At 67.9% G+C, this 42041-nt stretch carries 40 protein-coding genes and 1 tRNA gene; 23 read left to right on the top strand and 18 right to left on the bottom strand.

The genetic code is table 11. The features are described 5' to 3' along the window. Nucleotides 1-118: 118 nt before the first annotated feature. A complete protein-coding gene (locus AC3WQR_RS25915) occupies nt 119-2077 on the top strand; it encodes a polysaccharide biosynthesis protein (protein ID WP_492744604.1) in 1959 nt (652 codons plus the stop codon). Between the two features lie 100 nt (nt 2078-2177). On the opposite strand, the gene AC3WQR_RS25910 is transcribed toward AC3WQR_RS25915, so the two are convergent. From AC3WQR_RS25910 to AC3WQR_RS25900, 3 genes are all read right to left on the bottom strand, one after another. Continuing rightward, nucleotides 2178-5228, bottom strand: a complete 3051-nt coding sequence (locus AC3WQR_RS25910; protein ID WP_492744606.1) for a YjbH domain-containing protein — start codon at nt 5226-5228, stop codon at nt 2178-2180. Then, nucleotides 5225-5842 (bottom strand): YjbF family lipoprotein, encoded by a 618-nt coding sequence (locus tag AC3WQR_RS25905; RefSeq protein ID WP_492744602.1) that lies wholly within the window; start codon nt 5840-5842, stop codon nt 5225-5227. Before AC3WQR_RS25905 ends, AC3WQR_RS25910 begins: the two co-directional genes overlap by 4 nt. A gap of 134 nt (nt 5843-5976) precedes the next feature. Continuing rightward, the gene (locus AC3WQR_RS25900; RefSeq protein ID WP_082818080.1) at nt 5977-6282 is read right to left on the bottom strand and encodes a hypothetical protein; all 306 of its coding nucleotides are present in this window, start codon (nt 6280-6282) and stop codon (nt 5977-5979) included. 480 nt (nt 6283-6762) lie between these two features. Here AC3WQR_RS25900 and AC3WQR_RS25895 point away from each other — a divergent pair, with 480 nt between their 5' ends. From AC3WQR_RS25895 to AC3WQR_RS25865, 7 genes are all read left to right on the top strand, one after another. Beyond that, complete coding sequence (locus tag AC3WQR_RS25895) at nt 6763-7524, top strand: LuxR C-terminal-related transcriptional regulator (protein WP_492744600.1); 762 nt, start codon at nt 6763-6765, stop codon at nt 7522-7524. Nucleotides 7525-7684: 160 nt separating this feature from the next. Further along, a complete protein-coding gene (gene petA / locus AC3WQR_RS25890; RefSeq protein WP_062473677.1) occupies nt 7685-8302 on the top strand; it encodes a ubiquinol-cytochrome c reductase iron-sulfur subunit in 618 nt (205 codons plus the stop codon). A 14-nt stretch (nt 8303-8316) separates the two neighbouring features. Continuing rightward, nucleotides 8317-9753, top strand: a complete 1437-nt coding sequence (locus AC3WQR_RS25885) for a cytochrome b (protein WP_070059900.1) — start codon at nt 8317-8319, stop codon at nt 9751-9753. A 37-nt stretch (nt 9754-9790) separates the two neighbouring features. Then, the gene (locus AC3WQR_RS25880) at nt 9791-10567 is read left to right on the top strand and encodes a cytochrome c1 (protein WP_062473681.1); all 777 of its coding nucleotides are present in this window, start codon (nt 9791-9793) and stop codon (nt 10565-10567) included. Nucleotides 10568-10662: 95 nt separating this feature from the next. Then, complete coding sequence (locus AC3WQR_RS25875; RefSeq protein ID WP_062473683.1) at nt 10663-11274, top strand: glutathione S-transferase N-terminal domain-containing protein; 612 nt, start codon at nt 10663-10665, stop codon at nt 11272-11274. 41 nt (nt 11275-11315) lie between these two features. Further along, nucleotides 11316-11894 carry a ClpXP protease specificity-enhancing factor gene (locus AC3WQR_RS25870; protein ID WP_492744598.1) on the top strand — a complete coding sequence of 193 codons (579 nt, stop codon included), beginning with the start codon at nt 11316-11318 and terminating at the stop codon, nt 11892-11894. 59 nt (nt 11895-11953) lie between these two features. Then, nucleotides 11954-12029: transfer RNA gene (locus AC3WQR_RS25865), tRNA-Thr, on the top strand. Between the two features lie 105 nt (nt 12030-12134). Here the strand turns inward: AC3WQR_RS25865 and AC3WQR_RS25860 are convergent. Together AC3WQR_RS25860 and AC3WQR_RS25855 are read right to left on the bottom strand one after the other, a co-directional pair. Continuing rightward, entirely contained in the window at nt 12135-12950 is an 816-nt protein-coding gene (locus AC3WQR_RS25860; protein WP_492686140.1) for a class I SAM-dependent methyltransferase, read from the bottom strand. Beyond that, the gene (locus tag AC3WQR_RS25855) at nt 12947-13336 is read right to left on the bottom strand and encodes a cupin domain-containing protein (RefSeq protein WP_492744596.1); all 390 of its coding nucleotides are present in this window, start codon (nt 13334-13336) and stop codon (nt 12947-12949) included. Before AC3WQR_RS25855 ends, AC3WQR_RS25860 begins: the two co-directional genes overlap by 4 nt. Nucleotides 13337-13477: 141 nt before the next feature. On the opposite strand from AC3WQR_RS25855, the gene AC3WQR_RS25850 reads away from it, so the two are divergent. Then, nucleotides 13478-16630, top strand: coding sequence for an ATP-binding protein (locus AC3WQR_RS25850; protein WP_492744595.1), 3153 nt, complete (start codon nt 13478-13480; stop codon nt 16628-16630). A gap of 67 nt (nt 16631-16697) precedes the next feature. Here the strand turns inward: AC3WQR_RS25850 and AC3WQR_RS25845 are convergent, their stop codons facing one another. The 4 genes from AC3WQR_RS25845 to AC3WQR_RS25830 form a co-directional block, all read right to left on the bottom strand. Then, a complete protein-coding gene (locus tag AC3WQR_RS25845; RefSeq protein WP_095743821.1) occupies nt 16698-17045 on the bottom strand; it encodes a zinc ribbon domain-containing protein YjdM in 348 nt (115 codons plus the stop codon). 89 nt (nt 17046-17134) lie between these two features. Beyond that, nucleotides 17135-17728 carry a hypothetical protein gene (locus AC3WQR_RS25840; protein WP_062473695.1) on the bottom strand — a complete coding sequence of 198 codons (594 nt, stop codon included), beginning with the start codon at nt 17726-17728 and terminating at the stop codon, nt 17135-17137. 49 nt (nt 17729-17777) lie between these two features. Continuing rightward, nucleotides 17778-19499, bottom strand: a complete 1722-nt coding sequence (gene recJ, locus AC3WQR_RS25835) for a single-stranded-DNA-specific exonuclease RecJ (protein ID WP_070059895.1) — start codon at nt 19497-19499, stop codon at nt 17778-17780. Then, on the bottom strand, nt 19496-20473 hold the full coding sequence (locus tag AC3WQR_RS25830) for a hypothetical protein (RefSeq protein WP_492744593.1): 978 nt from the start codon (nt 20471-20473) through the stop codon (nt 19496-19498). The genes recJ and AC3WQR_RS25830 overlap by 4 nt, the downstream gene beginning before the upstream one ends. 123 nt (nt 20474-20596) lie before the next feature. Between AC3WQR_RS25830 and AC3WQR_RS25825 the strand changes: the two genes are divergently transcribed. After that, nucleotides 20597-21853: a lipoprotein-releasing ABC transporter permease subunit gene (locus tag AC3WQR_RS25825; RefSeq protein ID WP_095743837.1), complete on the top strand. Its 1257-nt coding sequence runs from the start codon at nt 20597-20599 to the stop codon at nt 21851-21853. Beyond that, nucleotides 21846-22523, top strand: a complete 678-nt coding sequence (gene lolD, locus AC3WQR_RS25820) for a lipoprotein-releasing ABC transporter ATP-binding protein LolD (protein ID WP_492744591.1) — start codon at nt 21846-21848, stop codon at nt 22521-22523. Before AC3WQR_RS25825 ends, lolD begins: the two co-directional genes overlap by 8 nt. Nucleotides 22524-22526: 3 nt before the next feature. Here lolD and AC3WQR_RS25815 read toward each other — a convergent pair whose 3' ends face one another. Further along, on the bottom strand, nt 22527-23081 hold the full coding sequence (locus AC3WQR_RS25815; protein ID WP_492744589.1) for an AAA family ATPase: 555 nt from the start codon (nt 23079-23081) through the stop codon (nt 22527-22529). Continuing rightward, nucleotides 23078-23878: a sigma-70 family RNA polymerase sigma factor gene (locus AC3WQR_RS25810; RefSeq protein WP_492744587.1), complete on the bottom strand. Its 801-nt coding sequence runs from the start codon at nt 23876-23878 to the stop codon at nt 23078-23080. Before AC3WQR_RS25810 ends, AC3WQR_RS25815 begins: the two co-directional genes overlap by 4 nt. 50 nt (nt 23879-23928) lie before the next feature. Here AC3WQR_RS25810 and AC3WQR_RS25805 point away from each other — a divergent pair, with 50 nt between their 5' ends. Beyond that, entirely contained in the window at nt 23929-24549 is a 621-nt protein-coding gene (locus AC3WQR_RS25805; protein WP_492744585.1) for an ATP-dependent Clp protease proteolytic subunit, read from the top strand. On the opposite strand, the gene AC3WQR_RS25800 is transcribed toward AC3WQR_RS25805, so the two are convergent. Continuing rightward, a complete protein-coding gene (locus tag AC3WQR_RS25800) occupies nt 24550-24939 on the bottom strand; it encodes a RidA family protein (RefSeq protein WP_062473709.1) in 390 nt (129 codons plus the stop codon). Between the two features lie 190 nt (nt 24940-25129). Here AC3WQR_RS25800 and AC3WQR_RS25795 point away from each other — a divergent pair, with 190 nt between their 5' ends. From AC3WQR_RS25795 to AC3WQR_RS25755, 9 genes are all read left to right on the top strand, one after another. After that, nucleotides 25130-26704, top strand: a complete 1575-nt coding sequence (locus AC3WQR_RS25795) for an ABC transporter substrate-binding protein (protein ID WP_492744583.1) — start codon at nt 25130-25132, stop codon at nt 26702-26704. A gap of 91 nt (nt 26705-26795) precedes the next feature. Next, the gene (locus AC3WQR_RS25790; protein ID WP_492744581.1) at nt 26796-27992 is read left to right on the top strand and encodes a lactonase family protein; all 1197 of its coding nucleotides are present in this window, start codon (nt 26796-26798) and stop codon (nt 27990-27992) included. Then, complete coding sequence (locus AC3WQR_RS25785) at nt 27989-28945, top strand: ABC transporter permease (RefSeq protein ID WP_492728521.1); 957 nt, start codon at nt 27989-27991, stop codon at nt 28943-28945. Before AC3WQR_RS25790 ends, AC3WQR_RS25785 begins: the two co-directional genes overlap by 4 nt. A gap of 3 nt (nt 28946-28948) precedes the next feature. Then, a complete protein-coding gene (locus AC3WQR_RS25780; protein ID WP_095951032.1) occupies nt 28949-29788 on the top strand; it encodes an ABC transporter permease in 840 nt (279 codons plus the stop codon). Next, entirely contained in the window at nt 29788-30819 is a 1032-nt protein-coding gene (locus tag AC3WQR_RS25775; protein ID WP_492744579.1) for an ABC transporter ATP-binding protein, read from the top strand. Before AC3WQR_RS25780 ends, AC3WQR_RS25775 begins: the two co-directional genes overlap by 1 nt. Beyond that, complete coding sequence (locus tag AC3WQR_RS25770) at nt 30819-31820, top strand: ABC transporter ATP-binding protein (protein WP_492744577.1); 1002 nt, start codon at nt 30819-30821, stop codon at nt 31818-31820. The genes AC3WQR_RS25775 and AC3WQR_RS25770 overlap by 1 nt, the downstream gene beginning before the upstream one ends. After that, entirely contained in the window at nt 31817-33124 is a 1308-nt protein-coding gene (locus tag AC3WQR_RS25765; protein ID WP_492744575.1) for an amino acid deaminase, read from the top strand. The genes AC3WQR_RS25770 and AC3WQR_RS25765 overlap by 4 nt, the downstream gene beginning before the upstream one ends. Before the next feature lie 10 nt (nt 33125-33134). Next, on the top strand, nt 33135-34052 hold the full coding sequence (locus AC3WQR_RS25760) for a MurR/RpiR family transcriptional regulator (RefSeq protein ID WP_492744573.1): 918 nt from the start codon (nt 33135-33137) through the stop codon (nt 34050-34052). Beyond that, nucleotides 34049-35518, top strand: coding sequence for an N-acyl-D-amino-acid deacylase family protein (locus AC3WQR_RS25755; RefSeq protein WP_492744571.1), 1470 nt, complete (start codon nt 34049-34051; stop codon nt 35516-35518). The genes AC3WQR_RS25760 and AC3WQR_RS25755 overlap by 4 nt, the downstream gene beginning before the upstream one ends. A 178-nt stretch (nt 35519-35696) precedes the next feature. Here the strand turns inward: AC3WQR_RS25755 and AC3WQR_RS25750 are convergent, their stop codons facing one another. Continuing rightward, nucleotides 35697-36623: a LysR family transcriptional regulator gene (locus AC3WQR_RS25750; RefSeq protein ID WP_062481847.1), complete on the bottom strand. Its 927-nt coding sequence runs from the start codon at nt 36621-36623 to the stop codon at nt 35697-35699. Nucleotides 36624-36756: 133 nt separating this feature from the next. Between AC3WQR_RS25750 and AC3WQR_RS25745 the strand changes: the two genes are divergently transcribed. Further along, nucleotides 36757-37650 carry an amino acid ABC transporter substrate-binding protein gene (locus AC3WQR_RS25745; protein ID WP_492744569.1) on the top strand — a complete coding sequence of 298 codons (894 nt, stop codon included), beginning with the start codon at nt 36757-36759 and terminating at the stop codon, nt 37648-37650. Nucleotides 37651-37654: 4 nt separating this feature from the next. Beyond that, the gene (locus AC3WQR_RS25740) at nt 37655-38977 is read left to right on the top strand and encodes an aminotransferase class V-fold PLP-dependent enzyme (RefSeq protein WP_492744567.1); all 1323 of its coding nucleotides are present in this window, start codon (nt 37655-37657) and stop codon (nt 38975-38977) included. Here AC3WQR_RS25740 and AC3WQR_RS25735 read toward each other — a convergent pair. The 5 genes from AC3WQR_RS25735 to AC3WQR_RS25715 all read right to left on the bottom strand — a co-directional run. After that, nucleotides 38964-39374, bottom strand: a complete 411-nt coding sequence (locus AC3WQR_RS25735; RefSeq protein WP_492744565.1) for a c-type cytochrome — start codon at nt 39372-39374, stop codon at nt 38964-38966. The genes AC3WQR_RS25740 and AC3WQR_RS25735 overlap by 14 nt on opposite strands. Then, on the bottom strand, nt 39371-39940 hold the full coding sequence (locus AC3WQR_RS25730) for a ferritin-like domain-containing protein (protein ID WP_492744562.1): 570 nt from the start codon (nt 39938-39940) through the stop codon (nt 39371-39373). The genes AC3WQR_RS25735 and AC3WQR_RS25730 overlap by 4 nt, the downstream gene beginning before the upstream one ends. A 37-nt stretch (nt 39941-39977) precedes the next feature. Then, on the bottom strand, nt 39978-40673 hold the full coding sequence (locus AC3WQR_RS25725) for an RNA polymerase sigma factor (protein ID WP_492744560.1): 696 nt from the start codon (nt 40671-40673) through the stop codon (nt 39978-39980). A gap of 68 nt (nt 40674-40741) precedes the next feature. Then, nucleotides 40742-41461, bottom strand: a complete 720-nt coding sequence (locus AC3WQR_RS25720) for a CBS domain-containing protein (protein WP_492744556.1) — start codon at nt 41459-41461, stop codon at nt 40742-40744. Then, nucleotides 41458-42041: DUF6306 domain-containing protein (locus AC3WQR_RS25715; RefSeq protein WP_492744553.1), on the bottom strand; the 584-nt coding region annotated here is incomplete at its 5' end. The genes AC3WQR_RS25715 and AC3WQR_RS25720, both read right to left, overlap by 4 nt.

Genomic DNA, 42041 nt, shown 5'->3' with positions numbered 1-42041 from the left:
GGGGAGGGGTGGGTACCCTTCACGGACAATTGTTGCAGCGCGGCGCACTCCAACCGCCGCAGGAGTTTTCAGTGTGATCAATCGTCTGGCTGCGCCCTTGCTCGCTTTGCCGCGCCCCATGAAGCGCATGCTGGCTCTGGGGGTCGACGCAGCGCTCTGCGTCCTGTGCGTCTGGTTGGCGTTCAGTTTCCGTTTCGAGCAATGGATGACACTGCGTGGCGTTCAGTGGTCGGCCGTTGCGGTGGCTGTCGCATTGGCGCTTCCGCTTTTCGTGGTGTTCGGGCTCTACCGGGCCATCTTCCGATATGCCGGAGCGGCCGCGCTGATGGCGATCGTGCGCGCGAGCGTGCTCTTTGGCCTCTGCTATGCATTGATCTTTTCGGTGGTTGCCGTGCAGGGCGTCCCGCGCACCGTGGGTTTGCTGGTGCCGTTGCTGTTGTTCTTGGCCATTGCTGGCTCGCGCATGTTTGCGCGCTATTGGTTGGGCGGCCTCTATATGAGTGCACTGCAGCGCAAGCAACTGCCTCAGGTCGTGATCTACGGTGCAGGTAGCGCCGGTTTGCAGTTGGCCGCAGCGTTGATGCAAAGCCGAGACATGGTAATCCGCGCCTTCATCGACGATTCTCCGCATCTTCAGGGCAATACGATCAACGGCCTTCGCATCCAGTCCTCAAATTGGCTCAAGGACAACGCGGCCAGTTGGGGCATCACGGATGTCCTGCTTGCAATGCCTTCGGCAAGTCACGGCCGTCGTGTCGAAATTTTGAACCAACTGTTGCCTTTGCATCTGCATGTACGCATGCTTCCGGGTCTGTTGGATCTGGCCAACGGCAAGGTCCAAGTCAATGACTTAGTTGAAGTCGACATCGAAGACCTGTTGGGGCGGGATCCGGTCGAGCCGGTGGCGGATCTGCTGCACAAGCACATCCGCGGCCAAGTGGTGCTTGTCACCGGTGCTGGTGGCTCCATCGGCGGCGAACTGTGCCGGCAGATCGTTCAGTTGTCGCCCTCCACGCTGCTGCTCGTAGAGCTGAGCGAATACGCGCTCTATGGCATCCACCAGGAGCTGGAGCAGTTGGCGCCGAACGTACGTGTCGTCCCACTGCTCGCTTCGGTGTGCGATGCGGCGCGGCTGCGTGAAGTGATGCGCGCCTGGCGCCCCGATACGGTCTATCACGCGGCGGCGTACAAGCATGTGCCGCTCGTCGAGCACAACCCGGCAGAGGGTGTGCGAAACAACGCGATGGGCACGCTCACGACGGCGCGGATTGCCATGGAGTGCAAGGTTCCTAACTTTGTCCTGATCAGCACCGACAAGGCCGTGCGGCCGACGAACATCATGGGGGCCAGCAAGCGCGTCGCTGAAATGGCGTTGCAGGGGCTGGCACAGCAGAGTTCGTACACCTGCTTCTCGATGGTCCGCTTCGGCAATGTACTCGGCTCCAGTGGCTCGGTGGTGCCGCTGTTTCGAAAGCAGATCGAGGCGGGCGGCCCGATCACGTTGACGCATGCAGACATCACGCGCTATTTCATGACCATTCCCGAGGCCGCCCAGTTGGTGATTCAGGCGGGTGCGATGGCGCAGGGCGGCGATGTCTTCGTGCTTGATATGGGCGAACCGGTGAGGATCATCGACCTCGCCCGCCGGCTGGTGGAGCTTTCGGGGCGCACGGTCCGTGACGAGCATTCGCCGGATGGCGATATCGAGCTACAGGTGACTGGGCTGCGACCCGGCGAGAAGCTCTATGAAGAGCTCCTGATTGGTGACAGCGCGATGCCTACGGCGCATCCGCGTGTCATGAAGGCGCACGATCCCTGCCTGCCATGGAATGAACTCTGGCGTCAGTTCGAGACGCTGAATGCGGCACTCGAAAGCAGCGATGTGCCGATGCTGAAGCAGACGCTGACGCAGATGCTGCCCGGCTATCGGCCTCACGCGGAGGTGGTGGATTGGGTGCATATGGAGCGTCACCGTGTGCGTGACTGCGCTCAGCCGCTCGTAGCGGCAGTCGGCGCTGCGCAGATGGGCGAGGCCAACCAGCCATCCGCGCCGAACCAGATTCCCGTGGCGATCTGATTCGATAGAGCTGCTTCATTTTTTCCGCCCCGACTCGCCGGGGGTGATATTGAGACCAAGAGCCCCGGATCGGGGCTTTTTTGTTTTCAGCCGGCGGCGCCTATTGCGCCCGCTTGAAGTCGAGGATGTTGTCCCCCGCCTTGGGTGCTTTGTCGTCGGGCGGCGAGAAGCTGAAAGCCTTCGGATCCCGTATCGACGTCATCTCGAACAGCGGGTTGATCCGTCCCAGCTTGGCGCCGCCATCCCGTATCAGCGGAGCCCAGGCAAAGTTCGCAGTGAACTTGCTCGAGCGCGGCAGCAACGCGTCGAAGGGGATGGAAACGTAGATGCCCTTGTCGAAGCTGCCTTCGCCGAACTGTGCGGCGGACACGTTGGTCTTGGTGGCCCAGGCGCCGATCGTCACGCCGTTGTCGAAGCGGCGGCTGATGTCGAGGGTGACGCCGCGATCGCCTGCAAGGTACTGGCCCGCGCTGATCCTAGCCTGCACCCCGTTCCAGCCCGTGTCCCAGTAGAGCGTGGCGTGGCCGGTGTTGACCTTGTAGTCGCGCAGGCCGAGGTCCTGCGCGAAGTCGCGCTGGCGCACATGGTTGATGTCGATGCCGAAGGCGAACTTGCTGCGCCACGGGCGGTAGAGCCATTCGGCGCCCACGCCGGCGAACATCGACTCGAGGGCGCCGCCGTAGACGCTGTAGTACTGGTCTTCGTTCAGGCGGCCCACGTGGGTCAGCTGAAACACCGGCATCGTCAACCGCTTGGTCGTCGCGTATTCGCGTTGGTAGGTCCGCACGCGGGGAAGGTTGCTAGGCGCCGTGTAGGTGAACTTGTCGAAGTTGTCGAGCAGGCGCCAGTTCAGCGCGGCGTTCACCCAGGTGCTCGGCGTGAAGCGGTACTCCGCAGTGGCAGAGACGCCGAGCTGATAGAGCAGGAAGGCATCAGGGCCACCGAGGATCTGCGAGAAGCTCGGAGTCAGGCCGAAGGTGAGTCTTTCCGTGCGCCGCTCCCATGGCGCCATGGCCGGCGTCTCGCCGGACGATGCGGTGGCGGTTGTATCAGTGGGTGTGCGCTGCGGCGATGCCGGTACGTAGAGCCCGTCTTCGGTCCGGCCGCGCGGCGGGGCGTAGTCGCGCTGGTCCGTGGCGCGCAGTTCTGCGGGCGTCTGTGCCTGGTAGTGCGCCGTCACCCACTCGCTGCGATCGACTACTTGAGTGTGCAGTGCCAGTCCGCGCTCGTTGTAGTGAAGGATGAAGTGCTTGATCGACGCCGGCGCATCGCGATGCATGACGGCAATGACCTGCTGCACGCGGGCCTCGCGGTACACCGTGTGGCTCTCGGTGATCCAGACGTGCGCGCTGTCGCCTTGCGGCGCGATGCGCTGCACGGTCCATTCGGTGCGTGCCTGGATCTCCGCAGCGGTGGAGGCCCATCCGGGTGGATTGGCTGGAGCCTCCGGCGTGAAGCGGGGCGGCGGCGGATCTGCGGGCTTGCTGGCTCGCATGCTCGCCATGTTGGTGGACAGGGTCAGGCCCACCATCACTTTGTTGCCGCGCTCCAGGCCGGCGGTGAAGGCGACGCCGGGTGAGTAGCGATATTCCAGTCCGATGTTGAAAGGTGAGCGCTGAACCTGGTTGTTCTGCTGAGGCTCGTTCTTGTAGTTGTTGCCTTCGTACTCGAGCTTGACGGTCAGGGGATCCCAGGGCGTGCGCCATTCGACGCCGCCGAACAAGGAAGCTGGCCCTCGAAAGAAGGCCTTGAAATTTGCTTCGCCGCCCGTTGCTGAGCTCACCGTGCGCGTTCTGAAACGATTGCTCAGGGCCAGCAAGGGGTTTCGGATGTTTCCGCTGTTGCCCAGGTACCCCCAGCCGATGCCGAGGCTGAAGTCGAGATCGCCGTAGCGCTTGTTGGCGACCAGGTATTCGGCCGAAAAGAGGCCGGTACCGCCAAGGTCGCGAAAGCCCAGCGCAACCTGAGGCACATACGCGGATTCGCGCAGCAGCCGCAGCTTCACGTCGATGCTCTTGTCCTTGTTGCTCTGGCCAGTGGTGCTGGCGGCATACGCGCGGTTGCTGATGGAGGTGTAGCGAAAGCCCGCCTCCATCCAGTCCAGTGGCTGGAACATCACGTTCAGTCGCGTATAGGGCGACACGTGGCTGATCGACGTACGGAAATCACCGGCCTCGCCCATGCGTGCCGTCGGCGTCTGGAGCAGGCCGGTTTCGCCCCAGTCGTTGCTGCTTGTGCGAGGCGCCTTGTATTGCGGGGCCGATGCGTCGGGGCGCACTGAGATGACGCTTTCCGGCGGAGCTGACGGCGGGATGGACGTAGTGATTGCTGCGGCCGGCTTGGCTGTTGCAAGTGCGGCGGTGGTGGTGCCCAGCGCCGCTGTCTGAGGCGAAGGGTCCTGGGTCGCCAGGAACTTGATAATGCCTTCCGACGCGTCGACCAGTTCGGTCATGCCGCGCGGCGCTGCCCAGATCCATGCACCTGGTGCCGGCTCATCGGAGGGGTGGCCGTTCCAGGGGGCGATGCCCACGCGCGATGTTCGGCCGTCGGGTTGTGCAACCCATGCCCAATCGTGGGTGCTGTCAGGTGCGCAGGCGATGACGTAGTCCCAGGCGGTCCGGCCGGCCTCGTGCGCCACGTGGCACAACTCGCCATTGGGGCGGACAACCGCGATGGTTTTCAATTGCGGGGAGGGCGCAACGAGCTGCTGGCCGGCCGACAGCACGGGGTCTTGATCCGGGTGCGCCTGCAGCCAGCGGGGGTCCACGATGCCCAGTGCCACGCGGCCGGTGACCGGCAGGTTTTGCAGCCACGTGATGAGCTTCAGTCGATCGAGTTGCTCGGAGCGCGGTGCACGCCTGCTGGCCGCCTCGAGGCGCACGAGCAGGGTGTTCTTCAGGAACTGCTGGGCCAGTCGCTCCTGCGGCACGCGCCATGCCAGCCCGGGTGCGGCCGAGCCCTCGGGTTGGCGCAGCAGCCAGGTGCTCAGTCGTTCGCCGGGTCGCACTTCGGCATCGCTTGCGGGTTCAACGGTCGCTGCGTTCTGCGACGGCTCCGCCGCGGCGCCAAGACTTGCCATCAACGCGCAGGCAAGGGCCGTTCGACGGGGCCAATGCGGGGGGCTGATGGCTCGCAGGAAGAGGGGGCTCATGTACCAGCGCGCGCCGCGGTGCCGGCTGCTGGTGCGGGGGGTGTCCACTGTTCGAAGCTCATGCAGAGGTCGCGGGAAATACATTGCTCCGAATACACGACCTGAGGGGCGCCAGAAGCAAATGAAACGCCGAAGCGGGCGGGAGGAACGGAGGCTGCCGCAGGGCGGGAGACGCTGCGCTCTTCATACCAACGCAAGGAGCTTGCGGGCGCGCCGGCGAGCGCGCTGTCGGTGGGCGGCGCGATCGATGTGCGCGCGATATCGTCGCGAATGCCGAAGCGATAGCCGGGCATCAGGTCGCGTTCGCGCGCGTAGGTCTGCGTGGTGTTGGCAGTGTGAGCTCGCCAGGCGGGTGGGTTGGCAAGTCGAACGTCGCGCCAGTCGATGGACAGCCCGGTCGTGCCGACCAGTTGACCATTCAGAAGTCGGACGACTTCACCCGTGCCGCTGTACCAAACCTCGACGGGCCCTTCGGCGCGCTGATCGATATAGCCGAGCACCATGTACAGGACGCGCCCATCGACGGTGGCCCGCAGGTACCGATAGCTGGGATTGAAATTGGGCTGGGTTGCTGCAGACTCGCCGCGATACAGCAGTCGAGCTGAATCCAGCATGGCTGAAGTTCCGGAGGAGCAACCGCCAACGCCCAAGAAAAACGTTGCCAAAAGGCAACGTTCTAAGAGTCGCGTGGCGGAAGCAACGCGCGGACTTTTCAGCGAATGCCCTCCTTTCAGGAGGGCAACCAGCATTAACGCGTGCCGGTGGTGCCCGTGCCGGTGGTGCCGGTGCCGGGGACGAAGAAGCCGCCGCCGCCGTTGCCGTTGTTGCTGCTGCCGAGGGTCAGCATCAGTGCGCCGGTGCCTGCAACAGCGCCCCATTGAACGGGGGTCAGGCCGCCAAGGCCAGCAGCGGTTGCGCTCGGAGCGCCAGCAGGGCCCGGCGTAAATGCGCGATTGTTGCTTGCGGGCGCAGGGGTAACCTGCGTTTGGGCAAAAGCCGACGAGATTGCCAGGGTGGCAAGGGCGACGGTAGCAACCAGTTTGTTCGTCTTCACAGTGATCCTCTCAAAGGGTTTTTATGCTCTTGACTTGAGGTTAGCAGCATCAGAAGTGTGCCGCAACTAATTTGGTCTGGAGGATGAGGCGTTTGCCACGGCATCCTTGTAACTGCGTATTGCCCCGATTCTTGCGGGTGAGTGTGACGGGCACATGTGTATCTCAATGCTACGTAACGTTCCGCCCAGGATGACCGTAACGACGGCGACTGGCGCGCAGCTCCATCGGCGGGGTCCCGGGCGTTACCGTCGCATTTCTTCAATGAAATCAACGCACTCATCGAGCCATCGTTGCAATGGGCCGCATGGCCGACTCCCAGGCATTGTTCCTGCAGTACCCCGAAACGAAAGTTGACATTCAAGGTAGGCCGCGGGGCACAACAAGGGGATATGCGTGGTTCGATTATCTGAAGGTGGGGTGGCGAAGGGTGTGCGAGTGTGCGGGCGCGCGGCCGATGGCGTGATCGGAGGCGTCTGCTCATGATGAATCACCTGTCCGCCAGCAGCGCACAGTCGGCGCCGGCACTCGCTGGCCGGTACGCCGCCTTGGGTTGCGCCTTCTTCGGTGCGCTGATCGTCGAGGGCGACTTGGCCCTGGCCGACCGCATGCGACGCCTTCTTTGTGATCTGGCCCCGGGTCGCCGCGTCGTGATCGCCTCCACGCACGCGGAAGCGATCCGTCTGCTGGCCGCGCTGCCCTATGACCTGGTGCTGGTCGACATGCACTTGGCTGATGACGGCGGCGTCGCGCTCCTGTCGCACCTGCGGCGTGCCTACCCGCAGATCGACGCCATCGCCATGTCGAAGGACGACGACCGCCTGCTGGTCGAGGCTGCGATCTCGTCAGGAGCCTCCGGCTACCTGCTGACGAGCACCGACGATGCCGAACTCTCTTTCTTGCTGCGCTCGATCGAGCGCGGCGGTTCGCCGATGGACGCACGCGTCGCGCGTCGCGTCCTCGGCCTGATTGCGGCGTCCGCGAAACCGGAGGGTGTCGAGTCCGCGCTGCGCGACGGCGACACGGTCTCGCCCCCGATGCCTGCTCCCGGGCTGCTGTCACCTCGGGAGCTCAATGTGCTGCGCCTGATCGCGCAAGGCTGGAGCAATCGGCAGATTGCTGAAGCGGTCTGCCTCTCGATCAACACGGTCGAGTTCCACGCCAAGCGGATCTACCGCAAGCTGGCCGTCAAGTCGCGCACCCAAGCCGTTCGGCAGGCGACCCAGTACGGGCTGCTGAGCTGAGCGCCGAGGGCCGTCGCGTGCTGTCGCGCACGTGCTGCGGCGCCGTGCGCACGCGCGGCAATCATTGAAAAACCCTTTTGCGCCCCGCTACAATCTCGGGTTGACCTTGCTGTGGCAAAGGTCAGCCCCTGCTCCAGCGAAGAAGACTTAGAGGATCCCCATGAGTGACATGACCTCCGGCTCGCCCCGGATCGACACAAGCAAGCGGACGTGGTTGATCGCATCCAGCTGTGCCGGCGTAGCGGGCGGCGTGGCCACCGCAATCCCTTTTGTGAGCACATTCCAGCCGTCCGAAAAGGCCAAGGCCGCGGGCGCCGCGGTCGAAGTGGACATCTCGGCCCTCAAGGTCGGCGAAAAGATCACCGTCGAATGGCGCGGCAAGCCGGTCTGGATCCTCAAGCGCAGCCCTGACCAGGTCGCCGAACTCGCCAAGCTCGATGGCCAGCTCGCCGATCCGCTTTCCAAGCGTCACCCCGACGAATTCACGCCCAAGTACGCACAGAACGGCCATCGTTCGATCAAGCCCGATGTGCTGGTTGTGGTCGGCATCTGCACCCACCTCGGCTGCTCGCCGGTCGACCGCCTGCAGGCCGGCCCGCAACCCTCGCTGCCGAACGACTGGGAAGGCGGCTTCCTCTGCCCTTGCCACGGTTCCACGTTCGACCTCGCCGGCCGCGTCTTCAAGAACAAGCCCGCTCCTGACAACCTCCCTGTGCCTCCGCACATGTACCTGTCCGACACGCGCCTGCTCATCGGCGACGACAGCAAGAAGGCCTGAGGGAGACCACGAACATGGCTGAATTTCACGAAGTTTCCCCCAACGCTCCCGCCGGCGAGAAGCTGCTCAACTGGGTCGACAACCGCTTCCCGCTGACCAAGCTCTGGAACGACCAGTGGGGCAAGTACTACGCACCGAAGAATTTCAACTTCTGGTACATCTTCGGCTCGCTCGCGATGCTGGTCCTCGTGATCCAGATCGTGACCGGCATCTTCCTCGTCATGCACTACAAGCCCGACGCGAACCAGGCGTTCGCATCGGTCGAGTACATCATGCGCGACGTGCCCTGGGGCTGGCTGATCCGCTACATCCACTCGACGGGCGCCTCGGCGTTCTTCATCGTGGTGTACCTGCACATGTTCCGCGGCCTCATGTACGGCAGCTACCGCAAGCCGCGCGAGCTGATCTGGGTCTTCGGCTGCGCGATCTTCCTGTGCCTGATGGCCGAAGCCTTCATGGGCTACCTGCTGCCGTGGGGCCAGATGTCCTACTGGGGCGCCCAGGTCATCGTGAACCTGTTCGCTGCCATCCCGTTCATCGGTCCTGACCTGGCCCTGCTGATCCGCGGCGACTACGTCGTGAGCGACGCCACGCTGAACCGCTTCTTCAGCTTCCACGTCATCGCCGTGCCGCTGGTGCTGCTCGGCCTCGTGGTGGCCCACCTGATCGCGCTGCACGAAGTGGGTTCGAACAACCCCGACGGCATCGAGATCAAGGCCAAGCGCGGTCCCGACGGCCATCCGCTCGACGGCATCCCGTCGCACCCGTACTACACGGTGCACGACATCTTCGGCGTGGTGGTGTTCCTCACGATCTTCTCGGCAGTGATCTTCTTCGCGCCTGAAGCCGGTGGGTACTTCCTGGAGTACAACAACTTCATCCCGGCCGACTCGCTGAAGACGCCGAACCACATCGCTCCGGTCTGGTACTTCACGCCGTTCTATTCGATGCTGCGCGCCACCACCGACGACATGGTCAACGTGTTCGCGCTGATCATCGCGGCCGCCGCCGTCTGGAACTTCATCAAGGGCAAGTCGGGCATGGGCCTCAAGGTTGCCGCGGTGGTCGTGGCCGCCGTCGTGATCTTCCTGCTCAAGACCTTCGACGCCAAGTTCTGGGGCGTGGTCATCATGGGCGGCTCGGTCATCATCCTGTTCTTCCTGCCGTGGCTCGACCACAGCGAAGTCAAGTCGATCCGCTACCGTCCGAGCTGGCACAAATATGTCTACGGCGTGTTCGTGTTCCTGTTCCTGATCCTGGGTTACCTCGGCATCCAGGCGCCCGGCGTCTGGGGCAACCTGGTCATCGGCTCGTTCGCCCTGGACATCGCCCAGACCATCTCGCAGATCGGCACGCTCTTCTACTTCGGCTTCTTCCTGCTGATGCCGTGGTGGAGCCGCAAGGGCGAATTCAAGACCGTGCCCGAGCGCGTGGTCTTCGCCGCCCATTGATGCGCGCGCAAGTGCAAGAGAGCTTGAGAGAAACACGATGAAGAAAAGAATTTCCGGCTGGCTCGCTGTCATGGGTTTGGCACTGGGCCTGACCTTCTCCGCGGCCGCATCCGCCGAGTCGGGCGGTCTGGCGTGGGACAAGTCGCCCAACAAGACCACCGACGTGGCGGCCCTGCAGAACGGCGCCAAGCTGTTCGTCAACTACTGCCTCAACTGCCACTCGGCCGCCTTCATGCGCTACAACCGCCTGCAGGACATCGGCATCAGCGAGCAGCAGATCAAGGACAACCTTCTGTTCACGACCGACAAGGTCGGCGAAACCATGAAGGCCAACATCGACGCGCGCCAGGCCAAGGAATGGTTCGGCACCACGCCGCCCGACCTGACGCTGGTCGCACGTTCGCGCGCCGGCCACGGCGGCACGGGCCCCGACTACCTGTACACCTTCCTGCGCAGCTTCTACCGCGACGACACCAAGGCCACCGGCTGGAACAACCTGCTGTTCCCGAGCGTCGCCATGCCGAACCCGCTGTGGGAACTGCAGGGCGAGCGCCTGCCGGTGCACGCCAAGGTCGAGCAGCACGGTCATGCCACCGATGTGTTCACGGGCAAGTGGGAGCAAGTGACCCCCGGCACGCTGACCCCGGTGCAGTTCGACAGCGCAGTGGGCGACCTCGTCGGCTACCTGCAGTGGATGGCCGAGCCGGCACAGAACACCCGTGTGCGCATCGGCGTCTGGGTGCTGCTGTTCCTGGCCATGTCGGTGGTTTTCGTATGGCGACTGAACGCCTCGTACTGGAAAGACGTCAAGTAATTCCGTTCACGCCGACCGGGCGCCTCGTGCGTCCGGTCCCACAGAGTGGGTTGCCCAGGCGACCCACTCTTTTTGATTTTTAGGAGTCTCTTGCCATGATGGTCTTGTATTCAGGAACGACCTGCCCCTTCTCCCACCGCTGCCGCTTCGTGTTGTTCGAAAAGGGCATGGACTTCGAGATCCGCGACGTCGATCTCTACAACAAGCCCGAAGACATCAGCGTGATGAATCCGTACGGCCAGGTGCCGATCCTGGTCGAGCGCGACCTGATCCTGTACGAGTCGAACATCATCAACGAGTACATCGACGAGCGCTTCCCGCATCCCCAACTGATGCCCGGCGACCCGGTCGACCGCGCCCGCGTGCGCCTGTTCCTGCTCAACTTCGAGAAGGAACTGTTCGTGCACGTCGCCACGCTCGAGAACCGCACCGCCAAGGGCAACGAGAAGGCGCTCGAGAAGGCCCGCTCGCACATCCGCGACCGCCTCACGCAGCTCGCGCCCGTGTTCCTCAAGAACAAGTACATGCTGGGCGACAACTTCTCGATGCTCGACGTGGCCATCGCGCCGCTGCTCTGGCGTCTCGACTACTACGGCATCGACCTCAGCAAGAACGCGGCACCGCTGCTGAAGTACGCCGAGCGCATCTTCTCGCGCCCGGCCTACATCGAAGCACTGACGCCTTCCGAAAAGGTCATGCGAAAGTAAGTAAGCTGCGTGCTTGCTTCCTTCGTTTTTCGCCGCCTTTCATGATCAACGCGCTCGAGTCCTCTTCCACCCGCCCGTACCTCATCCGGGCGCTGTACGAGTGGTGCACCGACAACGGGTTCACGCCCTATGTCGCCGTGCTGGTCGACGACACCGTCCAGGTGCCGCGCGAGTACGTGAAGAACGGCGAGATCGTGCTGAACATCAGCTTCGACGCGACCAGCTCGCTGAAGCTGGGCAACGACTTCATCGAGTTCAAGGCCCGCTTCGCAGGCACGGCGCGCGAGATCAGCGTGCCGGTCGGTCGCGTGATCGCGATCTACGCCCGTGAGAACGGCCAAGGCATGGCGTTCCCGGCACCCGTGCCGGCCGCCACCACGTCCGACGATGGCGATGACGCCGCCTCGGCTGCGGCTTCGCCGTCCGGCGCGCCGCGCATGCCGCTGCGCGATGCCTCGCGCGGCACCGAAGGCGACGCCAGCAAGGTGTTCCACCTGGTGACGGGCGAAGAGGGCGACGAGACGGTCGACGCCGGCTCGGCGCCTTCCGACCCGACCGACGAGCCGCCGCGCCCACCGGCCGGTGGCGGCACCCGGCCGTCGCTCAAGCGCGTCAAGTGACGGCGCGGTCGGCCCCAAAGCCGGCCGCTTAGAATCGTCGCCAGCACTGCTTTCTTTCAGCCGCTTTAGCTCAATTGGTAGAGCACCCGCCTTGTAAGCGGAAGGTCGTCAGTTCGATTCCGACAAGCGGCACCAATCAAAAAAGCCCGACAACGTCCTGCGTTGCCGGGCTTTTTCTTTGTCTCCCTCGACCTGTCCGGCGGTCCGGATCGGCCGCAGAAGCCGACGGAACGCCGCGGATCAGCCCACCTCCACTGTCACCCGCAGGAACGTCGCGGCGATCAGGCAGGTGTTGGGGTACTGGCTCTGGTTCTGGCTCTGGAACAGCGTCACCAGCTCCGTGCGCAGTTCGTCGGTGCGCCCCGCCTGGGCTGCCGCGTCGAATGCGTTCATGGTCGGGCCATAGAACTGTCGGAAGGTGTCGACGAATTCCGCCGCCGAGCCTTTGAAGTCGAAGATGTAGCTGTCGCGTTCCCAGCTGATGGCCTCCGAGGCAACGCCCGCCGCGCCGAAGCGCTCGATGATGTTCGGGGTCGAGCCCCAGCCCATCGGGCTCACGAAACCCTCGGGCGGTGGAGGCGCATACGACGAGCTGATCTTCAGGATCTGCGCCACCAGCGTCGGGTCGTTCGGGATCCAGTTGCCCATGAGGATGCGGCCGCCCGGGCGCGTGACTCGCACCATCTCCCGTGCCACGTCGAAGGGCTTGGGCGCGAACATGGCGCCGAACATGCTGATGACGAGGTCGAAGGACTTGTTCTCCAGCCGCAGCTCGCAGGCGTCCCCTTCCTCGAACCTGCAGCTGGCCGACAGCCCGGCCTGGGCCGCCCGTCGGTTGCCCGCGGCGACCAGGTTGGCGGCGATGTCCACGCCCAGCACCTGCGCGCCGAGCTTGGCGGCCGGGATGGCGGTGTTGCCGTCGCCACAGCCGAGGTCCAGCACCTTCATGCCGGGCGTGATGCGGGCGTGCCGCACGACGTCCTCACCGCTCTCTCGCATGCTCTCGGCGATGCGGGTGAAGTCGCCTTTTTCCCAGAGGGCCTTGTTCGGGTTCATGACTTCACCTTCTCGATCATGTGGTCGATCACGTGCGTGTGCTCGTGTTGCGGGCTGAACATCACGATCTCCGCGTCGGCGTCGACCTTGACGTTGTGGCCGGGCGGCCAATAGAACAGGTCGTTGGTCTTCACGGTCTCCTGTTCCCCGGCGTCGTCGGTGGTGGTGATCTGGCCCTTGAGCACGAACCCCCAGTGCGGGCATTGGCAGGAGTTGTGGTTGTTCAGGCCCTGGAAGAGCGGCGTCGTGTCGACGCCCGCCGACAGCGTGAAGTACTCGCCGCTGATCTTGCTGTAGCCGGTCGCGTCGCCGAAATCCAGACGCTGCCGGATCAGGGCACCGGGAATTTCCATCTTCACGTCGACTTCGTCTTTTGCGATATGCATGAGGTACTCCTTGAGGGTCCGCGGGCGCGAGGGTGATGCGTCTATTCGTTGCACCCGCCAGATTCGATAGACGGCATACTGATGCTCCACGCTTGGCGTTCCTGAAACGTTCCCGGCCCGTGCCGGGGGAAAGGAATCGCGATGTCGCCCCCACCGACTCCGCCGTCCGAAGCCGTGTCGATCCGGCTGCTGGGCCCGTTCCACCTGAGCGTGGCCGGCGATGACCCGCAGATTCCACCAGTGCCGCTGACCCGGCGCGCCGCCGAGCTGCTGCAGCTGCTGGCCCTGCAGCCCGGACGCAGCCTGGCGAACGAGCAGGTGGTGGACGCCCTGTGGCCGCACCTGGACCCCGACGCCGGCAGCGCCAACCTGCGCAAGGCCGCACACCACGCGCGCCAGTTCATCGGCCAGCCCGACGCCCTGGTGCTGCGAGGCGGCCGGGTTTTCCTGCTGCCCGACCACGATGCGGTGGCGTGCGACGCCGAGCAGTTCGAGCGCGCAGCGGACGAGGCCCTGCACAGCGGCGATCCGCAGGCCTGCAAGGCGGCCGCGCAGCTCTACGGTGGCGACCTTCTGCCGGACGCCCGCTACGAAGCCTGGACCGAGGCGCCGCGCCAGCGGTTGCGCGACAAGTTCCTGCGGCTGCTGCGCCAGACCGGCGACCTGGAACGGCTGGTGCGCGAAGACCCCACCGACGAAGCGGCCCATGTGCAGCTGATGCGCGAGGAACTGGCGGCCGGGCGACGCTCTTCGGCGCTGCGCTGGTATGGCCACCTGCGCGACCATCTGCAGCAGACCCTGGACATGCGCCCCGGCCCGTCGGCCGAAGCGCTGTACCGCGAATGCGTGGCGGGCCTGGAAGGCGCCGCGCCGCGTTTCGTCGGCCGTGCCATGGAGCTGGTGCGTGTCCTGGGGTGGCTGCGCGCCAGCCTCGCGGGCCGGCCGGGGGGCGCGGTGGTGCGCGCGCCGGCGGGGATGGGCAAGACCGCGTTCTGCCGCCGTGTCGCCGAAGAAGCGCGGGGCCTGGGCTGGCAGGTGCGCTCGTTGCAGGCCGGCGACTGGACGCGGCCCTACGGCATCGCGGCCGACCTGGTGGAGCCCTTGCTCGGCGAACTGCCCGATGCGGCACAGGCCATCGGTGCGCACGCCCAGGCTGTGCTGGCGCAGATGACCGCCTCGGGCGACGTGAAACCGCTGGCCCTGCCGCTCGGGCGCCACCAGATGGTGGGCGCCGTGCGCCGGCTGCTGCTGGCCACTGCCGCGCAAAAGCCGGTGCTGCTCATCGTCGACGATGCGCACGCGGCGGACGACGCGAGCGCCCAGGCGCTGACGCAACTGGCGGCAAGCGGCCCCCCGGTGTTCGTGCTGCTCGCGTGCCGGCACGCGCTGCCGCCGCTGCTGGATCGGAACACTTCGCGCTTGCAGCGCGCCGGCCAGCTGGAGGCCCTTGAACTGGGGCCACTGTCCGAGGAGGAAGCGGCATTGCTCGCGGCCCGTTCGGCCGACGCACCGATGACGGCCGAGGCCGCCACCGCCATCGCGCGCCGTGCCGAAGGCCTGCCGTTTGCCGTGGTCGAACTCGCGCGCGGTGCGGCCACGTCGGACGGCGCCACGGCGGTGATGTCCCGCAGCCTGTCGTCGGCCCTGGCCGAACGCCTGTGCGACCTGAACCCCGGCACGACGGAGGCCGTGCGCCGGTTGGCGCTGTCGGCCGAAGATTTCGACGTGGCCACGGCCGTGGCCCTGGCTGCCGATGAAGGCCACGATGCCTTGGCGCGGCTCGACCAGGCGTTGGCCGCAGGCGTGCTGGTGGTGGCCGACGGCCGCTACCGCTTCCGCCACGCACTCGTGCGGGATGCGCTGGCCGAAGGCATCCCGCCGCACCGGCGTGTGCTGCTGCATCGCGACGTGGCGGCGCGGCTCGCGCAAGGCGGTGCGGCACCGGGCCTGGTGGGCCATCACTGGCTCGCCGCGGGCGATGCCGAGCAGGCCATGCCGTGTGCGCTGGCGGCTGCGCGCCAGGCCTTTCGCCTCGGCGCCTACGAGGACGTGTTGCGCCACGTCGAGCCGCTGCTCGTGCACCGGGCGGCGCAGCCGGAAGCATTGGCGCTGCGTGCCGAGTCCCTGGACGCGCTGGGCCGGCCCGGCACGTTGGCCGCCTACGATGCGGCCGCCGCCGTCGCGCCGGACGCGCTGTCCCACGAACTGCGCGCCAAGCGGGCCCTGGCCCAAGTGAAGATGAGCGACCCGCCCGGTGCCCTGCAGTACCTGAAGGACGTGCATCCCACGACGGTGGCGGGGCGTCTCGCCGAAGCGCTGGCGTACAGCGGCGCGGCGGCCCTGGGCTTCGGGGACCCCGCCGAAGGCACGCGCCGGTCGGCCGAAGTGCGCCGGATCGCCTTGGAGACGGGCGACGAAGGCACGCTCGTGATCGCCTCCTGGTCGCAGGCCGCGGCGGCGCACGCGCGCGGCGACCTGCACGGCAGCGTGTGGGCCGACCTCAAGGAGACGAGCCACCTGCCGCAGCTGGCGGTGCGCGTGTTCGACGGCCATCTGTGCATCACGCAGCGCTTCCTGTACGGCTCGCGGCCGTACGCCGAGGTCATCGCATTCGCCGATGCGCTGGCCACGGAAGCGCAGCGGCTGGGCGCGGCGCGCGGGCATGCGTTCGCGGTCACGCTGCGCGGCGAGGCCTGGCTGCTCAGCGGCCAGCTCGACGCCGCCGAGCAGGACCTGGTGGCGGGTGGGCGCATGCACCGCGCGATCGGCGGCGCGACGGGCGAGGCGCTGTCGCTGCAGCGCCGCTCCGAACTGGCGATCTACCGCGGGCAGATGGACCGGGCGCGCGGCCTGCTCGACGAAGCGCTCGACGTCGCGCGCCAGTCCGACGTCGGCTTCCACCTGCTGGACCGCATCTACGGCACCCGCATCGCGATGGCCACACAGCCCGATGCCGCGCTGGGCGTGCTGGAGGAGGCCGAGGCCAACGTGCGCGGCCCGTTGGAAAGCTGCCCCGGCTGCCGCATCACCTTCGCCATCCCGGCCACCATCGCGGCCGCGAGAGCGCACGAACTGGACCTGGCGGCCAGCCACCAACAGCAATCCGAATACCTGGCCAACGTGGTGATGAAGCTGCCGGCCTGGTACGCGTCGCTGCACGAGGCGCAGGCCCACATCGAACGGGCCACCGGCCGTGTCGCTGCCGCGCGCGAAGGCTTCGCCGCGGCGGCGCGGGAGTTCCACGCCTGCGGCCATGCGCTGGACGCCGCGCGCTGCCGGGAGTTGGCCGGCTAGGAAGTCCGCGCGGCACTGGAATGACGAACGGACAGCGAGACGCTGCGCCGCCTGAGCCAGGCCGGTCTCACGCCTTGCGCACGAATTCCGACTTCAGCTTCATCGCGCCAATGCCGTCGATCTTGCAATCGATGTCGTGATCGCCATCGATCAGGCGGATGTTCTTCGCCTTGGTGCCGACCTTCACGACCAGCGACGAGCCCTTGACCTTGAGGTCCTTGATGACGGTGACGGTGTCGCCGTCGTTCAGCACGTTGCCGACCGAATCCTTGATGACCCGCCCCTCATCGGCCGCGCTTTCGGCGGCAGCGCCCGAGGCGGACCATTCGTGAGCGCATTCGGGGCAGACAAGGTTGAGGCCGTCTTCGTAGGTGAATTCCGAATGGCATTGGGGGCAAGGGGGCAGGGTGCTCACGGCGGTAGGTAGGGTCCGTATCGGTTGAAGGACGTGGATACTAGCCTGCCCTCATGGACGCAGGTCCTGTTCCTGTTGGCCGCAGCGGCTCAATCCAAGGTGTCGAAGAGCCGGAAGATCCACGACAGCTGGTACGCCAGCGTGCCCGCGACGAAGGCCGTGTGAAAGCGCGGGTTGGCCGACCGGGCCGCCGCGATGCACAGGCCCACGAGGATGGGCGTGCGGATGAGGTACTCCATCGCAAAGCGGGCGAAGTGCGCCTCGCCCTTGATCAGCGTGTCGACCACGTCGAGCAGGTAGGTGGCGGCCAGCAAGCCGAAGAACCACGCGCGGCGGGCGTAGAAGTAGTCGCGGTAGCTCGCGTAGTCCTGCATGCTGTCCGGGAAGAGCAGCGCGCACAGCAAGAAGAGCAGGATCGCGTAGCTGACGATGAAGGCGTAGGTGCCGAAGGTCCAGCTGTCGATCTGGTACAGGCCGAACTCCCACCACCAGAAATGCACCAGCGCCAGCAGCACCGAGGCGACCCAGGCCAGGTGCACGGCATAGAGCCGGTACTGCGTGGGGTGCTGCACGATGCGCGCCACGCCCGACAGCAGCCGGGTCACGCCCAGGCCGATGACCATGCCCATCACGACACGGATGTGCGGAAAAATGTCGTGGGCCGAGATGGCTTCTTGCTGCATGCGAGAGTGCCCGGTCGAATGGATGGGCCTCCAGTCTAGGCCGCCCGCGTCACACCTCCGCGCCTTCGACCAGAAAGCGCAGCCGTCGCACCCCTTGCCATTCGTCCGCATCGAGCCTGAAGGCCAGCTTCACGCGCGGCGGCAGCGGCTCGGTGTGGCTGAACCAGATCGCGTCGATGGGCTGGCCCTGGTGCTTGAGCTTGAGCGCCAGGTGCTTCTCGCCCACCAGCCGCTGCGACACCACTTCGACCTCTTCGCTGAAGGTGGGCGGCGCAAAGCCCTGGCCCCAGACCTCGCGGTGCAGCGTGTCGACCAGATCGATGCGCATGTACTCGCGCGCGATCGGCCCGTCGGTCTCGATCTGGCGCGTGAGCGCGGCCTCGGCCAGCCATTCGCCGGCCACCTGGGCCAGCGCGCGCTCGAAGACAGGAAAGTGCTCGCGCGCCACGGTGCAGCCCGCGGCCATCGCGTGGCCGCCGAAGCGCAGCAGCACGCCGGGGTGGCGCTTGGCCACGAGGTCGAGCGCATCGCGCAGGTGAAAGCCCGGGATCGAGCGGCCCGAGCCCTTCAGCTCCTGCTCCTTGCCCGGCGCCGCACTGGCCGCGAACACGAAGGTCGGGCGATGGAAGCGGTCCTTGATGCGCGAGGCCACGATGCCCACCACGCCTTCGTGGAAGTCGGCGCCGAACACGCTGATGGCCGGCGGCGGCGCTTCCACGCCTTCGCCATCGGCCGCGAACAGCGATTCGGCCAGCAGCAGCGCCTGGTCGCGCATGCCACCCTCGATGTCGCGCCGCTCGCGGTTGATACCATCGAGCATGCGCGCGAGTTCGTCGGCGCGGCCGGCGTCGTCGGTCAGCAGGCACTCGATGCCCAGCGTCATGTCGGCCAGCCGGCCGGCCGCGTTGATGCGTGGGCCGAGGGCAAAGCCGAAGTCGAAGGTCGTCGCGGCCGAGGCGGTGCGGCCCGCGGCCTTGAACAGCGCCGCCACGCCGGCCGGCATCGCGCCCGCGCGGATGCGGCGCAGGCCCTGGGCCACGAGGCGGCGGTTGTTGGCATCGAGCTTCACCACGTCGGCCACGGTGCCCAGCGCGACCAGCGGCAGCAGCGCATCGAGCTTGGGCTGCGTGGCGGTGTCGAACACGCCGCGCGTGCGCAGTTCGGAGCGCAGCGCGAGCAGCACATAGAACATCACGCCGACGCCGGCGATGCTCTTGCTTTCGAACTCGCAGCCGGGCTGGTTCGGGTTGACCATCACGTCGGCCAGGGGCAGCTCGGGGCCGGGCAGGTGATGGTCGGTCACCAGCACCTGCAGGCCGCGCGCCTTGGCGGCGGCCACGCCCTCGACGCTGGCGATGCCGTTGTCGACGGTGATCAGCATGTCGGCGCCGGCGTTGGCCACGCGCTCGGCGATGGGCGGCGTCAGGCCGTAGCCGTCCACCACGCGGTCGGGCACGAGGTAGCTCACGTGCTTGCCGCCTAGCAGGCGCAGGCCGCGCACGCCGACCGCGCAGGCGGTGGCACCGTCGCAGTCGTAGTCGGCCACGATGCACAGGCGCTTGTCCTGCGCGATGGCGTCGGCCAGCAGCACCGCCGCTTCGCGCGTGCCGCGCAGCGTGTCGGGCGGCAGCAGGCGCGCAAGGCCGTCGTCGAGCTCGTCCTTGCCGCGCACGCCGCGCGCGGCAAAGAGACGCGCCAGCAGCGGATGCACGCCGGCCTGTTCCAGCGCCCAGACGGTGCGCGGCGGGATGTCCCGGGCAATGATCTTCATAGGGACTCCAGCACCTGGGTGGCGCGGTTGCGGTCGAACAGGCCCTTGGCCCAGCGGGCGAGGCCGCGCGGTTGCACGGTGAAAAGCTGCGCGCCGCGGTCGCCGCACAGCGAGAGCGCCACGTCGGCGCCGCGCGTCAGGTCGGCGAGCAGGCCGGCGACGGCGCCGGCATCCAAGGCCTGCCAGGCGGCGGCCCAGGCGAGGCCGTCGTCGCGCAGCGCGGCGTCGCGCAGCGCGAGGTCGACGACCGGCGTGCGCGAAAGGGGCGGCGAGGGCAGGTCGCCGTCCTTCAGGACGCCGGTGCCGCTGAGCCAGAACGAATTGATCGGTGGCACCCCGCGCGCGGTGCGCTCGTCGTTCACGCGCTGCGTGTACAGCAGCATCTGCATCTCGTTCTGCAGCCGGCGCAGCGGCCGCGAGGCATCGCCCAGCGGCGACCACTGCGAAATGGGGTACCCCACCGCGCGGTCGATGGAGGCCGTGGCCAGCCCGTCGAAGATGGGCGCGCGCGCGAGCCAGCGGCCCGGCGTGTCGGAGGGGTACAGCGCGATGCCGTCTTCCTCGAAGAACGGCTGCGCCACGGTCAGCAGGGCCATCGACTCGGCCGCGTCGATCTCGATGGCGCTCGGATCGCCCAGCGCCACGTCGTCGATGCCGACCTGCCAGTTGCACAGCGTCACCAGGCCCCAGGCCTCGGGGTCGCCGGGCGCGGCCAAGCCGGTCTTGCGGGCTTCGAGCGCGGCCCAGGGAATGCAGCCGTCGTCGGCAGGGGGCAGGCCCAGCGCGCGGGCCAGCGCGCGTTCGTGCGGCGGGGAGCGGGTGCTGTCGTCCTGCGTGTCGGTGTCGGCGAGCGTCAGGCGCAGCAGCAGGGTTTCGAGGTTCGGCAGCCGCAGGGTCGCGAGCGCCGCGCGGCAAGCCGGGGAACCGCGGCCGGCAAAGGGAATCAACAGATGACGTGGGAGAGGTTCGGCCATTTCCCTATTGTCCGGGATGCCACAATTCCACCGTATGACCTACCCCCTCGCTCCTCACCCCGAGTATTTGCCGCCCCCCGCGGGTGCGCCCATGCCCCTTGAGGCCACGGGGCGAGGCCGCTGATGCGATTCCCCTACGAACTGCAGCTCGGTTGGCGCTACACGCGCGCAGGCCGTGCCACGCGACGCAACGGCTTCATCTCCTTCATCTCCGGCGTGTCGATGCTCGGCATCGCCCTGGGCGTGGCGGCGCTGATCATCGTTCTCAGCGTGATGAACGGCTTCCAGAAGGAAGTGCGCGACCGCATGCTCAGCGTGGTGTCGCACATCGAGATCTTCTCGCGCGACGGCCAGGCCCTGCAGGACATCGACGCCATCATGGCCGACGCCCGCAAGAACCCCGAGGTGATCGGCGCGGCGCCGTTCATCAACACGCAGGCGCTGATTGCGCGCGGTGAAGACATGAAGGGCGCGATCGTGCGCGGCATCGACCCCGCGCTCGAGCCCGAGGTCACCGACACCGGTGGCATCGCCAAGGGCGGCACCTTCGACAAGCTGGTGCCCGGCGAGTTCGGCATCGTGCTGGGCATCGAGCTGGCGCGCTCCATGTTCGTGCAGCCCGGCGACCAGGTCACGCTGGTGGCGCCGGGCGGCCAGGTCACGCCGGCCGGCGTGGTGCCGCGCCTGAAGCAGTTCACCGTGGTCGGCGTGTTCGACTCGGGCCACTACGAGTACGACTCGGCGCTGGCGATGGTGCACGAGAAAGACGCCGCCAAGGTGTTCCGCCTCGAAGGCCCGACCGGCATCCGCCTCAAGCTGAAAGATCTGCACGAGGCGCGCGAGGTGGCCGACCAGCTCGCCGTCACGCTGCCGGGCCAGTTCCTCATCCGCGACTGGACGCGCCAGAACAAGACCTGGTTCGCGGCCGTGCAGGTCGAGAAACGCATGATGTTCATCATCCTCACGCTGATCGTCGCCGTGGCGGCCTTCAACCTCGTGTCGACGCTGGTGATGACCGTGACCGACAAGCGCGCCGACATCGCCATCCTGCGCACGCTGGGTAGCTCGCCGCGCAGCATCATGGCCATCTTCGTGGTGCAGGGCGCCATGGTGGGCGTGATCGGCACCGTGGGCGGCCTGCTGCTGGGGCTGGGCATCGCCTACAACATCGACGTGATCGTGCCCTTCCTGGAGCAGCTCTTCCACGCCAGCTTCCTGCCCAAGGACATCTACCTGATCAGCAAGATGCCGAGCGACCCGCAGCAAAGCGACATCATGCCGATCGCGGTCATTTCCCTCATCCTGGCCTTCCTGGCCACGCTGTATCCGAGCTGGCGCGCCAGCCGTGTGAACCCCGCCGAGGCCCTGCGCTATGAGTGATGTCGTCCTGAAGGCCCGTGGCCTCACCAAGCGCTTCCACGAAGGCCGCATCGACCTCACCGTGCTGCACGGTGTCGACCTCGACGTGCACGCCGGCGAAACGCTGGCCATCGTCGGCGCGTCCGGCTCCGGCAAGAGCACGCTGCTGCACCTGATGGGCGGGCTCGACGCGCCCACCGCGGGCAAGGTCGAACTGCTCGGCAAGGACATCGCGCATGCCGACGCCGCTGAGCAGGGCCGCTTGCGCAATCATCACCTGGGCTTCGTCTACCAGTTCCATCACCTGCTGCCCGAGTTCAGTGCGCTCGACAACGTCGCGATGCCGCTGAAGATCCGCCGCGTCGAAGCCGGCGAAGCGGCGCAGGCCGCGGCCAAGATCCTCGCCAGCGTGGGCCTGGGCGAGCGCCTGCATCATCGGCCGGCCGAGCTGTCAGGCGGCGAGCGCCAGCGCGTGGCCATTGCGCGTGCGCTGGTCACGAAGCCCGCCTGCGTGCTGGCTGACGAGCCCACCGGCAACCTCGACCGCAGCACGGCCGACGCCGTGTTCGCGCTGATGCTCGACCTCGCGCACCGGCACCGCACGGCCTTCGTGATGGTCACACACGACCAGGACCTGGCCAAGCGTTGCGACCGCGTGCTGCAGCTGGTGGCGGGGCGGCTGGCGGGCTGAGGCTCAGCGGTCGGCGCGCGTCCACGACCGCAGGTCGAGGCGCAGCGCGTCGCCGGCCAGCCGCTGATCGATGGCCTGCGCGACCGCTTCGGGCGTGCGCGCCATCGTCGCGATGCGGTGGCCGTCGAGCCCGGGCGCGGGTTGCTGGAACGCGGCGTGCATCGTGCGCACCATCGTGTCCATCTCCGGCCCCGAACGCTGACGCACGCGCGCCAGCGCTTCCTCGAGATCGACCTCGAGCAGCACGTACGCCACCTGCGTGCCCGCCGCCTCGAATTCGCGCGCGACCAGCGGCAGAAACCACGGGCCGAACACGCCGTCGAGGCACACCCGGTAGCCGTCCGCCGCGAACGATGCGGTCGCGCGGCACACGGCCCGGATCACGGCCGTGTTCTGCGCGTCGGCGCCAGCGCGGTAGGGCGGCACGGGGTGCGCCGGAAAGTCGTAGAACAGGTCGGACGGCAGGTGCAGGCCGCGCGGATCGGCCTTGGCCAGCAGCGCCGACACCGAGGTCTTCCCCGAGCCCGGTGGCCCGGAGACGATGACGACCCGGCTCACTGCGCGACCTCTTCGGGCTGCGCCGCCTCCAGGGGCAGCACGCACAGCACCTTGCCACCCAGCGTGAGCACGAGGCCGAGCTGGCCACCGAGGTGCACGAGTTGGCAGACGGTGCGCGGCGTCGATGCCGGGGTTGCCGAAGCTGATGCAGAGAACGCACGCGTCGGTGGCGTGCGCAGCAGGGCGCGCAGCGGCGCGGCATCGCACTGCAGGAGCGCCTGCCGGTACGCCTGGAAATGCGCGGCCGATGCGGCGCGCTCGCGCTCGTCGTCGGCCGGCCTGTCCTGCCGCAGCCGCAACAGCGCGCGATGCACCTGCTGCCGGCAGGCCGCCTCGGTCTTGCCGCTGGCCTGTGCGATCTCCTTGAAGCTGGCCTCGAAGACCTCATGCAGCAGCAGCGCCGCACCGTCGGCGGGCGATAGCGTCGAAGCCAGCAGCCGCAGCGCACGTTCGACCGACTCGGCCTGCGCCGCATCGGCTTCCGCCGACGGCGCTTCGGGCGCGTGCACGTCGCCCGCATCGCGCAGCCAGCGCCGCATCCAGTCCTCGCGCCGCAGCCGGTCGATGGCCAGGTGGCGCATCACCGTGGTCAGCCACGCCTGGGTCGATGCGGGAGGCGCGGCATCGCTGGCTTCGAGCGCGCGCAGGTAGGTGTCCTGCACCACGTCCTCGGCCTCGGCGTGCGTACCCAGCAGCCGCGCCGCGGTGCGAACCAGCCGGCTTCGCAGCGCAGGCAATTGCGAGAGATAGCGTTCGTCGAGCATCGGCGCAGCTTGCCACAGCACACGCAATGTCACGAAACTGTGGGCTTGTTCGTCAAGACAGTTCAACCACAGGAGCTTTCTTCATGCAGCCCATGTTTTCAACACTGGAAACCGACGACGACACCCCGCCCGCGGCGACGGCCGAGCCGCGCAATTCCTACCTCGAGGAAAAGGCGTTCAAGTCGCGCACGCTGCTGATCTTCGGCAGCATCACCGACAGCGTGGCCGCCGACGTCACGCGCCGGCTCATCGCGCTCGATGCCGACAGCGGCGACAAACCCATCGACATCCTCGTGAGCTCGCCCGGCGGGCACCTGGAGTCGGGCGACGCGATCCACGACGTGGTGCGCTTCATCAGCGCGCCGGTGCACATGATCGGCACCGGCTGGGTGGGCAGCGCCGCCACGCACCTGTTTCTCGCGGCGCCGCACGAGCGCCGCGTGTGCCTGCCCAACACGCGCTTTTTGATCCACCAGCCCAGCGGCGGCGCGGGCGGGCAGGCGACCGACATCGCGATCCAGGCGCAGGAAATCATCAAGGCCCGCCAGCGCATCGCGCACGAGATCGCGCGCGAAACCGGCAAGCCCATCGACGTGGTGCTGGCCGACATCGAGCGCGACCGCTGGCTGTCGGCCACGGAGGCCGTGGAATACGGGCTGGTCTCGCGCATCATTCAGCGCAAGACCGAACTGCGACCGACCTGATCAGGCCTTGGGCTTGTAGGCGACGACGTCGATCTCGACCTTCGCATCGACCATGAGGCGCGCCTCGGTGGTCGAGCGCGCCGGCTTGTTTTCACCGAAGTAGCTCATGTAGACGCGGTTGAAGGCACCAAAGTCGCGCGCGTCGTGCAGCCAGACGGTGCTCTTGCACACGTCGTCGAGCGTGGCGCCGGCCAGCGCGAGCACGGTCTTCAGGTTCTCCATCACCTGGCGCGTCTGCACCTCGATGCCGCCGGCCACGATCTCGCCCTGCGCGTTGGCGGGCACCTGGCCCGACACGTAGACGAAGTCGCCCGCGCGCACGGCGGGGGAGAAGGGGCGGGCCTGGCGGTCGGAAGCGATGGGCGGGGCGCCGAGGTATTCGAGGGGCATGGGAACTCCTGGGAGTGAGGGTTGAGTGGGGTGGGTGAGGGCCGCAGTATCCGTCTGATTTGAAAGACTTTTTCAGAATAACCCATCAACAAGGGTTAACACGGATGATTTGGCATGAAGTCTGCTTCAAAGTCCGGACCAGAAAGAAAATTTCTTTCATAAATCAGTCCGCCCCATGAAGGAGTTCTCCATGTCTCACGCCGGTCTTGTCCAGCGCCTGCCCCGCCTGTCGAAGCGCAGCCTGCTGGGAGCTTCCCTGCTCGCGATGCTGTGTGCCGCACTGCCTCACCCCAGCGCCCACGCGCAGGGCCCGCGCAACTTCGCCACGCTGGCGATGGTGGCCGAGCCGCAGACGCTCGACCCGATGGCCTCCACGGCCGACCTGGTCGGAACCATCATGCAGCACGTGTACGAGACGCTGTACACCTTCGACGCCAAGTGGAACGTGGTGCCGATGCTGGCCGAGGGCATGCCCAAGATCTCGGCCGACGGCAAGACCTACGCCATCACGCTGCGCAAGGGCGTGGCGCTGCACAACGGGCGCGATCTCACGGCCGACGACGTGGTGGCCAGCCTGCAGCGCTGGATGGATCAGTCGCCGCGCGGCAAGGCCGTGGGCAAGGAAATCGAGAGCCTGAAGGCCAAGGGCCCGCTGGGCGTGGAGATCGTGCTGAAGGCGCCGTACGCACCGCTGCTCTCGCAGCTCGCGCTGCCCAGCGGCATGGCGGCCATCATGGCCAAGGACTCCATCGCTTCGCCGCTGAAGGACTTCGTCGGCACCGGCCCCTACAAGTTCAAGGAACGCCGCCCCGACCAGTTCGTGCTGCTCACGCGCTTCGACAAGTACGCCGCGCGCAAGGAGCCCGCGAGCGGCTACGGCGGCAAGCGCGAAGCCGCCATCGAAGAGCTGCGCTTCGTGCCCGTGCCCAACGCCAGCACGCGCGTCGAAGGTGCACTCGCCGGCCAGTACGACTTTGCCGACCTGTTGCCGGTGGAAGCCCTGCCGCGCCTGGAGAAGGCCGGTGGCAAGACGCTGCCGATCATGACGCCGTCGTTCGGCTTCCCCTACCTCGTGCTCAACACCAAGGAAGGCGTGGCCGCCAACCCGGCGGTGCGCCAGGCCGTGCAGACCGCGCTGGGCCAAGGCGAGATGCTCGCGGCCGGCTTCGGCGACACGCGCTTCTTCATCGCGGAGGCGAACCACTTTCCCAAGAGTTCACCGTTCTACTCGGCCGCGGGCACCGACCAGTACAACCAGCGCAACGCCACCAAGGCCAAGGACGCCGCCGCCAAGGCCGGCTACAAGGGCGAGCCGATCCGCGTGCTCACCAGCCGCCAATACGACTTCCACTACAACATGTCGCTCCTGATGGCCGAGCAGCTCAAGCGCGCCGGTTTCAAGGTCGACCTCAACGTGGTCGACTGGGCCACGCTGGTGCAACGCCGCAACGACCCGAAGCTGTGGGACATCTACGTGACCCACTCGGGCCAGTTCCCCGAGCCCATGCTGTCGCCGCCGCAACTGGGCGACGGCGCACCCGGCTGGTGGGATTCGCCCGCCAAGAAGGCCGCGCTCAGCGCCTTCAACACCGAGAGCGACCCGGCCAAGCGCGGCGCGCTGTGGGGCAAGGTGCAGCAGGTGGTGTACGACGAGGTGCCCTACATCAACGTCGGCAAGTTCAACGGCCTCTCGGCCAAGAGCCCGGCGCTGGACAACTACCAGCCCGCGACCTGGCCGTTCTTCTGGAACGCGAAGATCAAGTAAGGCCGCAAGCACCGCCATGCCGTCGCGTCGTCAACTTCTGCAAGTCAGCGCACTGGCCTCCGGCCTGAGCGCCCTCGGACTCAAACCATCCATGGCCACTCCCGCTCAAGCCACCACTTCGGGCCCCGTGTACGCCTACGTCGGCACCTACAGCGACGGCGGCAAGCCGTGGCGCGGCGGGCGCGGCCTGGGCGTGCACCAGTTCGTGGTGGACGGCGCGACCGGCGCCCTCAAGCCCATCCCTGGCGCACCGCCCGCCGTGGCGAGCGCGGGCAGCGATGCGAAGCTGCGCAACCCCGCCTCGCTGGCGCGTCACCCGACGCTGCCGATGCTGTACGCCGCCAACGAGTTCGAAGCCGGCTCCGTCTCGGCCTTTCGCATCGGCGCCAACGGCGCGCTGTCGTTCGTGGCCGAGATGCCCTGCGGCGGCAAGGACCCGGCGCACCTGAGCGTGCATCCCGACGGCCGCTACGTGTTCACCGCCAACTACGCCAGTGGCGACGTCAGCGTGATCGCGCTGCGCACCGACGGAAGCTTCGACACCGACCGCGCCGCCGTCGTCTACAAGGACGTCGCGGCCTGCGGCGCCGCCACGCCCTGCAAGCCCGGCGCCGACGTCGTGCCGCTGGCCGCGCGCTCGCACGAAGGCTTTGCCACCAGCGACCACGACGGCCCGCACGCCCACATGGTGCAGGCCGACCCGGCCGGCAACTTCGTGCTCGTGGCCGATCTGGGGCTGGACCGCGTCATCTCGTACCGCTTCGACCGCGCCACCGGCGTGCTGAGCCAGCCGAGCACGGTGGCCGTGTCCGAGAGCTCGGGCGCGCGCCACTTCGCCTTTCATCCGAACGGCAAGTGGGTCTACCTCGTGAACGAAGAGGCCTCGACCATCGCCTTCCTGCGCTACGACGGCGCCACCGGCGTGCTCACGCTGGTGAGCGAAACCTCGGCGCTGCCGGCCGGCTTCAAGGGCACCAGCTACGCCTCGGGCATCCGCATGCTGCCGGGCGGCACGCACTTCGTGTCGCTCAACCGGCTGCACGATTCGATCTCGATCTTCAAGGTCGATGCGCGCACCGGCGCGCCCACGCTGGTGCGCGAAGAGTGGACGCGCGGCAACTACCCGCGCAGCTGCACGCTCGAGCCGAGCGGGCGCTTTCTCTACGTGTGCCACAACAAGCAGGGCGACAACGTGACCATCTTCCGCGTGAAGAAGAACGGCGACGTGCAGTTCACCGGCCAGTACGTGGCCGTGGGCAGCGCCGCCGCCATCGAGTTCTCGCCATGATCAAGAGCGCATCGCTTCGCTACATCGCCTCGCGCGCGGGCGGCATGCTCATCGTGCTGGCGCTGGTGGCCGTGCTGGTCTTCGTGCTCACGCGCGCGGCTTCGGGCGACCCCATCTCCGTGCTGCTGGGCGACCAGGCCACCGCCGCCGACATCGCCCGCGTGCAGAAGGACTACGGCCTCGATAAACCCTTGCCCGTGCAGTTCGGCTACTGGCTGCGCGAAGTGCTGCAGGGCAACCTGGGCACCTCGATCTTCCTGCAGCGCCCGGTCACGCAGGCGCTGTGGGAGCGCGCCGAGCCCACCACCTTGCTCGCACTGATGGCGGTGGCCATCGCAGCGCTCATCGGCGTGCCCTGCGGCATCGTCTCTGCGGTGTTTCGCGGGCGCGTGGTCGACCAGTTCTTCACCGGCATCGCGATGCTGGGCGCGAGCATTCCCAGCTTCTGGCTGGGCATCGTGCTGATCCAGATCTTCGCGGTGTCCTTCGGGTGGTTCCCGGTGTCGGGGTACGGCGCGCCCGATGCACCCTTTGCCGAGAGATTGCACGCGCTGGTGCTGCCGGCCACCGTGCTGGGCCTCTTGAACTCCGCACTCATCATCCGCTTCACGCGCGCCTCGATGCTCGACGTGCTCGGTGAAGACTACGTGCGTACCGCACGCTCCAAGGGCCTGAGCGAGAAGGTCGTCGTGCTCAAGCACGCGCTGCGCAATGCGCTGGTGCCCATCGTCACCGTGATCGGCCTCACGGTCGCGCTGATGATCGGCGGCGCCGTCATCACCGAGACCGTGTTCGGCCTGCCGGGCGTGGGCAACCTCGTGGTCAACGCCGTGCTGCGGCGCGACTATCCCGTGATTCAAGGCGCGCTGCTCGTGATTGCCGCGATCTACGTGCTCATCAATTTCTCGATCGACCTGCTGTACGCGGTGGTCGATCCGCGCGTGAAGGTCTGAACGATGCGCATGCCTCGAATGCTCCGCCAGCTGATGCACCGCCGCATCGTCATGGTGTCCGCCCTGGTGCTGCTGGTGATTGCCGTGCTCGCTGTCGGTGCGCCGCTGTTTGCCTCGGCCGACCCCAACGACACCGCCGTGCTGCAGCGCCTGAAGGCGCCCAGCGCCGAACACCTGCTGGGCACCGACGAACTCGGGCGCGACATGTATTCGCGCATCGTGCACGGCGCGCGCTACTCGCTGGCCATTGCGGCGCTCACGGCGCTGGGCGCGGTCATCGCCGGCACGGTACTGGGTTTGATGGCGGGCTTCTTCCGCCGCCTCGATGCACCACTGATGCGCGTGGTCGACGCCATGATGTCCTTCCCCGACATCCTGCTGGCCATCGCGCTGGTGGCGATCCTCGGACCGTCGCTGATGAACACCGTGCTCGCGCTGGTGCTGGTCTATACGCCGCGTGTCGCACGCGTGGTGCGGGCGTCCACACTGGTGGTGCGCGAGTTGCTCTTCGTCGAAGCCGTGCGTGCCCTGGGCGTGCGCACCTCGCGCATCCTGTGGCGCCACATCCTGCCGAACCTGATGTCGCCGATCCTCGTGCAGGTGTCGTTCATCTTCGCCTACGCCATCCTGGCCGAGGCGGGGCTGTCGTTCCTGGGCGTGGGCGTGCCGCCCGAGATTCCGACCTGGGGCACCATGGTCGCGGGCAGCCAGCAGTACGCGCACCAGGCCTTCTGGGTGGTGCTGTTCCCGGGCCTGGCGATCATCTTCACGGCGCTGTCGCTGCAACTGCTGGGTGATGGCGTGCGCGACCTGCTCGATCCGAAGCTCAAGAAGACCTCGTGATGACGAACACCACCCCACGCCTCACGGTCACCAACCTGAGCACCAGCTTCCCCACCGAGGACGGATTGATCCGCTCGGTGGCCGATGTGAGCTTTGCCATCCAGCCCGGCAAGACCACCGCACTGGTGGGCGAATCGGGCTCGGGCAAGTCCGTCACCAGCCTCACGCTGATGCGCCTCTTGCCCAAGACCGCGAACGCGCAGGTCAGCGGCAGCGCCTCGTTCGTCACGCGCGAAGGCAAGACGCTCGACCTGCTGCAGATCGGCGAACGCGAGATGCGCTCGCTGCGCGGCAACCAGCTGTCGATGATCTTCCAGGAGCCCATGACCAGCCTGAACCCGGTGTTCACCATCGGCGAGCAGATCGCCGAGAGCGTGCGCCTGCACAAGGGGTTGGACCGCAAGGCGGCCTTGGCCCATGCGCTGCGCATGCTGGAGCTGGTGGAGATTCCGGCGGCCGCGCAGCGCATCCACGAGTACCCGCACCAGCTCTCGGGCGGCATGCGCCAGCGCGTGATGATCGCGCTCGCGATGGCCTGCGACCCGACGCTCTTGATCGCCGACGAGCCCACCACCGCGCTGGACGTGACCATCCAGGCGCAGATCCTGGAGCTCATGCGCCGGCTGCAGGCCGAGACGGGCATGAGCATCCTGTTCATCACGCACAACCTGGGCGTGGTGGCGCACCATGCCGACGATGTGGTCGTCATGTACTCGGGCCGTGTGGTCGAGCGCGCGCCCGTGCGCCCGCTGTTCGCGCAGCCCGAGCACCCGTACACGCAGGGCTTGCTGGCCTGCCTGCCGGGCAAGGCGCGCCAGCCCGGCCAGCCCAAGCCCAAGCGCTTGTTTGCGATCCGCGGGCAGGTGTCCAGCCCGTTGGCGCCGCCGCCCGGTTGCGCCTTCGAGCCGCGCTGCGACCAGGCACTGCCCGAATGCCGCAGCGCCATGCCGCCGCTCATCGACATCCGTCAGGACCGCCAGGCCCGCTGCGTGCGCGTGCAGCCCGACCAACCGCTCGCGAGGGCTGCATGATGACCACCGCTGTTACCTCATCTTCACCACCCCTTATCGAAGTCCGCGGCCTCAAGAAGTACTTCGGCAGCAGCGAGCGCCCCGTGCGCGCGGTGGACGACGTGTCCTTCGCGATCCAGCCCGGCGAGACGCTGGGCCTGGTCGGCGAATCGGGCTCGGGCAAGAGCACCATCGGGCGCACCGTGCTGCGCCTGGTCGAGCGCACCGAGGGTCAGGTGCTGTACCGGGGCGACGACATCGGCGGCCTTTCTGGCGAGCGCATGCGCAAGCTGCGCAGCAAGCTGCAGATCATCTTCCAGGACCCGTACGCCAGCCTGAACCCGAAGATGCGCATCAGCGCCATCCTGGGCGAAGCACTGTCCACGCACGGCCTGCACAAGGGCGCCGCCGCGCGCGACAAGCGCATCGCCGAGCTGCTCGAAACCGTGGGCTTGCGCCCCGAGCATGCGAGCCGCTTCCCGCACGAGTTCTCGGGCGGCCAGCGCCAGCGCATCGGCGTGGCGCGCGCGCTGGCCGTGGAGCCCGAGTTCATCGTGGCCGACGAGCCGCTGTCGGCCCTCGACGTGTCCATCCAGTCGCAGGTCATCAACCTGCTGGCCGATCTGCGCGAGCGCCTGGGCCTGACCATGCTCTTCATCTCGCACGACCTGGATGTGGTCGAGTACCTGTGCGACCGCGTGGTGGTGCTCTACCTGGGCAAGGTGATGGAAGTGGCCACCACCGAGGAACTGTTCGCGCGCCCCTCGCACCCCTACACCCAGGCGCTGCTGGCCGCGAGCCCGAAGCCCGATCCGGAGATGGCGACCGAGCGCATTGCCCTGAAGGGCGACATTCCCAGCCCGATCTCGCCGCCCTCGGGCTGCGTGTTCCGCACGCGCTGCCCGCATGCCATCGAGGCCTGCGCGCAGACGGTGCCCAGCCTGGACGAACTTTCTCCCGGACACTACAGCGCCTGCATCCGCAAAGAACTGCTCTCCAACACCGCCGTTGCACGACCATGACCGACACCGTTTCTGCCACCCAAGACTTCATCGACCCGCTGCTGAGCGACCGCTTCAAGGGCTACCCGCGCACCCAGCCGCCGCGCCGGCGCAGCGAAGTCGGCGCCGCCGGCTGGAACGTGCTGGCCGGCGACCTGCCGCTGCCGCTGGCCGTACTCAAGCGCGAAGCGCTCGAACACAACCTCCAATGGATGCAATCGCGCGTGCGCGAATGGGGCATCGACCTGGCGCCGCACGGCAAGACCACCATGTCGCCGCAGCTGTTCCAGCGCCAACTCGACGCCGGCGCCTGGGGCCTGACCTTTGCCACCGTCACGCAGCTGGCTGTGGGCGTGGCCGCCGGCGCGCGCCGCACGCTGATCGCCAACCAGGTCGTGAGCGACGAAGACCTCGCAGGCATTCAGCTGCTGCTGGCCGACCATGCGGACCTGCGTGTCGTGTTCCTGGTCGATTCGATCGCGCAGCTGGCACTCATCGAAGACTGGTCGAAGCGCAACCCTGCGAGCGTGCCTTTCGAGGTCATGCTCGAGATCGGCGTGCAGGGCGCACGCACCGGCTGCCGCACGCACGACGAAGCCGTTGCGCTCGCCACCCGGGTGCGCGCCAGCGACGCGGCCAAGCTCGTGGGCATCGAGACCTATGAAGGGCAGGGCGCCACCGGCGAAAGCGGGCCCGACACGGCCTACGCCACCACGTTGATGGACCGCGTCGAAGCCGTGGCCCGCCACTGCGACACGCAGCAGCTCTTCGAGACCGACGAGGTGCTGGTCTCGGCCGGTGGCTCGGCCATCTTCGACCTCGTGGCCGGACGCCTGAAGCCCGCGCTGGGTGCGCCGGTGCGCGGCCTGCTGCGCTCGGGCTGCTACGTCACGCACGACCACGGCTTCTACAAGCGCATGGTGAACGTGGTCGACGAACGCCTGGGTTGCGAATGCGGCGAAGGCCTGACGCCGGCGATGGAAGTCTGGGCCAACGTGCAGTCGCGGCCCGAGCCGGGGCTGGCGATCCTGTCGGTGGGCAAGCGCGACATCTCCTTCGACCTGTCGATGCCCGTGCCGATCGCACGTGCGGCGCGCGGCGCGTTGCAACCCCAGGGCGTGCCCGCCGGCTGGAAGATCACTGCGCTGAACGACCAGCACGCCTACCTGCGCTGGGACGAAAGCGAAGAGGCCGATGCTCCGAAGGTCGGCGACCGCTTGGGCCTGGGCATCTCGCACCCCTGCACCACCTTCGACAAGTGGCACTGGATGCCCGTGGTCGAGAACGACTACCGCGTGAGCGACGCTGTCGCCATGCACTTCTGAAAACGCACCGATGACGCCCTCCTTGCTCCAGAGGATCGCCGAGGCGCGCAGCGACGCGCCGGCCACGCGGCGCGCGATTCTCGACCTGATCCTCGAAGACCCCGACCGCGCGCTCGAAGAGAGCTTCGAGCAGCTGGCCGAGCGCTCGCGCAGCTCGGTGCCCACCATCATGCGCACCTGCCGTGACCTCGGCTTTGCCGGGCTGCGCGAGTTCAAGCTCGCGCTCGCGCAGGAGCTGGCGCTCGGCGGTTCGCCGCTGCACCGCCGTGTCAACATCGAAGACGCCGCCGACGAAGTGGTCGGCAAGATCGCGCGCAGCGCCGCGGCCTCGGTCTCGGGCGTGCGCGGCCAGCTCGACATGCAGGTGCTCGACGGCGCCGTGCGCGCCATCGCGGCCGCGCCGCACGTCGACCTGTACGGCGCGGGCGCCACCTCGTGGTTCATGGCGAACGACCTGCAGGCGCGGCTGTTCCGCCTCGGCCTCTCGGCCAACGCCTGGGCCGACTATCACCTGCAGCAGGTGGCCGGCGCGGCGCAGCGCCCGGGCGGCGTGGTCATCGCCATCTCGCACGTAGGCGGCATGCCCTCGCTGCTCGACGCGGTCGACATCGCACGCGGACAGGGCGCCCAGGTGGTCGCCATCACGCGGCCGGGCACGGCGCTCGCGACCAAGGCCGACTTCCTGATCGGCCTGTCGGTGCCCGACGATGCCGTGATGCACGTGGGCATCGACGCCTACCTCACGCACCTCACGGTCATCGAGATCCTCACCGTGCTGGTGGCGCAACGCCGCGGCGAGCCTGCCGTGCAGCGCCTGCAGCGCGCGCGCGAGGCTTTCCAGCGCCACGGCATCGACGCCACCACGCACCCGCTGCAAAGCTGGGACGGCGGCGGCATCAACACGAAAAAGGGAGACAGCGAACCATGAGCGACACCCAAGCCGTGCTGCTCGAAGCCGGCCTCGTGGTCGACGGCTCGGGCGGCCCTTCGTGGCCCGGCGACGTGCTGCTGCAGGGCGACCGCATCCTGGCGCTGGGCGACGGCCTGCGCACGCGCCTGCCTGCAGGGTTGAACATCGCCGACGTCGACGTGGTCGACTGCCGCGGCAAGGTGATCGCGCCCGGCTTCATCGACGCCCACACGCACGACGACGCCATCGTGTTGCGCGACCCGTTGTGCCTGCCCAAGGTGTCGCAGGGCATCACCACCGTGGTCACGGGCAACTGCGGCATTTCGCTGGCGCCGTACCGTACGCCGCAGTCGAAGCCGCCGCTCACGCTGCTGGGCGCCGACTCGTTCAAGCACGCGACCATGGCCGAGTACCGCGCCGCGGTCGATGCGGTGCAGCCCGCGCTCAACGTGGCGGCCCTCGTGGGCCACACCACGCTGCGCTTCGCGGCGATGCAGGCGCTCGACCGGCCCGCCGATGGCGACGAGCTGGCGCGCATGGAAACGCTGCTCGACGACTGCATGGCTGCGGGCGCGCACGGCATGTCGTCGGGCCTGTTCTACGAAGAGGCCTTTGCCGCGCCGGCCGAGGAAGTCACCGCGCTCGCGCGCGTCGTGGCACGCCACGGCGGCGTCTACGCCACGCACCTGCGCAGCGAGATGCAGCAGATCATCGAGGCGCTGCACGAGGCCGGCGACACGGCCTTCAGCGCGGGCGTGCCGCTGGTCATCTCGCACCACAAGTGCGCCGGTCCCGCGAACTGGGGCCGCACGAAGGAGACGCTGCCGCTGATCGAGGCGCTGTCGCAGCGCCAGGAGATCGCGATGGACGTCTACCCGTACGTGGCCGGCTCCACCGTGCTGCGCGAAGACCTGGTGGACGGCGTGATCGACGTGCTGCTGACCTGGTCCGACCCGCACCCCGAGATGACCGGACGCCTGATCTCCGACATCGCGCGCGAGTGGGGCACCACCGAGCAGGAGGCCTGCCTGCGGTTGAAGCCCGGCGGCGCCTGCTATTTCCAGATGCAGGAAGAAGACGTGGAGCGCGTCATCGCGCACCCGCTCACCATGATCGGCAGCGACGGCCTGCCGCACGACCGCCATCCGCACCCGCGGCTGTGGGGCGCGTTCCCGCGCGTGTTCGCGCGCTACTGGCGCCAGCGCAAGCTCTTCACGCTGGAACAGGCGGTGCACAAGATGACGGGCATGACGGCGCGCAACCTGCGCATCGCCGATCGTGGCCTGCTGCGTGTCGGCACCATGGCCGATGTGGTCGTGTTCGACCCCGAGACCATCACCGACACCGCGACCTACGACAAGCCGCATGGCGTGAGCGTCGGCGTCGAGCGCGTGTTCGTGAACGGGGTGCTGGCCTACCGCGGTGGCGAGGGCGAAGCGAAGGTGCTGGCGCGCGCGGGGCGGATGTTGACGCGCGGGAGGTGAGCGTTCGGGGCGCGGGCCCAGGCCACCGGGTACTTCCCTCTGCGAATGTCCCCCGGCCTGCGGCCTCCTCCTTGATTTCGCTGCGGGAAGCACCCAGTGTCCTGGGCCCGCCGGGCGCCGTCGCTGGGTTGGCTGATCAACCAACGCCTTCAAACAGACGGGGCGCAGCGCGCGAACCCTAGGAGGCTTCTTCTTCCGGCTGCGCCTGGAACATCCGCGTGAAGTCGCAGCACGCCTGCGCCAGCATCACGATCGACGACGTGAGCGCGCTGCGATGCTCGCCCTTGTGCATGGCCACGTAGCGCACCACGGGCAGCGCGGGCGTCACGTCGAGCACCTCGAGCATGCCGGCATCGACCAGCGGCGCGAGGCATTCGCGCGGCAGGTAGCTCACGCCCAGGCCCGACACGGTGAGGCCCGTGAGCGCCACGAGGTTGCTCACCACGATCGCGTTGGCGGGCTGTACGCCCTGGTCCTTCATCCAGGCGTCGTAGGCGCGGCCGGTGCCCGAGTTGTTGCCCTGCACCAGCATGCGGTGGCGCGCCAGGTCGTGCAGGCGCACGGTGCCGGTGGCCGCGGTCGAGGGAATCACGCCGGGCTTGCACATCCACGCGCTCTTCACGCGGCCGATGACCTTGCTCTGCATGCGCGAGTCGGCGAAGGTGTGGGGCACGATGACCACGTCGAGCTCGTCGGCCAGGAGCTTGTCGCGCAGCTGCAGGCTGTCGTCCACGTCGGGTTCGAGGATCACCTTGGGGTAGTGCTGCTGGATCAGGCCGACCAGGCGCGGCAGCCACGTCATGGCGGTGAGCTCGGTCACGCCCAGGCGGATGCGCCGCTCCACCACGCCGGGCTTGCCGAACTGCTCGACGGCGGCGTCGCGCTGGTCGAGCAGCTTCCTGGCGAGCACGAACATCTCCTCGCCTTTTTCGGTGAGACGCGCCGTGCGCTGGCTGCGATCGAAGAGTTCGGTGTCGAACAGCTGCTCCAGCTCGTGCACGCGCTTGGAGATGGCCGACTGCGAGGTGTGCAGCTGGTTGGCCGCCTGCGCGAAGCCGCCCAGCCGGGCGATCCAGTAGAGGGCTTCGAGTTGCTTGAAGGTCATCACGGCGGGCGGCTCCTGAAAGAAAGAACGCTTTTCTTCATGTGATTCGATCACAAAAAATCGCTTTTAGAAATTCATCGGGACGCAGAAGATGCGCGCCAGGCCACCGTCATTGCAACCCAAGGAACACACCATGGACTTCAAACTGCCTCTTGCTTCGGCACTCGCCCTCGTCTTCGCCTGCGGCGCCGCCAGCGCGCAGGACACCGGCACGCTGCGCAAGATCAAGGACAGCGGCACGATCCAGATCGGCGCGCGCGACAGCCAGATCCCGTTCTCGTACAAGCTCAGCGCCGACAGCGCGCCCATCGGCTTCACCAACGACATCTGCCTGAAGATCGTCGACGCCGTGAAGGCCAAGCTGGGCCTGCCGAAGATCGAGGTGCGCTACACCATGCTCAACTCGACCAACCGCATCCCGCTGCTGCAGAACGGCACCGTGGACCTCGACTGCGCGACCACCACCAACACCACGCAGCGCCAGGCGCAGGTCGACTTCGCACCGAGCCACTTCGTCACCAACATCACGGCCGCCGTGAAGAAGAGCTCGGGCATCAACGCGCTGCCCGACCTCAACGGCAAGAACGTGGCCACCGTCTCGGGCAGCACCTCGATCCAGCTGCTGCGCGGCGCGCGCAAAAGCGGCACCATCGAGGTGAACGAGATCGCGGGCAAGGACACCTCCGACGGCTTTTTGCTGCTGTCCACGGGCCGCGCCGATGCCTACGTGCTCGACGACGTGCAACTGGCCGGCATGATCGCCAGCGCCACCAATCCGGGCGACTACAAGATCCTCAAGGAGTCGCTGCGCCAGGAGCCCTACGGCATCATGCTGCGCAAGGACGACCCCGAGTTCAAGGCGCTGGTCGACGAGACCGTCAACGGTCTCATGAAGTCGGGCGCCATCGAGCAGCTGTACACCAAGTGGTTCCTCTCGCCGATCCCGCCGCGCAACGCGAACCTCAACTTCCCGATGACGGACGCGGTGCGCGAGATCTACAAGAACCCCAACAACAAGGGCGTCTGACACCATGGCAGCCACACGCGCGGACCTGCCGAAAGGCGAGCTCCTTTCCGATGCGCTGATGCGCCAGGTGCGCGAGCGCTTCCTGGGCATCGAACGCGACCACCACGGCCGCGAGCGCCTGTACTTCGACAACGCCGGCGGCTCGTTCCGGCTGAAGGCGGCGGTCGAGCGCTTCGCGCTGGTCGACGCCATTCCCGACAACGCCGAGCGCATCCACGCCACCGCCGTCGAGCTGCAGGCCATGCAGGCGCGCGGCGCCGACGACCTGCGCACGATCCTCAACGCCACGGGCGGCAGCGTGTACCCCTCGCTCACCGCCTCGGGCGCGATGTTCGACATGGTGCGCGCGGTGGCCGAGAACGTGCCGGGCACGAACATGGTCACGACCGCGCTCGAGCACCCCTCGGCCTTCGACGCCATGCGCCTGTATGCGGAGCGCCTGGGGCGCGAGCTGCGCGTGGCCAAGAGCAACCCCGTCACCGGCGGTGTCGACGTGGACGCCATCGTGGGGCTGGTCGACGAGAACACCTGCCTGCTCAATGTGATCCATGCGTCGAACATCTCGGGCGCCAAGCTCGACATGGTGGCCATCGTGCGGCGCGCGCGCGAGATCAAGCCCGACCTGTACATCCTCGTCGATGCCGTGCAGCACGCGCCGCACGGCGTCATCGACCTGCAGCAGACGCCGGTGGACGGCATCAACCTCGCACCCTACAAGTTCTTCGGCTGCCGCGGCTCGGGCTTCTCGTGGATGTCGGAGCGCGCGGCTGCATTGCCGCACCACAAGCTGGCCGGCAAGAAGCCCGGCCACTGGGAGCTGGGCAGCTCGGCGCCGTGGCAGTTCGCGGTGCTCACCGAGATCGTCGACTACGTGGGCTGGCTCGGCGGCCATTTCACCGACGCGACCGACCGCCGCGCCCGCTTCGTGGCGGGCATCGAGCGCATCGAGCTGCACGAACGCGCGCTGCTGGCGACGCTGCTCGACGGCACCGCGCAGACGCCGGGCCTGCGCGCGCTCGATGGCGTGCAAGTCTTTCTCGACCACCAAGACTTGACGCAGCGCGACCTGATCCTGGGCATCGGCTTCGACGGACTCGACTGCACGCAGGCCGTGGTGGAGTACGGCCAGCGTGGCGTCACCGTGTACGAGCGCGTGGCCAGCAGCATCTACTCGAAGCGGATGCTCGAATCCTTCGGGCTCGAGGGCACCGTGCGCGTGTCGCCGCTGCACTGCCACACGGTGGGCGAGATGGAAGCTTTCCTGCGCGTGACGCGCGAGATTGCAGGCGCCTTCGCGTCCGCCTCGCCCGCAGTCAACGCGGCGTAGGGCGCGCCAGCGCCGCGCAGGCCGGCGTGTCGTTCGCCTGCCGCAGGTAGGCGAGCAGGTCGGCGCGCTCTCGCGGGTCGGGCACGCCGTCGTAGGTCATGCTGCTGCCCGGCACCATCGCGAGCGGAGCGCTGAGGAAGCGGTCGAGCGTCTTGTCGTTCCACACGATGCGCGACTTCTTCATCGCCTCCGAGTACGCGAAGCCCGGCACGCTGCCGGCGAGCCGACCGAACAGGCCGCAGTGGCGCGGCCCGACCCGGGCGGTGGCCAGCGCGTGACAGGCCTGGCAGCGCGCGTAGACCTGCTCGCCGCGCACCGCGTCGGGCGTTGCGGCGGCACCCGCACAGGCCCATGCGGCCAGCAGGCCCGCTGCGAGCCCGCGCGCCGCACGGCTCACGACACGAACGCCGAAGGCACCGGCGCCTCGCCGAGCGCCTGGCGCAGCACGGCCCAGTGCATCGCCTCGTCGCCGAGGATGCTGGCCGCGGCCTTCGACAGCTCGCGGTTGCCAAACAGCGGCACCGCGCCCAGGTAGGCACTCACGGCGCCTTGTTCAAGCTTCGCCGCGAAACGCAGCACGTCGGCCTGCGACTTGAGCTGCTCCACCGGGAAGTCGTAGCGCGCCTTGGCCGCGACGGCCTTGCCGCCGAGCTTGGCGATGGTCTTGGCCAGCACGTCCGCATGTTCCTTGTGGTGGCCCTGGAAGGTCACGGCGAGGTCGAGCACGGGCTTCTCGAGCAGCTTGCTTTCCGCGCCGAGCTGGTAGGCCGCGATGGCTTCGAGCTCGGCGCCGAGCGCGGTGTTGAGGATCTGCACGTCGTTGCCGGTGGCACCGCCGCTCTTCGCGGCGAGCGCGTCGCGTCCCGCCAGCAGCGCCACGGCGGCGCCCGACAGCATCAGGCCGGAGTGGCCGAGAAAGGCACGCCGCGCGGCGGCCGGGGTGGGCATCAGGAAAAAGGACATGGTGGGGTCTCCTCGGGGGTGGTGGTTGTTGGAAGAATCAAGGCAGCGCCGCCAGCACGCGCGCCACGATGCGGTCGCAGCGCGCGCCGTCGAACGCGAAGGCGTCGCCCGTCGCCAGGTCGATGTCGCGCGACAGGCTTTCGCGCAGCAGGCTGCGGGCGCGGAAGAAGCGCAGCCGCACCGTGGCTTCGGGCAGCTGCAGCGCCTCGGCGGTTTCGCCGACGCTGAGTTCCTGCACCGCGCGCAGCACGAACACGGTGCGGTAGGCGTCGGGCAGCCGGTCGATGCGGCGCTCCATGAGTCGGCGAAGGTCTTCCCGCATGGCGAGGCGCTCCGGTTGGCGGTCGGGGTCGTCGGCGAGCTGCGTGTCGGGGGCGTCGTCGACGTCCCCTGCAGTCGCGCCGCCGTCGAGCGGAATCACCTGCGCGCCGCGGCGGCGCAGGCGGCCCAGCGCCTCGTTGATGACGATGCGCACCAGCCAGGTCGAAAGCTTCGCTTCGTCGCGGAAGCCGCCGATGGCGCGCCAGGCGCGCAGGTAGGCGTCCTGCAGCGCGTCTTCGGTGTCGGCGTCGCTGTGCAGGATGCTGCGCGCGGTGCGAAACAGCAGCTGGTTGTGGCGCCGCATGATGCGCGCGAAGGCCTGCGTGTCGCCCTGCGCGGCACGTGCGGCCAGTTCGACATCGGACGCGTTCGCGTCGGCATCGGCAGTCAGGGGCAGGGCGGTGGGCGGCATGCGGTGAGCTCCTTCTGCCCATTGGATGGCGCACCCCCGTGCCGTGTTGCAACTTTCTTTTTTGCCTTTCAGACCATCGTCTGCCATTCGATCGTGCACAGCCGCTCGTCGACCACGCCGCGCACGCCCGCGATGCCCTCGGCCGCCACGCGTGCCGCGTCGCGCTCCGCCTCGTTGCCGACCATGCCGTGGTACATCACGATGCCGTTGTCCACCGACACATGCGACCACGCGCGGCTCCACCAGGTCTGCCGTTCCAGTTCGGCCACGAGGCGCGCCAGGATCTGCGCGTCGTCGCCCGCATCGGCGCGCGCGGTGTCGGCCTCGGCCTGCCGCAGCAGCGCCTCGACCAGGTCGCCGCTCGTCACGATGCCCACCAGCCGGCGCCCGCGCACCACCAGCCGGCGCCCGCGCACCACCGGCAGGCGCTGGATGCGGTAGGCGGTCAGCAGCTGCGCGACGCGGGCCAGCGAGAGGTCTTCGGCGATCGACACCGGCTCGCGCGTCATGAGGTCGGCCGCGCGCAGGGCGTGCGCGCGCACGTAGTCGCGCGGCGGTGCGGTGCGCTGCACCCAGCGTTGCCACCACGGGTGCTGCGGCGCGCCGCCGGGCTCGGCTTCGTAGCGGTGCAGCAGGTCGGACTTGCTGACGATGCCGACCACCTCGCCCTGGTCGAGCACCGGCACGCCGCTGATGTGGCGCGCCAGCAGCAGCGCGCTGATGTCGCGCACCGGCGTGTCCGGCGCGACGGTGAAGACCGGCGAGGTCATGACGTCCTGTGCATTCATGATGAAGCTCCTTCCTGCGGCCCGCGCGGGGCCTGTGGTGCCTGGGGTGCCTGCTGCGCATCGACGCGCGCGATGTTCTGCTGGTGCGACACCAGCATGGCCGTCAGCTCGCCGTGGATGTGCGCGTCGACGATGCGCGGCAGCAGCGCCTGCAGCTTGCGCACCACCCAGCCCTGGCCGCGGTTGAGCAGCGCCAGGCGCGTGCCGAGTTCCGGCACCGCCATCGCGCGCTCGTAGAAAGCGCCGGTGCGCGTGCTGGGCGTGGCGGCCAGCGACTGGATCGCGTCGATCAGCACGCCGCACCAGCGCACCTCGTCGCGGTGGATGTCGGTCACCAGGCGCTGCAGCGCGGGGTCGTCGGTCTCGGCGGCGCTGCGCAGCGTGATGCGCGCGCCGGCGCGTTCGGCTTCGAGCAGTTCGTTCAGCGCGGCCAGCAGGTCGTCGCACTCGCCGGCTTCGCGGTAGGCAGCGTCCAGCGCGTCGGCGTAGCAGACCGGCGAGGACACCTCCACCCGCTCGGGAAAACGCAGCCCCTGCGCGCGCAGCGCGGCGGGCGTGTCGGCGAAGGGCGGGGCGGCAT

The sequence above is a fragment of the Variovorax sp. FW305-3-2-15-B-LB1 genome (genome assembly GCF_058787635.1).
Note: the sequence above shows the minus strand (reverse complement) of the source record. Positions and strands in the feature narration are given on the sequence as shown.

Bases quoted from the DNA above. Each gene is read 5' to 3' on its own strand.
- AC3WQR_RS25785 (WP_492728521.1), top strand. From the start codon at position 27,989: ATGATCAAGAGCGCATCGCTTCGCTACATCGCCTCGCGCGCGGGCGGC.
- AC3WQR_RS25740 (WP_492744567.1), top strand. From the start codon at position 37,655: ATGGCAGCCACACGCGCGGACCTGCCGAAAGGCGAGCTCCTTTCCGAT.
- AC3WQR_RS25800 (WP_062473709.1), bottom strand. From the start codon at position 24,939: ATGCCCCTCGAATACCTCGGCGCCCCGCCCATCGCTTCCGACCGCCAG.
- AC3WQR_RS25880 (WP_062473681.1), top strand. From the start codon at position 9,791: ATGAAGAAAAGAATTTCCGGCTGGCTCGCTGTCATGGGTTTGGCACTG.
- AC3WQR_RS25745 (WP_492744569.1), top strand. From the start codon at position 36,757: ATGGACTTCAAACTGCCTCTTGCTTCGGCACTCGCCCTCGTCTTCGCC.
- lolD (WP_492744591.1), top strand. From the start codon at position 21,846: ATGAGTGATGTCGTCCTGAAGGCCCGTGGCCTCACCAAGCGCTTCCAC.
- AC3WQR_RS25790 (WP_492744581.1), top strand. From the start codon at position 26,796: ATGGCCACTCCCGCTCAAGCCACCACTTCGGGCCCCGTGTACGCCTAC.
- AC3WQR_RS25885 (WP_070059900.1), top strand. From the start codon at position 8,317: ATGGCTGAATTTCACGAAGTTTCCCCCAACGCTCCCGCCGGCGAGAAG.
- AC3WQR_RS25870 (WP_492744598.1), top strand. From the start codon at position 11,316: ATGATCAACGCGCTCGAGTCCTCTTCCACCCGCCCGTACCTCATCCGG.
- AC3WQR_RS25760 (WP_492744573.1), top strand. From the start codon at position 33,135: ATGACGCCCTCCTTGCTCCAGAGGATCGCCGAGGCGCGCAGCGACGCG.
- AC3WQR_RS25860 (WP_492686140.1), bottom strand. From the start codon at position 12,950: ATGAACCCGAACAAGGCCCTCTGGGAAAAAGGCGACTTCACCCGCATC.
- AC3WQR_RS25825 (WP_095743837.1), top strand. From the start codon at position 20,597: ATGCGATTCCCCTACGAACTGCAGCTCGGTTGGCGCTACACGCGCGCA.
- AC3WQR_RS25770 (WP_492744577.1), top strand. From the start codon at position 30,819: ATGACCACCGCTGTTACCTCATCTTCACCACCCCTTATCGAAGTCCGC.
- AC3WQR_RS25775 (WP_492744579.1), top strand. From the start codon at position 29,788: ATGACGAACACCACCCCACGCCTCACGGTCACCAACCTGAGCACCAGC.
- AC3WQR_RS25905 (WP_492744602.1), bottom strand. From the start codon at position 5,842: ATGCTGGATTCAGCTCGACTGCTGTATCGCGGCGAGTCTGCAGCAACC.
- AC3WQR_RS25830 (WP_492744593.1), bottom strand. From the start codon at position 20,473: ATGGCCGAACCTCTCCCACGTCATCTGTTGATTCCCTTTGCCGGCCGC.
- AC3WQR_RS25850 (WP_492744595.1), top strand. From the start codon at position 13,478: ATGTCGCCCCCACCGACTCCGCCGTCCGAAGCCGTGTCGATCCGGCTG.
- petA (WP_062473677.1), top strand. From the start codon at position 7,685: ATGAGTGACATGACCTCCGGCTCGCCCCGGATCGACACAAGCAAGCGG.
- AC3WQR_RS25725 (WP_492744560.1), bottom strand. From the start codon at position 40,673: ATGCCGCCCACCGCCCTGCCCCTGACTGCCGATGCCGACGCGAACGCG.
- AC3WQR_RS25780 (WP_095951032.1), top strand. From the start codon at position 28,949: ATGCGCATGCCTCGAATGCTCCGCCAGCTGATGCACCGCCGCATCGTC.
- AC3WQR_RS25750 (WP_062481847.1), bottom strand. From the start codon at position 36,623: ATGACCTTCAAGCAACTCGAAGCCCTCTACTGGATCGCCCGGCTGGGC.
- AC3WQR_RS25730 (WP_492744562.1), bottom strand. From the start codon at position 39,940: ATGTCCTTTTTCCTGATGCCCACCCCGGCCGCCGCGCGGCGTGCCTTT.
- AC3WQR_RS25765 (WP_492744575.1), top strand. From the start codon at position 31,817: ATGACCGACACCGTTTCTGCCACCCAAGACTTCATCGACCCGCTGCTG.
- AC3WQR_RS25795 (WP_492744583.1), top strand. From the start codon at position 25,130: ATGTCTCACGCCGGTCTTGTCCAGCGCCTGCCCCGCCTGTCGAAGCGC.
- AC3WQR_RS25805 (WP_492744585.1), top strand. From the start codon at position 23,929: ATGCAGCCCATGTTTTCAACACTGGAAACCGACGACGACACCCCGCCC.
- AC3WQR_RS25855 (WP_492744596.1), bottom strand. From the start codon at position 13,336: ATGCATATCGCAAAAGACGAAGTCGACGTGAAGATGGAAATTCCCGGT.
- recJ (WP_070059895.1), bottom strand. From the start codon at position 19,499: ATGAAGATCATTGCCCGGGACATCCCGCCGCGCACCGTCTGGGCGCTG.
- AC3WQR_RS25875 (WP_062473683.1), top strand. From the start codon at position 10,663: ATGATGGTCTTGTATTCAGGAACGACCTGCCCCTTCTCCCACCGCTGC.
- AC3WQR_RS25910 (WP_492744606.1), bottom strand. From the start codon at position 5,228: ATGAGCCCCCTCTTCCTGCGAGCCATCAGCCCCCCGCATTGGCCCCGT.
- AC3WQR_RS25755 (WP_492744571.1), top strand. From the start codon at position 34,049: ATGAGCGACACCCAAGCCGTGCTGCTCGAAGCCGGCCTCGTGGTCGAC.
- AC3WQR_RS25895 (WP_492744600.1), top strand. From the start codon at position 6,763: ATGATGAATCACCTGTCCGCCAGCAGCGCACAGTCGGCGCCGGCACTC.
- AC3WQR_RS25840 (WP_062473695.1), bottom strand. From the start codon at position 17,728: ATGCAGCAAGAAGCCATCTCGGCCCACGACATTTTTCCGCACATCCGT.
- AC3WQR_RS25720 (WP_492744556.1), bottom strand. From the start codon at position 41,461: ATGAATGCACAGGACGTCATGACCTCGCCGGTCTTCACCGTCGCGCCG.
- AC3WQR_RS25915 (WP_492744604.1), top strand. From the start codon at position 119: ATGAAGCGCATGCTGGCTCTGGGGGTCGACGCAGCGCTCTGCGTCCTG.